At 28.1% G+C, this 57,671-nt stretch carries 40 protein-coding genes, 8 tRNA genes and 1 pseudogene (2 of these 49 cut by a window edge); 28 read left to right on the top strand and 21 right to left on the bottom strand.

Annotation, left to right across the window (positions count from 1 at the left end; translation table 11 throughout):
- Positions 1-122: the end of an AMP-binding protein gene (locus BLO14_RS01315; RefSeq protein WP_091971960.1), read on the top strand. It extends 1,816 nt beyond the left edge of the window; the window shows 122 of its 1,938 coding nt (coding positions 1,817-1,938); the start codon falls outside the window, past its left edge; it ends in the stop codon at positions 120-122.
- Positions 123-150: 28 nt separating this feature from the next.
- Here the strand turns inward: BLO14_RS01315 and argS are convergent, their stop codons facing one another.
- From argS to BLO14_RS01300, 3 genes are read right to left on the bottom strand one after another with little or no spacing between them, the layout of a single operon-like run.
- The gene (gene argS, locus BLO14_RS01310) at positions 151-1,908 is read right to left on the bottom strand and encodes an arginine--tRNA ligase (RefSeq protein ID WP_091971958.1); all 1,758 of its coding nucleotides are present in this window, start codon (positions 1,906-1,908) and stop codon (positions 151-153) included.
- Positions 1,901-2,503 (bottom strand): hypothetical protein, encoded by a 603-nt coding sequence (locus tag BLO14_RS01305; RefSeq protein WP_091971956.1) that lies wholly within the window; start codon positions 2,501-2,503, stop codon positions 1,901-1,903. The genes argS and BLO14_RS01305 overlap by 8 nt, the downstream gene beginning before the upstream one ends.
- 21 nt (positions 2,504-2,524) lie before the next feature.
- The gene (locus BLO14_RS01300; RefSeq protein ID WP_091971954.1) at positions 2,525-4,672 is read right to left on the bottom strand and encodes a methyl-accepting chemotaxis protein; all 2,148 of its coding nucleotides are present in this window, start codon (positions 4,670-4,672) and stop codon (positions 2,525-2,527) included.
- A gap of 266 nt (positions 4,673-4,938) precedes the next feature.
- Here BLO14_RS01300 and BLO14_RS01295 point away from each other — a divergent pair, with 266 nt between their 5' ends.
- Entirely contained in the window at positions 4,939-7,146 is a 2,208-nt protein-coding gene (locus tag BLO14_RS01295; protein ID WP_091971952.1) for a methyl-accepting chemotaxis protein, read from the top strand.
- Here BLO14_RS01295 and murB read toward each other — a convergent pair.
- Complete coding sequence (gene murB, locus BLO14_RS01290) at positions 7,143-8,063, bottom strand: UDP-N-acetylmuramate dehydrogenase (protein ID WP_091971950.1); 921 nt, start codon at positions 8,061-8,063, stop codon at positions 7,143-7,145. The two genes, BLO14_RS01295 and murB, sit on opposite strands and share 4 nt — an antisense overlap.
- 52 nt (positions 8,064-8,115) lie before the next feature.
- Here murB and BLO14_RS01285 point away from each other — a divergent pair, with 52 nt between their 5' ends.
- From BLO14_RS01285 to BLO14_RS01270, 4 genes are read left to right on the top strand one after another with little or no spacing between them, the layout of a single operon-like run.
- On the top strand, positions 8,116-9,558 hold the full coding sequence (locus tag BLO14_RS01285) for a cysteine--tRNA ligase (protein ID WP_091971949.1): 1,443 nt from the start codon (positions 8,116-8,118) through the stop codon (positions 9,556-9,558).
- A gap of 3 nt (positions 9,559-9,561) precedes the next feature.
- Positions 9,562-11,118: an IPT/TIG domain-containing protein gene (locus tag BLO14_RS01280; protein WP_091971947.1), complete on the top strand. Its 1,557-nt coding sequence runs from the start codon at positions 9,562-9,564 to the stop codon at positions 11,116-11,118.
- Positions 11,118-12,371 (top strand): serine hydroxymethyltransferase, encoded by a 1,254-nt coding sequence (glyA, locus tag BLO14_RS01275; protein WP_091971944.1) that lies wholly within the window; start codon positions 11,118-11,120, stop codon positions 12,369-12,371. Before BLO14_RS01280 ends, glyA begins: the two co-directional genes overlap by 1 nt.
- Positions 12,372-12,397: 26 nt before the next feature.
- Positions 12,398-13,150 (top strand): J domain-containing protein, encoded by a 753-nt coding sequence (locus BLO14_RS01270; protein WP_091971942.1) that lies wholly within the window; start codon positions 12,398-12,400, stop codon positions 13,148-13,150.
- A gap of 59 nt (positions 13,151-13,209) precedes the next feature.
- Here BLO14_RS01270 and BLO14_RS01265 read toward each other — a convergent pair whose 3' ends face one another.
- Together BLO14_RS01265 and BLO14_RS01260 are read right to left on the bottom strand one after the other, a co-directional pair.
- Positions 13,210-15,069 (bottom strand): integrin-binding adhesin P66 family protein, encoded by a 1,860-nt coding sequence (locus tag BLO14_RS01265; RefSeq protein WP_091971940.1) that lies wholly within the window; start codon positions 15,067-15,069, stop codon positions 13,210-13,212.
- A gap of 249 nt (positions 15,070-15,318) precedes the next feature.
- Positions 15,319-16,821 (bottom strand): lactate permease LctP family transporter, encoded by a 1,503-nt coding sequence (locus tag BLO14_RS01260; protein WP_091971938.1) that lies wholly within the window; start codon positions 16,819-16,821, stop codon positions 15,319-15,321.
- A 72-nt stretch (positions 16,822-16,893) separates the two neighbouring features.
- Here BLO14_RS01260 and BLO14_RS01255 point away from each other — a divergent pair, with 72 nt between their 5' ends.
- From BLO14_RS01255 to BLO14_RS06085, 13 genes are all read left to right on the top strand, one after another.
- Positions 16,894-18,099, top strand: coding sequence for a D-alanyl-D-alanine carboxypeptidase family protein (locus BLO14_RS01255; RefSeq protein WP_091971936.1), 1,206 nt, complete (start codon positions 16,894-16,896; stop codon positions 18,097-18,099).
- Between the two features lie 16 nt (positions 18,100-18,115).
- Positions 18,116-18,607: a chemoreceptor glutamine deamidase CheD gene (gene cheD / locus BLO14_RS01250; protein WP_091971934.1), complete on the top strand. Its 492-nt coding sequence runs from the start codon at positions 18,116-18,118 to the stop codon at positions 18,605-18,607.
- Positions 18,608-18,609: 2 nt separating this feature from the next.
- Positions 18,610-20,586 carry an ATP-dependent helicase gene (locus BLO14_RS01245; RefSeq protein WP_413783458.1) on the top strand — a complete coding sequence of 659 codons (1,977 nt, stop codon included), beginning with the start codon at positions 18,610-18,612 and terminating at the stop codon, positions 20,584-20,586.
- Between the two features lie 116 nt (positions 20,587-20,702).
- On the top strand, positions 20,703-22,124 hold the full coding sequence (gene pepD, locus BLO14_RS01240) for a beta-Ala-His dipeptidase (RefSeq protein ID WP_091971930.1): 1,422 nt from the start codon (positions 20,703-20,705) through the stop codon (positions 22,122-22,124).
- Between the two features lie 128 nt (positions 22,125-22,252).
- A tRNA-His gene (locus tag BLO14_RS01235) sits at positions 22,253-22,325 on the top strand.
- Between the two features lie 24 nt (positions 22,326-22,349).
- Positions 22,350-22,423: transfer RNA gene (locus tag BLO14_RS01230), tRNA-Arg, on the top strand.
- Positions 22,424-22,502: 79 nt separating this feature from the next.
- A tRNA-Leu gene (locus BLO14_RS01225) sits at positions 22,503-22,583 on the top strand.
- 5 nt (positions 22,584-22,588) lie between these two features.
- Positions 22,589-22,660 (top strand) — tRNA-Gly (locus tag BLO14_RS01220).
- A 40-nt stretch (positions 22,661-22,700) separates the two neighbouring features.
- Positions 22,701-24,059 carry a trigger factor gene (gene tig, locus BLO14_RS01215; RefSeq protein WP_091971928.1) on the top strand — a complete coding sequence of 453 codons (1,359 nt, stop codon included), beginning with the start codon at positions 22,701-22,703 and terminating at the stop codon, positions 24,057-24,059.
- A 14-nt stretch (positions 24,060-24,073) separates the two neighbouring features.
- Positions 24,074-24,658 carry an ATP-dependent Clp endopeptidase proteolytic subunit ClpP gene (gene clpP / locus BLO14_RS01210; protein ID WP_091972293.1) on the top strand — a complete coding sequence of 195 codons (585 nt, stop codon included), beginning with the start codon at positions 24,074-24,076 and terminating at the stop codon, positions 24,656-24,658.
- Between the two features lie 23 nt (positions 24,659-24,681).
- A complete protein-coding gene (gene clpX / locus BLO14_RS01205) occupies positions 24,682-25,974 on the top strand; it encodes an ATP-dependent protease ATP-binding subunit ClpX (RefSeq protein WP_091972289.1) in 1,293 nt (430 codons plus the stop codon).
- Positions 25,961-28,351 carry an endopeptidase La gene (gene lon, locus BLO14_RS01200; protein ID WP_091972291.1) on the top strand — a complete coding sequence of 797 codons (2,391 nt, stop codon included), beginning with the start codon at positions 25,961-25,963 and terminating at the stop codon, positions 28,349-28,351. Before clpX ends, lon begins: the two co-directional genes overlap by 14 nt.
- Positions 28,352-28,390: 39 nt before the next feature.
- Positions 28,391-28,543: a hypothetical protein gene (locus BLO14_RS06085; RefSeq protein WP_091971926.1), complete on the top strand. Its 153-nt coding sequence runs from the start codon at positions 28,391-28,393 to the stop codon at positions 28,541-28,543.
- Between the two features lie 56 nt (positions 28,544-28,599).
- On the opposite strand, the gene rpsD is transcribed toward BLO14_RS06085, so the two are convergent.
- The 3 genes from rpsD to BLO14_RS01180 all read right to left on the bottom strand — a co-directional run bounded on the left by rpsD (position 28,600) and on the right by BLO14_RS01180 (position 30,755).
- Positions 28,600-29,226, bottom strand: a complete 627-nt coding sequence (gene rpsD, locus BLO14_RS01190) for a 30S ribosomal protein S4 (protein WP_091971924.1) — start codon at positions 29,224-29,226, stop codon at positions 28,600-28,602.
- 27 nt (positions 29,227-29,253) lie between these two features.
- Positions 29,254-29,326 (bottom strand) — tRNA-Met (locus BLO14_RS01185).
- A gap of 67 nt (positions 29,327-29,393) precedes the next feature.
- Entirely contained in the window at positions 29,394-30,755 is a 1,362-nt protein-coding gene (locus BLO14_RS01180) for a cation diffusion facilitator family transporter (protein WP_091971923.1), read from the bottom strand.
- Positions 30,756-30,875: 120 nt separating this feature from the next.
- Between BLO14_RS01180 and BLO14_RS01175 the strand changes: the two genes are divergently transcribed.
- Positions 30,876-31,244 (top strand): hypothetical protein, encoded by a 369-nt coding sequence (locus BLO14_RS01175; protein ID WP_091971921.1) that lies wholly within the window; start codon positions 30,876-30,878, stop codon positions 31,242-31,244.
- Between the two features lie 33 nt (positions 31,245-31,277).
- On the opposite strand, the gene cdd is transcribed toward BLO14_RS01175, so the two are convergent.
- Positions 31,278-31,715 carry a cytidine deaminase gene (gene cdd, locus BLO14_RS01170; protein WP_091971919.1) on the bottom strand — a complete coding sequence of 146 codons (438 nt, stop codon included), beginning with the start codon at positions 31,713-31,715 and terminating at the stop codon, positions 31,278-31,280.
- 119 nt (positions 31,716-31,834) lie between these two features.
- On the opposite strand from cdd, the gene BLO14_RS01165 reads away from it, so the two are divergent.
- Positions 31,835-32,797, top strand: a complete 963-nt coding sequence (locus BLO14_RS01165) for a DHH family phosphoesterase (RefSeq protein ID WP_091971917.1) — start codon at positions 31,835-31,837, stop codon at positions 32,795-32,797.
- Here BLO14_RS01165 and BLO14_RS01160 read toward each other — a convergent pair.
- Positions 32,775-34,370: a glycoside hydrolase family 3 N-terminal domain-containing protein gene (locus BLO14_RS01160; RefSeq protein WP_091972287.1), complete on the bottom strand. Its 1,596-nt coding sequence runs from the start codon at positions 34,368-34,370 to the stop codon at positions 32,775-32,777. The two genes, BLO14_RS01165 and BLO14_RS01160, sit on opposite strands and share 23 nt — an antisense overlap.
- Positions 34,371-34,581: 211 nt before the next feature.
- Between BLO14_RS01160 and BLO14_RS01155 the strand changes: the two genes are divergently transcribed.
- Together BLO14_RS01155 and BLO14_RS01150 are read left to right on the top strand one after the other, a co-directional pair.
- A tRNA-Met gene (locus BLO14_RS01155) sits at positions 34,582-34,655 on the top strand.
- Positions 34,656-34,668: 13 nt separating this feature from the next.
- Positions 34,669-35,223 carry a DJ-1 family glyoxalase III gene (locus BLO14_RS01150; protein WP_091971915.1) on the top strand — a complete coding sequence of 185 codons (555 nt, stop codon included), beginning with the start codon at positions 34,669-34,671 and terminating at the stop codon, positions 35,221-35,223.
- Between the two features lie 54 nt (positions 35,224-35,277).
- On the opposite strand, the gene BLO14_RS01145 is transcribed toward BLO14_RS01150, so the two are convergent.
- Both BLO14_RS01145 and mfd read right to left on the bottom strand, forming a co-directional pair.
- Positions 35,278-36,495 carry an acetate kinase gene (locus BLO14_RS01145; protein ID WP_091971913.1) on the bottom strand — a complete coding sequence of 406 codons (1,218 nt, stop codon included), beginning with the start codon at positions 36,493-36,495 and terminating at the stop codon, positions 35,278-35,280.
- 23 nt (positions 36,496-36,518) lie between these two features.
- Positions 36,519-39,893 (bottom strand): transcription-repair coupling factor, encoded by a 3,375-nt coding sequence (gene mfd, locus BLO14_RS01140; protein ID WP_091971911.1) that lies wholly within the window; start codon positions 39,891-39,893, stop codon positions 36,519-36,521.
- 96 nt (positions 39,894-39,989) lie between these two features.
- Here mfd and BLO14_RS01135 point away from each other — a divergent pair, with 96 nt between their 5' ends.
- From BLO14_RS01135 to BLO14_RS01125, 3 genes are all read left to right on the top strand, one after another.
- The gene (locus BLO14_RS01135; protein ID WP_091971908.1) at positions 39,990-40,952 is read left to right on the top strand and encodes a hypothetical protein; all 963 of its coding nucleotides are present in this window, start codon (positions 39,990-39,992) and stop codon (positions 40,950-40,952) included.
- Positions 40,912-43,014 (top strand): LysM peptidoglycan-binding domain-containing protein, encoded by a 2,103-nt coding sequence (locus BLO14_RS01130; protein WP_091971906.1) that lies wholly within the window; start codon positions 40,912-40,914, stop codon positions 43,012-43,014. The genes BLO14_RS01135 and BLO14_RS01130 overlap by 41 nt, the downstream gene beginning before the upstream one ends.
- Before the next feature lie 42 nt (positions 43,015-43,056).
- Positions 43,057-43,128: transfer RNA gene (locus tag BLO14_RS01125), tRNA-Asn, on the top strand.
- On the opposite strand, the pseudogene rnmV reads toward BLO14_RS01125, so the two are convergent.
- Together rnmV and BLO14_RS01115 are read right to left on the bottom strand one after the other, a co-directional pair.
- Positions 43,110-43,656: pseudogene (rnmV, locus tag BLO14_RS01120) on the bottom strand (ribonuclease M5). The gene BLO14_RS01125 and the pseudogene rnmV overlap by 19 nt on opposite strands.
- A gap of 2 nt (positions 43,657-43,658) precedes the next feature.
- Positions 43,659-44,930, bottom strand: coding sequence for a M18 family aminopeptidase (locus tag BLO14_RS01115; RefSeq protein ID WP_091971904.1), 1,272 nt, complete (start codon positions 44,928-44,930; stop codon positions 43,659-43,661).
- A gap of 84 nt (positions 44,931-45,014) precedes the next feature.
- Here BLO14_RS01115 and BLO14_RS01110 point away from each other — a divergent pair, with 84 nt between their 5' ends.
- Positions 45,015-45,740, top strand: a complete 726-nt coding sequence (locus BLO14_RS01110) for a hypothetical protein (protein WP_091971902.1) — start codon at positions 45,015-45,017, stop codon at positions 45,738-45,740.
- 24 nt (positions 45,741-45,764) lie between these two features.
- On the opposite strand, the gene BLO14_RS01105 is transcribed toward BLO14_RS01110, so the two are convergent.
- Positions 45,765-47,621 carry a fructose-specific PTS transporter subunit EIIC gene (locus BLO14_RS01105; protein ID WP_091971900.1) on the bottom strand — a complete coding sequence of 619 codons (1,857 nt, stop codon included), beginning with the start codon at positions 47,619-47,621 and terminating at the stop codon, positions 45,765-45,767.
- Between the two features lie 89 nt (positions 47,622-47,710).
- On the opposite strand from BLO14_RS01105, the gene pfkB reads away from it, so the two are divergent.
- The gene (gene pfkB / locus BLO14_RS01100; protein WP_091971898.1) at positions 47,711-48,634 is read left to right on the top strand and encodes a 1-phosphofructokinase; all 924 of its coding nucleotides are present in this window, start codon (positions 47,711-47,713) and stop codon (positions 48,632-48,634) included.
- Between the two features lie 69 nt (positions 48,635-48,703).
- Here pfkB and BLO14_RS01095 read toward each other — a convergent pair whose 3' ends face one another.
- The 5 genes from BLO14_RS01095 to BLO14_RS01075 form a co-directional block, all read right to left on the bottom strand.
- Complete coding sequence (locus BLO14_RS01095; RefSeq protein WP_091971897.1) at positions 48,704-49,021, bottom strand: hypothetical protein; 318 nt, start codon at positions 49,019-49,021, stop codon at positions 48,704-48,706.
- Positions 49,022-49,166: 145 nt separating this feature from the next.
- Positions 49,167-49,240, bottom strand: a tRNA-Asp gene (locus tag BLO14_RS01090).
- A 37-nt stretch (positions 49,241-49,277) separates the two neighbouring features.
- The gene (gene recD, locus BLO14_RS01085; RefSeq protein ID WP_091971895.1) at positions 49,278-51,110 is read right to left on the bottom strand and encodes an exodeoxyribonuclease V subunit alpha; all 1,833 of its coding nucleotides are present in this window, start codon (positions 51,108-51,110) and stop codon (positions 49,278-49,280) included.
- Positions 51,107-54,616, bottom strand: coding sequence for an exodeoxyribonuclease V subunit beta (recB, locus tag BLO14_RS01080; RefSeq protein ID WP_091971893.1), 3,510 nt, complete (start codon positions 54,614-54,616; stop codon positions 51,107-51,109). Before recB ends, recD begins: the two co-directional genes overlap by 4 nt.
- A gap of 5 nt (positions 54,617-54,621) precedes the next feature.
- Positions 54,622-57,671, bottom strand: partial view of an exodeoxyribonuclease V subunit gamma gene (locus BLO14_RS01075; protein ID WP_091971891.1) — the 3' portion only. The gene runs 190 nt beyond the window's last position; 3,050 of the gene's 3,240 nt are visible here — the last part of the coding sequence; its start codon lies beyond the right edge, outside the window; its stop codon occupies positions 54,622-54,624.

Raw genomic sequence — 57,671 nt, 5'->3', positions numbered from 1 at the left:
TTTCAGTTGGGGAAGAGCTTACCAATACTCTTAAGTTAAAAAGACATTATATATCTCAAAAGTATGAAGATAGAATAAAATTAATTTTTAGTAAAAGTGACCTAGATTCAAACGGATATTAGACAAGAAAATGCTAAAAAATTTTCTTGTCTACATTTTTAACATATAAGGAATATTGAGCAGGTACATGCAATTTTTTATTGTTTGTAGAATGGCTTTTAAAAATTCAATTCTTGTGGCTGTTAAATTAATGTTGTTTGTATCTATTACTTTAACTTCTTGATAGTATGCGCTAAAATTCTTTGCAAGCGAGTATGAATAGCTGGCAAGTATTGAGGGGTTTAAGTCTTTTGCCGCTTTGATTACATTTTCTTCTAGTTCCGATATTATTTTTATAATATCCCACTCTTTTTCGTGTTTTAAAAGTTCAAAATTAATTTTTCCCATTATGGAAATAGAAAGTGTGTTATATTTTTCAAGAATGCTGTTAATTCTTGCTCCAACGTATTGGATATATGGGCCAGAATTTCCTGTAAAAGATAGGCTTTCTTTTTTGTTAAATATAATATCTTTATGTACAGCTGATTTTAACAGATAATAGTGAATTGCTCCTAGAGCAATATTTAAAGCATTTTTTTTAGCGTTTTCTTTGTTCTCAATTTTTTGTGTAATTTCAGGCATTATTGATTCTATTAGCTCTAAGATTAAATTATCCCCGTCAATTACATTGCCTTCTCTTGATTTCATTTTGCCATCAATAAGATTGACCATTCCGTATGACAAATGAAGAAGTTTTTTGTTTTTAGAAATTCCCAATTTTTCTGATACAAAAAATAAATTTTTAAAGTGCTGAATTTGTTCACTTCCAACCACATAAATCATTTCGTCAAAATCAAATTCTTTTATTCTAACTGCTATATTTCCTAAATCTTGGGTAAGATAGATAGATGTTCCGTTTGATCTTATGAGTACTTTTTGTTTTGCTTTGTTGTCAGCTTTTTCATTTGAATCTAAGGGCAAATCAATGCATATTGCACCATCTTCTCGTTTGTAACAAAATCTTTTTTCAAGTCCTTCTAATACAACATTTTTCCCAATTTTAAAAATTTCACTCTCAAGGTAAATTTTATCAAATGAGGTGTTTGTAATTTTGTAAGTTTCTTTTATTCCTTCAATTGCCCATTTATTTAGCTTTTTCCAAAGTTCAATTGTGCTTTTATCTTTTTGTTCCCATTTTAAAAGTAGATCTTGAATTTCTTCTTCAGCATTTTTATTTTCTTGTGAGTATTTGTTGTACCTAACATAAAAATCACCAATCAAATGGTCTCCTTTTTTAAAAGCTTTTTCAGGGGTAATGCCATTTCCAAATTTTTTGTATGCAAGCATTGATTTGCAGATATGAACTCCCCGATCGTTTATTAAGTTTATTTTTGTAATTTTTGCACCCACAGCTTTTAATATTCTTGAGAGACTTTCTCCTATTGCGTCATTTCTAAGATGCCCCACATGTAGTGGTTTGTTTGTATTTGGCGATGAAAATTCTAATATTATTTTTTTATTGTCTAGATATTTACTTGTTCCATAGGCATCTTTTTGGGTATTTATCATTTGTATAGTATTGTTTATGTATTCTTTTCTAGGAATTTTGATGTTTAAGTAAGGCCCCATAGCTTTAATTTCGTATTTATTTTCAAGGTTTTTTATTATTTCTTCAGAAATAGTTGCAATAGGAAGTTTCAAAGTTTTACTAAGTTCAAATATTAATATGGAAATATCCCCCAAATCACTTTTTGGGGGCTTTTGAATATTAATGTTTATTTTGTCCAGCTTTATATTTTTTGATAATGCTAAATTGGCAACTATAATGCTAATTTCGTCTTTAATATGTCCTTTAACACTTTTAGTCATTTTTTTCCTCTTTATTAACACCTGTTAGCATATTGATTAATAGTAAAATTAAAGATGCTACAATAAAAATGTTTGAGCTATGGGCTAACATTTTTGTATTTATAAGCCCTTTTATTATAGGTATCTCTTTGTTAAAAAGTTTTAAATTACCTGTGTTTAATATTTCTCTAATAAGTGAAATTGTTGAGCTTAAAGCAATGAAAATTAAAATTGGAATTTTAGAATATTTGATTATCATCGATGGATTTTTTAGGATTTTAAAAGGCTCGTTTTTATGGAATGATATTATTATGGCTATTAAAATGGGTATTGAAAATTTGAATTCTTTGTATAAGGTTGGCGTTAAATGGAGCATGAATAAGTAAGTTAGGCTAGTAATAATTCCTATTATTACTAGATATATTCCTAATATGTGACTTTTATGCTTTTTTAGTTCTATTTGATTGATTATTAAGGCAGGGAATATAATGCATAGTGAAATCCAAACAGATATGATACTAGCGTCTGAAAAGTTTTTTGTATAAGCAAAAATAGGAAATAACATTAAATGACTTTTAAGATATTTTTCAACGTTATAAAATGTCTTTTTTTGCATATTATTTCCTTTTAGTCTATTTTATTTGGTTTTAAATTGATTTATGCTTTCACTAATTTCAGAAATATGACTTGAATTTGTAGTTCCTAAAATTTTAATACGCTCAATTGCTTCTACCAGTTTATTAATCTCTTCTTTTAAACCTTTCATTGAGTTTGATACTGTAATGTTAATTTCTCCTAACAGTTTAACAGTGCTAATGATTTCTTTGTTGCCTCTAAACATATCATTTGAGCCAATTTTTACTTCATATGTTATTTCCCTCATTGTATTTAAAGCCTTTAAAATTTCTTGGCTACCTATTGATTGCTCTTGCATTGTATGATTTATTTCTTCTATTACTTGAACAACTAGATTGATTGAATCGAATATTTGATTGAAAGCTTTATTTGTTAATTCAGAAGTGTTTACGGTTTTGGTTATTGAATCCATTATTTCGTTAATTGATGAAGCAACGGATTCTGATTGTGATGTTACTTGTTCTGCTAAATCTTTTATTTCTTCTGCAACAATAGCAAATCCTTTTCCAGCTTCACCTGCATGAGATGCTTCAATTGCAGCGTTCATTGAGAGCAAGTTAGTTTGACTAGCTATAGATGAGATTAAAGAGTTTGCTTCTTGCAATCTTGTCGAGTTTTTGAAAATTTCTTTGATTTGAGCAATAACTTCTTCTTGTTTTTTTCGTCCATCATCAGAGAATCTTTTTAGTTCTTCTGTGCTTTTTGCAGCTTTTTGAGTTATTTCTGTTATTGATTGTATGCCCCCTATCATTTCTTCGATAGCTGATGAGGATTGTTCAACGCTTGCAGCTTGAGTTTCAATTGAGTTGTCAAGAGATGAAATATTTTTTGAAAGACTTTCAATTACGTTTGTTGTATTAGAAATGAATTCTACTTGTTTTTCTACCTCTTCTTGTGTTTTTTCTATATATTGATTTGAATTTTTTATTGTATTGTGGGTTTTATTTATTTCACTAAATAAATGGTCTCCATTTTCTTTCAACAGCCTTACTCGTTCTTGTAATGAATTAATTACATTTTTTAGATTTTCAATAAAATGACCGAAAAGATTTATTGTAGAACTAATTGAATCTTTACCTTTTGCTTCGATTTTAAATGTTAAGTCACCGTTTTTAACCTTTGGAATGACAGCATTGAGTTTATCTATTTTTGATATTATTAAAGTTTTTATGGTTGATATCATTATTAATATGAAAATTATTACCAAAATAAATATAATGGTAAGCGAGACCAATCTCATATGTTTAAATTCTTTTGAAAATATGTTATTATAGTCTATTTTTATTCCCAAGTACCAATTAGATGTTGTGATTCTTGCTAAGGAGATTATTTCATTTGAATTGCTTGTATTGTAATTTGATTTTCCTTGAGACAATACGTTTAATATTTGAGTTAATGTTTTTGCATTAAAGCCAAATATGTGTTTTATGTTTTTTAAAACTTCATCTTTCCCTCCAAATGCATCTCCACTGCTGTTTATTATGTATATAGTAAAGTATTTTGATGAGTTTTGGCTGCTTGCATTTTGTTCTAGTAAGGAGTTTTCCAAAAGCAGTAAAAGATATTCTTTTAGTTCGGCAATTTTTTCTGAAATGTCGGCATATAAAATAATATATCCAATATTAGATTTTTTTGAATCTGTTATTTTATATGTTATTGGAATGTAAAAATTGTTATTTATTTTTGACAAACTGTTGTGAAGAATTGAAATTTGAAATGTAGTTATAGCTTTGCCTAAGAGTAATTCTTTTAAGCTCATATATTGACCGGTTCTTTTTTTCTCACTTGATGCGATTATGTATCCATCTTTGTTTGCATACTCTATTATTTTAATAAAGGACGGGAGTGTAACTAAAATCTTGTCGGATACTAAATGCTCCTCACTTTTGTTATTTAGAATTGCAGATTTATAATCGTACCTAGTTGTCAATACGCTTAAAGTTTTTATTATTTCTTTAGATTCATCAGAAAAGCTTTTAATCATTGCTTGGTTAATGAATTTTGTAAAGTCTTGAAGTTCTTTTGATATGATTTTTTTATAGCCTTGATCTAATAGTAAAAAGGTTGTTGCAATAATGATTATTGTATATGCTAAAATTATAAAATTGAATTTATAAAAAAGGTTGGAGTTGAGTTTCTTTTTTTTCACTAAGTCCTCTCAAAGTTTTGATTTTTCATAAAATTTTTAAAATATTAAACTTTTAGTATTCTATATGTTTTATTATATAATTATATATACATGTAGCTAAATAATAAAATAATTATTTGCAAATATTTGAGGATTTAATCCTTAATATTCAGAAAGAAAAGTCTAATTTGCCAATTGTTATTAGTAATTATTTATATGTGATTTATGAAGGCGAAAGTTTTGTTTTAAGATTTTAATCATGTTAATGTTATGTTTGGAGAGCTTTTATGACTGATGAAAATTTAATAGATGTTAATCTGAAAAGTACTAAACGATTTCTTTATCTAGTTTTATTTGGATTTCTTTTTTTTAATTTTTTATTCATAGGCTATGCTTATGTTAATCATAAAAATGAATATTTGGATCGCTTTAAATTTGATGCTAAGTTGTTTTTAAACAGTGTGTCTGCTGTTATGAAGGCTAAGTATTTAGAATCTTCTAGGTTTCTTGAGGAGCTTGTAAAAGATAGCTATAGGTTTGGGATATTGGTGAATTCTTCAAAGAGTTTTCTTTTGTCTTCAAGTTTAAAATTGAGTGATAGTTTATCTGAAAATAGCGATTTGTTTTTAAAGTCAAGAGAATTTATCTCTATAGATAAAATTTTTAAAACTATTCCTGTAGCAGAAAATTCACTCGAAGGTATATTTTATATTCCTATAGGGAAGAATGTCTTAATATCAAATTCAAATTTTTCATTTTTAGGCTTAAAAGATGTTAGATTAGATCCAATTTATTCTGTTCCTGTAGAAAAAAATTCTAAATATTATTCAAGGTATATGAGAATAGATGGGAAAATTTATTCTATAGTAAGTTTTCCTGTTAGGGATTCTGTTGCAACATTGGGTGTGATGGGCATTTTGGTATGCTTTGATGATTCGTTTGATATTATTGAAAATCAGCTGTATTCTTCTCTTAAATTTAGCAGCAAGAATTATAATTTTTTTATGCTTGACAGAAATTATGAACCTATTTTTTTAAACCTTAATAATCTTAAGACCAAATCTTTTTCTAAGGTTTATAGTGAGAATGTTCTGAACAAAGTTATAGCTTATACTAAAAAAGATTCTTCTGCTTTTCAGTACACTTTTAATTATGGAAGCGATTTTTATTCTTTAAACTTTGTAAAAATTGATGATTTTTTGATTCAAGGATTGATTTTCAATGTCAATTCCATTCCTATTATGTTTAAGTCAAATTGGGTTGTGTTTTTAATATTTTTACTATTATCTTTTGCGATTGTGTTTTATTTGTGCAATACTTTCATTTTTTCATTAATTAATGATTTTAACAAAATTGTTGATTATCAAAAATCAAAAAGCGATCCTTTTAGCCTTGAGTCTCCTTTAGAGGTTAAGTATTCTTCGGCTATTATTTCTTATATGAGTTCAAAGCTAGACAGTTTGTCGTCCAAGAGTAACGAATCTTTTGAGAAGATAAAATTTTATTCTGAAGATTTGAATGATTATTTGGAGCAAATAGAAGCTGTTATATTAAATACTGAGAGTATAGATTCTAGCGTTTTAGCTTACGAGCAACTAAAAGATGCTTTTTCTAGATTTGAAAAGTCAATTGCTGATATTTCAAAAGGCTTTGAATCTGTTGCTGATCCGATTAATGACCACAATAAGTATATGTCAGAAATCTCTTCAAATTTTGAAGAGAATGTTAGTTTTTTTTATAGCATAGATAAAAATTTGGAAATTTTTAATAAAGTCGCTACTACAAATTCTGCTGATATTGAAAATATTAAAAGTAAAGTTTTTGATTTAAATATTGTTTTTGAAAATGTGAATAAAAATTTTGCAGATCTTTTGTCTCAAACGAACAGCTTGCAAAGTGCAAATAAACTTTTAGTTTCAATCTCAGCTCAAACTAATATGCTTGCTATGAATGCAGCAATTGAAGCAGCAAAAGCAGGTGATGCAGGTAAAAGTTTTGCAGTTGTTGCTGAGGAGATTAGAAAGCTTGCTATTAATTCTGGAAAATATTCTAAAACCATTAAAGATGAACTTAAAACGGTTGATAGCATTATTGCAGTAATTAATTCAGAGATTGATACAATTTATAAAAATTTTATAGATATTCAAGATAATGTGGATAGTAATTTTTCAAGACATGATAAAGTAGATCTTACTCTTGCCAAGCATTTTAAAGAAATTGGTGAGTTTAAAGAAAGGTATTTGTCTCACGATACTAAGATCAGAGATGCTAAGAATATGTATAAAGAAATATTTAATAACCATTTTTTTGTTAGCAGTAAGTTTAACAATTTCAGTCAAGATTTAAAAGAGTTTAAAGTTTCTAAGATGAATTTAGATGCAATAAGTTCTCTTCAAGAATATTCATTTTTGGTGAAATCTTCTAAGGATAAGATATTAAAAACAAAGGAATTGATTCGAAAGATTAATAATGAGATTAAAGATATTCTTTTTTAGCTTTTTTGATTTTTAAATCCTATGTAAAGGACTTCTTCTTCGAGTAAAAGGCCGGTTTTTGAGTAAACTTCAGTTTTTACTTTTTCAATTAAACTTTTTATGTCGTTTGAAGTGGCATTGTTAATGTTGATGATAAAGTTTCCATGATATTTAGATACCGCAGCGCCTCCAATGCTTAGTCCTTTAAGTTTGCACTCTTCAATTATTTGTCCACTAGGTTTGAGAAATACTTTATTGTTTTTAAAAGTACTTCCACTACTTGGGAATAAATAGTGACCTTTGTTTATCCTTGCTTGTTTGTTTTTATTCATTTTTTCTTCAATATTTTTTTTATTTTCTTTTTTTAAATTCAATTCAATTTTTAATATAAGAAAGTTTTTATTTTGAAAAGGTGATACTTTATACTTAAAGTCTTCTTTTTTAAATTCTTTGCTAATAGTTTTTCCTTTATCATTTATAAATGTAATTTTTTTTATTATTTCAGATATTTCATTTCCAAAGCTTCTAGCATTCATCCATACAGCGCCCCCCAGTGTTCCAGGTAGTCCATAGATAAATTCTAGTCCACTTAAGCTGTTGTTGAGTGCAATTTTACATAAATTTTCGAAATTTGCACCACATTCAGCGATAATTTTATTGTCGTGAATTTCTATTCTTTTTAGATGTCCTGTGTATACTATCGGAAAATCAAGTTCTTTCTCGTCATTGACTAAAATATTGGATCCCCCCCCAAGGATAAATAGTTTGATTTTTTCTTCTATTGCTGCTTTAAAAATATTTTTTGCTTCTTGAATATTTTTAGGAATGAGAAATAATCTTGAAATGTTTCCAATTTTATATGTTGTATAGTCAGCCAGATTTTTTGTTTGAGGCTTTATATTGATTTTTTTAAAAAAATTATTTAGGCTTTTAAGCATACTTACTTAATAATAAATTAGACTTTTTATTTTTTCAATTTTTGAGAACTGTATGATTTTAAGATTATATAATACTAGAACAAAGAATTTTTCGGAATTAACAAATTTTGATGATGTCAAAGTGTACGCTTGTGGGCCTACTGTTTATAATTATGCTCACATTGGAAATTTTAGAACCTATATTTTTGGGGATTTATTAATTAAATCTTTAAGGTTTTTAGGGTATAAAGTTGACTATGCGATGAATATTACAGATATTGGGCACTTAACAGGCGATCTTGATGATGGAGAAGATAAAGTTGCCAAGACTGCAAGGGAAAAAGGTCTTACAGTTTATGAAATTAGTAAGTTTTTTACGGAAGCTTTTTTTAAGGATTGTAGAAAACTAAACGTTGTATATCCCAATAAAGTGCTTATTGCTAGCAAACATATTCCTATCATGATAGAGGTTATTAAAATTCTTGAAGAAAAAAAAATTACTTATTTTTCTAATGGTAATGTGTATTTTGATACTTCTTGTTTTAAAAGTTATGGCGAGATGGCTGGCATTGACCTGATTGATAAAGATATGACTTTTTCCAGGGTTGATATTGATAGATTTAAAAGGAATAAAACCGATTTTGTTTTATGGTTTACTAATTCTAAATTTAAAGATCAGGAAATGAAATGGGATTCTCCTTGGGGATTTGGTTATCCTAGTTGGCATTTGGAGTGTGCTGCTATGAATTTGGAGTATTTCAAAGATACACTTGATATTCATTTAGGAGGAGTTGATCATATTGGAGTTCACCACATAAATGAAATAGCAATAGTAGAATGTTTTTTGAATAAGAAATGGTGCGATATTTTTGTTCATGGAGAATTTTTGATCATGGATTATAATAAAATGTCAAAATCACGTGGAAATTTTATTACAGTTAAAGACTTAAAAGAGCAAAATTTTTCTCCTCTTGATTTTAGATATTTATGTTTGACATCACACTATAGAAATCAATTAAAATTTTCATTGGAAAATCTTCAAGCAAGCAGGATTGCTAGAGAAAATATGATAAATAGGTTAAGTTATTTTTATGCATCTTTAGATCCAGTTGATTTAGATGCTCTTAATAGGGATTTAAAAAAAATTGGTTCTAGCGCAGAAAAAGAATATTACGATTCTTTTGTAGAAAAAATTTCTTTTGATTTGAATGTTTCTCAGGGATTGGCTTTGCTTTGGGAGTTAATTAAATCTGAAAATCTAGGCTCTGTTTCAAAGCTTAAATTAGCTTTTATTTTTGATGAGATTATTTCACTTAATCTGAGAGAAGAAATTTTAAAAAATTTAGGAAATCATGATGTAGTTATTGATGAGAATATGAAAACTTTGATTGAAGAAAGAAGAATAGCTAAATGTGAAAAAAATTTTAAGCGTGCCGATGAAATTAGAGAGTTTTTTGCTAAAAAAGGTTTTGTTTTGGTTGATACTAAGGAAGGAACCAAGGTTAAAAGAGGCTAGCATTTGGCTATTTTTTTTAAAAACAAATATTTTTATTTAAGCTTAATTTTTATTATTTTTTTATTTTTATTTGTTTTTTCTGGATTTTTATTTTATTCAAAACCAATTATTTATGATATATCTCCAAGTCCTACTTCACACAAGGATGTTATTGTTATTAAAGGAAGTAATTTAGGTTATAGTGTAGGAGAGATTAATATTAACAATAATTATTTGGTTAAAAGTAGCATTATTAGTTGGAATAACACTGAAATAGTTTTCAAAATTACAGACGAAGTAAATTCCGGGCTTATTTTTGTAAAAAGTGAGAGTGGAATTAGCAACGAGCTTTTTCTTGTTATTAGTAGACAAGTGCCTGTTAAGCTTAATAGAGAAAATATACCTTCTATTTTCTCAGGGGATAAAATAATTTTAAATGCAAATTCTTCAACTTTATTGCAGGGTATGAATTTGTTTTCACATTCTAGTGCTATTCAAATTTTTCTTGAAACTAAAGATAAACTTTATACAATTTTGCCCCAAAATATTTTAGATGTTTCTGAGAATAGGGTAAAATTTATTTCTCCTAAAACTTTAAATTCTGATGGGAAACTTTATGTTTTATTGGACAATCTTCAAAGCAATAAAGTCCCGTTCTCTGTTAAAGATAATTTTTTTAAGTGGACTTTGAGTGATTCAAAAGAGTTTGCAATAATTGAAGAAATCTATTTTACCCAAGGTGTTAGTAGTAATTTAGATTCAAACCCCGAAGATATTAATTTTAATATCTTCTATTTAAGGCCAATTGAGAATGAGCGTCAAAAAATTACAGAGCGTAGTAATGGGTACTTTGATTTTAATATTGGTAATTTGTTTTTTAAAACCCTGAAGGCAAATAAATTTATTTTTGAGACTAAGGTAAAGGTTCATAAGCTTGATTTGGAATTTTTGGATACTAAATATTTAGAAAGCATTGAGGTCAATAAAGATATTAACAATCAAGAGTACAAAACGTATGTTCAAGGCAAAAAAAAAGATTATTTATCTTATAGCTCTGTTGATTTAATGTCGTTAGATTCTTTAATTTTGTCTATGACTGGTGGGAATAACTCAGCTTATAAGCTAGCTAAAGCAATTGTTGATGTTTTGATTTTAAATTTTAAAATTGTTGAGAATAATTTAAGTTTAAATGATTCTATTAAAGAAAGAAAAATTTCATCTAACAATTTAATAGTTCTTACAAATTTATTATTTTTAAAGTACGAAATTCCGCTAAAAAATATAGTTGGGCTTTACTATGATCCTAATTCTCTTAAATTAAATGAGCATTTTTGGTTTGAATTTTTTTTGTCTGGGGTTGGTTTTGTGTATTTTGATATAATAAATGCAGTATTATATAAGGATAACTCTAAGTATTTTTTAAATATGTCTGAGAACTATATTCAATATGGGTGCAAAGAGGATTATGATAAAAATGATTTTTTTGATGGATATTTAGATTCTGGGTTTTTGAAGTATAAAAGCTTGACAAACGGATCGTATTCTTTAATGCATAGGTTTGTTTTGGAGGATAATTTTTGATGAGAGATGATCAAATATTTAATTTAATTGAGAAAGAGAGATTAAGGGAAAAGGAACATATTGAGCTTATTGCGTCTGAAAATTTTACATCTTTAGAGATAAGGCAGGCTGTTGGGAGTATCTTAACCAATAAGTATGCTGAAGGATATCCTTTGAATCGATATTATGGTGGTTGTTCTTTTATTGATGAGATTGAAGCTTTAGCAATTTCAAGAGCAAAAGAGCTTTTTGATGCAAAGTATGCCAATGTTCAGCCCCATAGCGGATCTCAGGCTAATATGGCGGCTATAATGGCTCTTATTAGTCCGGGTGATAGAATTCTTGGTATGCAATTGTCTCATGGAGGGCATTTAACCCATGGTAGTAGGGTGAATTTTTCTGGTATATTTTTTAATACCTATTTTTATGGTGTTTCTAGAGATTCTGAGTTGATTGATTATGATGAGGTTCTTAAAATAGCTAGAGATTGTAGGCCAAATTTAGTAATAGCTGGAGCTTCTTCTTATTCAAGAGAAATTGATTTTAAAAAATTTAGAGAAATAGCCGATGATGTTTCTGCATATCTTTTGTGCGATATTGCTCATATTGCAGGTCTTATTGTTGCTGGTTTTCATAATTCTCCGATTGATGTGGCGCATCTTACTACAAGCACTACGCATAAAACTTTAAGAGGGCCAAGAGGTGGAATAATACTTTCTGGAAAAGATTATGACAAATTAGTAAACTTTAATGGGAAAGAGAAAGCTTTGCTTAATGCTGTAAATTCTACAGTTTTTCCCGGAACTCAGGGGGGCCCCTTAGTTCATGTTATTGCTGGTAAGGCTATTGCATTCAGAGAGGCTCTTCAAGAAGATTTCAGAGAATACATTGCTAACGTAATAAAAAATACTAAAGTTATGGCTGAATATTTCAAATCGGAAGGATTTCGGATTGTTAGCGGAGGTACGGATAATCATTTATTTTTGGTCGATCTTAGTACTTTGGATCTTACAGGTGCTGATGCTGAGAAATTGCTTGAGAGTGTAAATATTACTTTAAATAAAAATGCTATTCCTTTTGATAAAAAAAGTCCTTCTTTGGCTTCTGGCATTAGAATTGGAGGCGCTGCTATTACTTCTAGGGGCCTAAACGAAAGCGATTCTTTAAATGTTGCTAAATTTGTTGTTAGGGCTTTAAAGACAAGGTCTGATATTGAATTAAAACGAATAAAAAAGGAAGTTGTAAGATTTATTAAAGATTTTGATATGCCTTAATTATGTTTGGAGGTTATGATCAATAAATGCCAAGCTTAATTAGAATGTTTTTTTTAGTATTGTTTCTTGTTTTTATTTTTAATCCCATTTTAATAGGGATGCTTTTTATATTATTTCCTTTTATTTTGATATTATTTAGTTTATTAGGTGTTTTTAGAATATACTTTACAAGAGATTACTCATATTCTAGATCCAGAGAGTTTGAATTTTATAAACTTTCTTTTTTATTAATGGCTAAATTACTATCTATTTTAGGGACTGTAACAGGAGAGCAGCTAAATTATGTCAATTTTATTATTAATTCTTTGAATTTATCCGAACGTGGTAAATCAGAATTGTATACTATCTTTCATTCTGCTATTAATAAGAATAATAATGCGGATAAAATTTTGTATACCCTTAAGCTTGGCTATTTTCAACATAAAGATTTTTTTATATGGCTTTTTGCTTCTCTTAAAGAAATTAACAGACTTTCTGGGTATACAAACTTAGAAGCTGAGAAATTTATTTCTTATGTTGGTGTTTTTCTTGAGCTTGAATCTGATGGTTATGAAGCTTACAAAGATATTAATATTAAAATTGTAAATCCTTATAGTGTTTTGGGATTGACTTATAGTGCTAGTGATGATGAGGTTAAAAAGGCTTATAAAAGCCTTGTTATAAAATATCATCCTGATAAATTTGCAAATGATCCTGTAAGGCAAAAAGATGCAAATGATAAATTTATTAAAATTCAAGATGCTTATGAAAAGATTTGCAAAGAAAGAAATATGAAGTAATTAATTGTTAGCTTGTTTTTAAAAATAAAAAAGAAGGGCTAAAAGCCCTTCTTTTACCGTTAGCTTCCGCTGTAGGCTACTTTGAATTGCAAGAAAGCACTTCCAATAGCAGCATTATTTGCGTTTTTATTAGCAAGTTCTATAATGTTATTTGAATCCCATCCAAGAGAAATTGTTGTAAATCTTATTAGTTTTTCAAGGCTGAGTCCTGTTTTTAAATAAATTTTTGTAGCATCGCTTGAGATTTTATTAGAAGGTCCTAAAAGGTATGCTCCAATATAGGGTACTACATATGCTTCTGTTGAAACGGATGCTATTGGAATTGCATAATCAAGGTATAAAGCTATACCCAATTTCATTGCGTCTTCAAATGTTAGATTAGGAGTTATAGTTTGTGTGTTTGTTGGACTTTGTCCAGCTTGATTGCTTGTGTTTGTGCTTGAGTTTGCTGTAAGATAGTTTTCTGCAGATTTTTGTCTTAAAATATCATAAAGTCCTATTGATGTTATCCATCCTAGTCCATTCATAAGGCCTTTTTTACTATCTTCATAGCTTGAGATTTCAATATTTAAGCTTTGAAATGCATTTTCAGATATGGTTTTCAATTTTTTTTCTTCATCTTTGGATCTGTAGAGATTTTGTCCATAGCTTATTCCTAATGCAACTCCAGATTTTTTGTCTTGTTCTCCAAATAGTATTTTATTATAGGAATCAGCTCCCTTAACCTTCAAAGATTCTTTTTCACCTTCATCTTTGTTCCAAGCAAATCCTATGCTTGCTCCTGTTGAAAATGCAATACCTAGTTCTTTAGTTTTGCTAAAATTAAGAGCATTGCCATTTGGATCAAATATATCTTCGGCTTTTTTGCTAGGATCTAAGGATATTCCTTTTTTGGAATTTGCTGCTTTTGAGATGTGTCCAAATACGGAAAAATCGCTCGCAAAAGGATCTATTCCGAAATCAGTACCCATTTGTAAAATAAGATAGGTATTTTTATTGTTGATTTTTGTTAATCCAAGCTTATATTGAGCTCCAAAAGATGCTAAAATTGCAGAATTTGATAAAGTTGGGCTGAACAAATCGTTATCAACTACGGATTTGTCTTTTAAAGAGTATGTTATTGATGAATTGTTGAATGTTTCATTTCCATAAGCTCCTGATAATCCAAAACTTAATTCAAAAGGTGTTTCTGCAACTACAGATTTAGTATCTTCGTTTTGATCAAGTAGATTTTTTATTGGTTTCCATGTCGCTTGAATCCCATAAAGGATTCCTTGATAGGTTTTATTGTAAGGAGTGTCTTTGTCATTTTCTTGATTTCTGTTACCCGTGCCTGTTCCTCCTATTGCAAATGTAAGGTCGAGTTGTGGGAGTTTGTATCCCATTTGAATTGTTCCTATATTTTTAGAAGTACCTCTTGCAAGAATCGTTCCTCTTACTATTCTGTCATTGCTTGGAAATCCGTAGTAAGTACTTTTGAATCCAGTCATAGGAGCAAAACTAAATAAAGATTCTTTATTAAAATCAAAATCTGTCATAGTGCTTATTTTAATAAAAAAATCGTATATATTGATTTGGGCTGTTATATCTCCTACATCAATTTTGAATTGATCATTTTTTTTGCCTTCTGCTTTTAATGCAAAATCTTCTACTTTAATGTAAGCTGAGAATGGATCGTCTTTCCCTAATTCGGGATTAACTTCAAATGGTTTAAGTTTAATAGTAATTTTGCTTTTGTTTTCAAATCCAGGAACAAGCTCATCTATATCGAGTCTGAACTCACTTGTGTTTTCAAACCCAAATGTAGGTACCCACGGGTTTATTTTAAATACATCTTTTTCCTTTAATTCGTCTGCTGCAAATATTGCTACAGATGTAGTTAAAAATATAATTAATTTATATAAAATATGATTTTTCATAATTATACCTTCCTGTTGTAACTATAAACTTTGTATTAGTTCTAGCTATTTATTAAATGCGTTAATAATATGTATTATATACATATTACTACTCACAATGTAATAGCATGTATATAACATGTATATAATATTAAAATATTGGGTAAAAATTCAATACCATATTATTATTTTGTGATTTTTATATTATTCAAATCTATAAATAAGATTAATTTTATTGTCAATTAATCTTATTTATTTTAAACGATTAATTTATACTAAATAAACTAGTAATCCCGTTGCTAAAATGTAGTATAAAGCGTAAGTTACTGTTTTTGATAAAAGCTTGCCCTCTTTTCCAATTAATCCGGCAGTTGTTGTTGCTATTGTTATGTTTTGAGGAGAAATCATTTTTCCTCCAGTTGCTCCTGTTGTGTTTGCTGCTGCTAGCCAGTAAGGATTTGCTCCAATATTTTCTGCTATTTGTGTTTGCAAAGGTCCAAAAAGAACATTTGAAACTGTGTCACTTCCCGTTAAAAATGTCCCAATAGCTCCAATTAGTGGGCTAAATAATGGATAAAATTTACCCGTTATTATTGAGATTCCATTAGCAAGATCTTTTATCATTCCGCTGTGTGTCATTAATCTTGATATTGCAACAATGCATATGATTATAAATGAAGATAATGCCATTTTTTTCAAGGTTAGTATAAATATTTTTAGTTGTTTTAATATTGGAACTCCCCGTATTGAATAGGATATTATTGTTGCGAGTATAATCAATAAGCCCGGAGAGGTAATCCATTTAAAGTGTAGGGGATTTGTTTCTGGATAAATGCTAATGGTGCTTTGAAAAGTTTTTAGGTATTCGTGAATTTTGTTAAAAAGAGGAGATACAAGTACAATAAATAGCACTATTAAAATGTAAGGCGAGCAAGCACTAATTCCTTTTGATAAGGGTATTATTTTTTTGCTCTGGTGGTTGTGTGTGTTTTTGTTTTCAAAAAACCTTGCATAAATTATTGTTATTGTCATAGAAAGGATGCTTCCAAGGATTGCGGGAAGTTCTGGACCTAAAGTTTTTGATATGAATACTTGAGATATTGCCATTGATATTCCTGAGAGCAGGGTAAGAAGGAATATCCCTTTCAATCCTTTAATGCTCCCTTCTGTAAGAATTACTAGTACAAAAGGTATTGCTAAGGTTGGAAGTATGAGTTGTAATGCAATCTCAGATGAAACGGTGTTAACATCTAAGTTAGTTGCTTGAGCTAAAGATATTATAGGAATTCCTACAGATCCATAAGCGGTTGATGAGGTGTTCATTATTAAACAGATTAAGCAAGCAAAAAATGGTTCAAATCCCATTGCTATTAATATTGACACAGGGATTGCAACAGCAGTTCCATATCCAGCAACTCCTTCTAGAAAGTTTCCAAATCCCCATGCTACTAGTAAGACTGTAATTCTTTTATCAGAAGATACATTTGATAAGAGAATTTTAATGGTTTCTATGTCTTTTTGATCTTCTGACATTTTGTATGTAAATATGGCAGCAATAATTACAGTTGCTATTGGCCATATCCCCATTAAGGCGCCTTCAAGCATTGCAAGACCTGTATTTACTATTCCTAAATTTTTATAAAATATAACTATAGCAACAGTGGTTATTAATGATATGGGTATTACATAGTAAGCGGGTTTTTTTATTATGCCAAGTCCAATAATTATTAGGATTATTGGTACCAAAGCTGTTACAAAATCATAAGAATTCATAAAAAATGGCTCCTTGTTAATTTATATTGTAATTAACAATCAATAAATAATATATAATTTTAATATTACAACATGAATAGTATCTGTGTTATTGAAAAATTTTTATTAACCCTATTTTTATTTTTTTTCCTGCTTTATGTTGATCTTTTTGCAGTTAATTTAGCAGAGATTAATGAATTGTCAAAGCATGCAAAATCAATAGTTTTAATGGATTTTGATACTAAGCGGATACTTTATTCTAAGAAACCCAATTTAGTTTTTCCCCCGGCATCGCTTACAAAGATTGTTACAATATATACAGCTTTAATTGAAGCTGAAAAGCGAAATATAAAATTAAAAAGCATAGTCCCTATTAGTGATTCTGCTTCATATTATAATGCACCCTTGAATTCTTCTTTAATGTTTTTAGAAAAAGGCCAAATTGTTAATTTTGAAGAGATTTTAAAGGGACTTTCAGTCTCGTCGGGTAATGATGCTTCTGTTGCAATTGCTGAGTTTGTAGTAGGTGATTTAAATAGCTTTGTTAATTTAATGAATATTAATGTTTTAAATTTGGGACTTTTTAATATGCATTTTGTTGAACCTTCTGGATATAGTAATGAAAATAAAATCACAGCACTAGATATGGCTTTTTTTGCAAAATCTTATATAGAAAAGTTTAAGTTTATGCTTAATATTCATTCTTTAAAGTATTTTGTTTATCCAAAGAGTAAAAATTTAGGAACTGCTTCATCATCAAAATTTTTAAACTTAAAACAAAAAAATGCTAATTTATTGATTTATGAATATCCTTATTCAGATGGTCTTAAAACGGGATATATTAAGGAATCAGGCTTGAATATTATTGCTACTGCTTTAAAGGGCGAGAGAAGATTAATAGCAGTTGTATTGGGTGTTGAAAGAGGAATTAATGGGTCTGGAGAGAGGATGAGAGCTTTGATTGCTAAAAATTTATTTGAGTATGGATTTAACGAATATTCTAAATTTTCTTTAATGGTAAAATTAAAAGAAAAAGTCTATAATAGTACAGTGGATACAATAGCTCTTTTTTCCAAAGAGCCTTTTTATTGTGTTTTGACTAAAGATGAATTTGATAAACTTAATATAAGTTATACTGTTGATAAGTTGGTTGCTCCTCTTGGTGGGGATATGCCTGTTGGGAGAGCTATGATTTTTTTAGAAAATGAAAAAGTGGGGGATGTTGCTTTGTTTAGCAATAAGGTAGATAAATTAGGGTTTTGGCAAGGTCTTTATAAGAGTTTTGTAAATTTTTTTTAAGAGAGTATTAAATTTTATGTTAAATCATTTTAATTTTAAATTGAAACGAGATGTTACAATAATAGTTCCGGGTGAAGCTTTTGTTTCAAATAAAAGAGTTATTTCTACAATTCTTGGTTCTTGTGTTGCTGTTGTGCTTTGTGACGAATCAAGTAATTTAATTGGAATGAATCATTATGTCCTAGCTAGGTCAGATCTTGATATATCTCCTGCTCAAAGGGGAAGATATGGGGTTTATGCTATTCCTATGTTAATAAATGCAATGCTAGAGAATGGTGCTAATAAAAACAATCTTAAGGCTAAGCTTTTTGGAGGAACTAATTTTATGGCAAAGGGATCGGTTAAAGTGGGACTTGAAAATTCAGATTTTGCTATTAATACATTAAATAAGTATCGTATTCCAATCTTAGCTAAAGATTTTGATCAATCTAAATCACGAAAAATTTTTGCTTTTCCTGAAAATTTTAAAGTTATTGTGGAATATCCAGATGGAACAAAGGTTTTTTAATCTTGCTTGATGATTTTTTTAAAAATTCTCTCAATCAATTTCAATATGAGGCAGTTACCACTATTGAAGGCGCTCTTTTAATTATTGCTGGTGCTGGTAGTGGAAAAACAAGAGTCGTTACTCATAGAATAGCGTATTTGCTTTTAAAAGGCATTGCTCAGAAGGAAATTTTAGCCTTAACTTTTACCAACAAGGCGGCTAATGAAATGAAAGATAGAATTAAAAAAATTTTAAAAACCCCTCTTAGCAATCTTATGGTCTCAACTTTCCATGCTTTTGGACTTTTCTTTTTAAAAGAAAATTGTAAATTATTAGGATATAGAAAAAACTTCAGCATTTATGACGATAATGATAAAATTTCTCTTCTTAAAGAGATTTTACTTGATGAAGGTCTTTTAAATAGAAAAGTGTCTTTAAACTCGCTTAGTAATGTTATTTCATTTTTAAAAAATGGAGTTCTCACGCTTGATGATTTAAAGGAAGAAGATGTAAATATTTTTAGACTTTATGAAGAGCGATTAAAGCTTTATAATTCTTTTGATTTTGATGATTTGATTTTAAAACCAAAAGAATTATTGAGTAATAATTCTGATATTAGTAGTAAGTATTCTGAAAGATATAAGTATGTTTTGATTGATGAGTTTCAGGACACTTCTTTGATTCAATATGATTTCATTCGTCTTTTGATAAATCATAGTAATTTATGTTGTGTTGGGGATGATGATCAATCTATATATTCTTGGCGTGGAGCTAGTTACAATAACATGTTGCAATTTGAAAAAGATTACAGCGTTAAAGAAATAAAGCTTGAACAAAATTATCGTTCTGCCAAAAATATTTTAGATGTTGCAAATTCTGTGATTTTAAATAATAAAAATAGAAAAGAAAAGACTTTGTGGTCTTCAAAGATGTGTGGCAAAGTTATAGATTTTTTTATATTTGAAGATGAAATTCAAGAGTCTGAGTTTGTTGCAGGTCAAATCATAGAGCTTTCAAGGTTAGAAGGTTTTCAGTCTAAAAATGTAGGAGTTCTTATGAGAACTAATGCTCTTTTTAAAAATGTTGAAATGATTTTTAGAAGACTGGGCATAAAATACAAAGTTTCGGGGGGAACATCTTTTTTCCAGAGAAAAGAAATAAAAGATATTATTTCTTATTTAAATGTAATAATAAATCCTAAAAGTGATTATGATTTGCTTAGAATTATTAATATTCCAAGAAGGGGAATTGGCAAGGAATATTTGAAAAAAATTAGAGATATAGCAGATAAGAAAGGCTGCTGTATTTATGATGCCCTTTGTGATATTGCTTTTTCTTTTACTAACATTTCTAGTTACGATAAAGCTTTAAATAGGCATGTCATTGAAAGCATAGAAGATTTTGTATCTTTTATTGAAGAGTATCAATACAAATTTAGTATAACAAAAAATGAGTATTCTAATGTAATCAAAGAAATGATAGAAAGTATTGAATATTGGGGATTTTTAGTTAATGAAAATTCCAATTCAATTAAAGCGGCTGAATATAAATATCAAAATATAGAAGGGTTTTTAAGTATAATTAAAAATTGGGAGTCCAAACAATTTGGTGAATTGAGAGATTTAAGCAGTTTTTTAAACTATATAGTTCTTCAATCTAACGAAGTGAGCAAGGAATCTGAAAATATTAATATTAATTTAATGACAGTGCATTCTGCTAAAGGTTTGGAATTTGATTATGTATTTTTTATTGCTGTTGAAGACAATATTATTCCCCATCATAGAATCATTGAAGATAGTGAGCTAGGCTTGGAAGAAGAGAGGCGAGTTTTTTATGTCGCATTAACTCGTGCAAGAGATTTTCTTATTATTACCATGGCCAATAAGCGGAAAAAAGATAGACAAATTTTTGAGCAGATGCCTTCAAGATTTATTTCAGAAATTCCCAAAGAATTTTTAAACTTTAATTATTATGCAGATTTTGTTGAAAATAAAGCTTGATGAACATTATTGAATTTATTGAATGAATTTTAAGATTGATTTAGTATATTATATGATTAATTCTAATTAAGTCTAAGGGTGTTTAGATTTTTTAATATAATCAAAGGAAAGTGATTATGAGTATTGTAATTGATTCTTTTAAAGAGATATCAAAAATTCCAAGATGTTCAAAAAATGTTAAAGGAATTATTAATTTTATTAAGGAGAGATCTAAAAAATTTGGTTATTCTTTTAAAGAAGATAGTGTTGGTAATATTGTGGTGCAGATAAAATCTAATAGTAGCATTGATATGCATCCTGTTATTTTACAATCTCATGTTGATATGGTTTGTGAAAAAAATGATTCCAGTTTACATAATTTTGAAACAGATCCAATTGAAATTATTGAAGAGGATGGGTATCTTAAAGGAGTAGGGACTACGCTAGGAGCTGATAATGGGATTGGAGTAGCCATGATGTTAAGCATTATGAGTGAGGCTAATAGTTTTTCTCATCCGGACTTAGAACTTCTTTTTACCGTTGATGAAGAAATAGGCTTAATAGGTGCTCTTGGTCTTGATCCTAAGTTGTGTAGTGGCAAAAGCCTTATTAATCTTGATGGAGAGGAAGAAGGTTATTTTTTAGTTGGTTGTGCAGGATCAAGACTTGTTGAGATTGTTTTTTCCCCTAATTATAGTCTTGCAACAAAAAAAATAAAAGTAGAAATTTTGTTTAAAGGACTTAAAGGTGGCCATTCTGGAGCAGATATTCATTTAGATTTGGCAAATTCTTTAAAATTAATGTTTTTTGCTCTTTTTGAAATTAAAGCGAATATTGATTTTGAGATTGAAAGTATTTTTGGTGGGGATAGCAGTAATGCAATTCCAAATGAATCCAGGGCTTTAATCTTTATTGATGATAGTGATTATGATTTATTGAATAAAGAGCTTAAACTTTTCACATTTAAAGTTAAAAGTATATATTCTCTTGAAAATGAATTTGACATTATTGTTAATAAAAGGGAATTTTCATCAGTTAAAGTTCTTGATGAAAATAGCAAAAGCAAGCTTTTAAATATGGGAATGGGATTTTTACACGGAGTTCAAAAAGTAGAAAATTATGAAAATAAGCTTATCAAGACTTCTTTAAATTTTTCAAGCCTTTTTAAAACGCAAAGCGACTATATTTTTACTTTTTTAATAAGATCTTTATTGGATTCAGACAAGGAGTATGTTTTTAATCAGTTGCAATCAATAGGCGATTTATCAGGGGCTAATTTGCGTATAATTTATGACTATCCTTCTTGGAAGTCTGATAAGAATAGCAATCTTTTAAAACATCTTAAAGGCGTATATAAAGAGATGTATCTTAAAGATGCTAATGTTTCTTTAATACATGCAGGGCTTGAAACAGGTATAATATCTTCTAAGTTAGGGGGTATAGAATCTGTTACTCTTGGGCCTTGGATTGAATCGCCTCATACTACTAGAGAAAGAGTAGATATTTCTTCAGCTATTAGAGTTTATGATTTTTTAAAAAGAAGTTTAGAAAGGTTTTAAAAAAGTTTAGTTTTAAGAAATTTAATGTTTTAATATAAATTTCTTAATAAAAGTCATATAACTTGTGTTATTCTTATTTTTTATTGACTTAGAAATTAAATATCTATAAAATATTATAGTTGTTATTGGTGGTTGTAGCTCAGTTGGTAGAGCGTCGGGTTGTGGTTCCGAATGTCGCGGGTTCAAGCCCCGTCAATCACCCTTTAATCAATTTTCTTTTTAACTGCATTCATAGCTCAATTGGATAGAGCAGTGGACTTCGAATCCAAAGGTTGCAGGTTCGAATCCTGCTGAGTGCGAAAATATTATTTATTTGGTAGATTGGGCATACTTGCAAAAGCTCTTAAGTTTTTGTATACTAGTTTGAGTATGAAGTATGCAGGAGTGGTGGAATTGGCAGACACGCTAGACTTAGGATCTAGTGCTTTTGGCGTGTGGGTTCGACTCCCACCTTCTGTAAAAGTGCGAAAGTAACTCAGGGGTAGAGTGTCACCTTGCCAAGGTGGAAGTCGCGGGTTCAAATCCCGTCTTTCGCTTTTTAATAATTGTCAATAAGGTTTAGTTGAGGCATTAACAGTGATTTTGAGTAAAGATATTAAGCTTCTTCCAGGTTCAAAAGTTGAGGTTGTCATTAGAGTTTCAAAAAATGTTATTCAGGAAAAATATAACTTATTGTTAAAGGATTATTCTTCCCGACTTAAGATTCAGGGTTTTAGAATTGGAAAAGTTCCTATTAGTATCATTGAAAATAAGTATTCTGAAGGGTTAAGAGCTACTGTTTTAGAAGAAGTAGTTAATGATACTCTTAAAGAATTTTTTAAAGAAGAGCCTAAAAGGCCTTTAAGTTATACTTCCCCTATTATAAAGGAAAAAAATCTAAGATTAAATCTTGATGAAGATTTTGAATTTACTTTTGTATATGAGACTTATCCTGAATTTGAAATTCCAAATGTTAATGATATTGATATTAAGGTGGAAGTTCCTGAAGTTTTTATTAATGATTCTGATATTGATAATGAGATTAAGTACCTTCAGATGGAAAATTCAATTATTATTGAAGATGAGGAAGGGGTTGTTAAAAAAGATAGCATTGTTAGAGTGGATTTTGTTGAACTTGATGATCTTTTAAATGAGATAGTATCAACAAGAAGACAAGACTTTGTTTTTACAGTTGGAGAATCTGAGACTTATTATGATTTTGACAGAGATTTAATTGGTATGAGAATAAATGAAGAGATAGTTATAGAAAAATCTTATATTATGGATTACAAATTTGAAGAACTTGCGGGTTCTTCAAGAAAATTGAAGATTAAGATTAAGAGTATTAAAAAAAGAGACCTTCCTTTGATAGATGATGAGTTTGCAAAAGATATTAGTGACAAATATAATACACTAGATGATCTTAAAAATTTTATAAGATCTAATATTTTAAACCTTATTGAAGAAAAAAAAGAAACTTTAAAGCTAAATAAATTTTTTTCTACTATTTCTGAAAAATTAGAAATAGATATTCCTCATTCAATGATTGAGGCTGAAATTGAAATTGCTTTTAAGGACACTAAAAAGCAAAATAAAATGAGTTTTGAAGAGTTTAAAGGTATGTTTTATTCTTCAGGTTATGCTGGTAATGATAATTTAAAAGATGAAATTCTTAGCAATTTGAAATCTAAGTTGATAATTCAGAAAATGGTAGATTTAGATCCAATTGAAGTTACTGCGAATGACCTTGAAGATGAAATGGCCAGACAGTCTGAAAATTCGGGTGTAAGTTACGAGGAGATTAAAAAATTTTATGAAGGTCAAAATTTGATTTCTTATTTAAAGGATGATATCAAAAGGAAAAGAGCTAAGAAAAGAATTTTAGCAAATCTTAAGGAAGTAAAAGGTAAGCAAATTTCTTTTAAAGATTTTGTTGATTATAAAGTTTGTGAGTAAGAAAAATGGAATTTATGCATAATTTAATACCCACCGTGATAGAGCATACGGGAAATTATGAGAGAGTATTTGATATATATTCAAGATTGCTTAGAGAGCGTATAATATTTTTGAGCGGCGAGATTAATGATCCTAAGGCAGATACTGTGATTGCCCAACTTTTGTTTTTAGAATCAGAAGATTCAAATAAAGATATTTATCTTTATTTGAATTCTCCAGGAGGAAGTATCACTGCAGGTCTTGCGATTTATGATACTATGCAATATATAAAACCTGATGTAAGGACAATTTGCATTGGGCAAGCTGCTTCAATGGGAGCTTTTTTGCTTGCTGGTGGTGCCAAGGGTAAAAGAGAATCTTTAACTTATTCTAGAATAATGATTCACCAGCCTTGGGGTGGAATAAGTGGTCAAGCTAGCGATATTAATATACAAGCTAATGAAATTTTAAGACTTAAAAAATTAATAATAGATATTATGTCTAATCAGATAGGGGTTGATAAAGAAAAACTGGCTCTTGATATGGAAAGAGATTATTTTATGACTTCAAGCGATGCTCTTAAATATGGTCTTATTGATAGTATCTTAGTGAGGGAGTAGTTTTATTTTTGGTAAAAATTTTTATGGCAAGAGTAAAAGGTCAAAAAGTAAAAGAATGTTCTTTTTGCGGGCTTAGTGTTGCTGAGCTCGGGGGCAATGTTGTTATATCTAATGGAGTAGCTATTTGTCCTGAATGTTCTAAAATATGTCACAATCTTTTTAAAGAAAAGTTGTGCAAGCCGTTAAATTCTAAGTCCAATGGTTTGCCAACTCCTAAACAACTTAAAGATCATTTAGACATGCATGTTGTTGGACAAGAAGATGCAAAAAAAGTTTTATCTGTGGCTGTTTATAACCATTACAAGAGAATATTGAAAAATAATAAATATGATGATGGTATTGAGATTGAAAAATCTAATATACTTTTGGTTGGACCTACAGGCAGTGGTAAAACCTTACTTGCAAAAACGTTAGCTGCGGAGATGAATGTGCCATTTGCAATAGCAGATGCTACAACTTTAACGGAAGCTGGATATGTTGGTGAAGATGTAGAAAATATTTTGCTTAAATTGATACATGCTGCTCATGGAGATGTTAGTTTAGCTGAGAAAGGGATCATTTATATAGATGAAATAGATAAAATTGCTAAAAAAAATGAAAATGTTTCAATAACAAGGGATGTTTCTGGAGAAGGAGTTCAACAGGCTTTATTAAAGATAATTGAGGGTACTATTGCCAATGTTCCTCCAAGGGGTGGGAGAAAGCATCCTTATGAGGATACTATTGAAATTAATACTCAAAATATACTCTTTATATGTGGTGGTGCTTTTGTTGGGCTTGAGAATATTGTTAAGAATCGAATAAATAAGAGTTCTATTGGGTTTTCAGCAATTGAAAAAAAGAATATAAAAGAAGACGCTTCATTAAAGTATTTGGAAATGGAAGATTTGATTAAATTTGGCTTGATTCCAGAGTTTGTTGGTAGACTTCCTGTTCATTCGTATCTTGCAAAGTTAAATAAAGAAGATTTGATGAGAATATTAGTTGATCCTCAAAATTCTATTGTTAAGCAGTATTATCATATGTTCAGAATGGATAATGTTGAGTTGGTATTTGAAAAAGATGCTTTAGAGTCAATTGTAGATGAAGCTATTTTAAAAAATACTGGAGCAAGAGGTCTTAGATCTATTTTAGAGGGTCTTCTTAAAGATGTTATGTTTGAGGTTCCTTCGATTAGTAAGACTAAGAAGGTTGTTGTCACAAAAGAATCTGTTTTAAATGCAGATATTAATCCATTAATTTTGGTGGGCAATGCAATTAAAAAACCTTGGGCAAAAGAGTTATATGAAATCAATCTTAAATATGATAAAAAATAGAAAAGAAGATCTTCCGATTGTTATTTTAAAAGAAAATGTTCTTTTCCCGAATGTGACATTGTGGGTAACCTTTGATAATGAATATGTGATTAATTCCATAGCCCAGTCTATGTTAGAGGAAAGATTGATTCTTTTTGCTTATCCGAATGAATCTAATTGTGATGAGTTTAGTAGAGGAGGAGTTAAAAATCTATGCTCTGTGGGCACTTATTCTAAACTTATCCAGGTTATAAAGGTCAGTAAAGATGTAGTAAAAGTTTTGGTTGAATGTCAAAGTAGAGTTCTTATAGGCAGTGTTTCGAAAAAAAATGATTATTTGAGAGCTAAAGTTACTTTTGTGCCTGATGATAGTGTATTAAACAGAGAGCTTTACACTTACTCTAAATTTTTAAAAGAAACTTATGAAGTTTATAGAAATTCCTTATCTTTAAAATCTTATGATAGTGATAGCGAGCCGATTAATTATTTTGACAATCCAAGCAAGCTTGCAGATATTATAGCCTCTAATTCAAACTTGGAAAATAGTATAAAATCAGAACTTTTGCAAGAGTTGAATGTTAAAATCAGAATAGAAAAGTTAATTGTTAATTTAAACATTGAAATTGATCTTTTAGATCTTAAAAAAGATATTAATTCTAAAGTTAGAGCTAAGTTGGATAAGGGGCAAAGGGATTATTTTCTTTCTGAGCAAGTTAAAGAGATACAAAAAAGATTAGGCAAAGATGATAACGATTATATTGACAGATTAAATTCCAAAGATATCCCAGAAGATGTTAAATCTAAGATTGAAAAAGAAATTTCTAGATTATCTAAAATGCAGATGAATTCTCCTGATGCTAATATTATTAGAAGTTATATAGAATTAATATTAGATCTTCCGTGGAATGAAAATACTGTTATGAAAAATCATTTAAGTGAGATTGAGTTTATCTTAAGAAATTCTCATTATGGTATGGATGAAGCAAAAGAAAAGATAATAAATTTTTTAGCTGTTTATCAAATTAATTCTAAGGTCAAGGCTCCTATTTTATGCCTTGTAGGGCCCCCGGGTATTGGTAAAACATCTCTTGTGGAATCTATTGCAAGGTCACTGTCTAGAGAATTTGTTAAAATATCCCTTGGGGGCTTAAGAGATGAAGCAGAAATTAGGGGCCACAGAAGAACTTATGTTGGATCTCTTCCAGGTGTTTTTATTAGTGCAATGAAAAGATCAGGCAAATCTAATCCTGTTATTCTTCTTGATGAAATAGATAAAATTAATAATACTTATAAAGGAAATCCCGAATCTGCACTTTTAGAAGTTTTAGATCCCGAGCAAAATTATAAATTTATAGATCATTATTTAGAAATCCCTTATGATCTTTCCAATGTTTTATTTGTTACAACAGCAAATTCTCTTAATGGTATGTCAAAGCCACTTCTTGATAGAATGGAAATAATTAAAGTTGAGGGTTATTCTTATATTGAAAAGCTAGAGATTGCTAAGATTTTTTTGATTCCAAGCATAATTAAAGAGAGTTTTTTAGACAAAGTTTATATAAGAATAGAGGATGATGTTATTTTAAATTTAATTAGAAACTATACTATGGAATCTGGTGTAAGGGGGCTAAAGAGAGTTTTAACTAATTTGATTAGGAAGCTTGTAAGGGAGTTGCTTTATAAGTATTCTAAGGATCAAATCATCAAAGGCAATTTTTACTCACCAAGTTCTTTGATACATGGAAATAATTCGCTTTTTACTCATGATCCTGATATTCCAGGTATTTATAAAATAATCAATATTAATAATTATTATAATTATGTTGACACTGAATATAATTTGGATTTAATTAAGATTAACTCTTCTGGATTTGTTTATGGACTTGCTTGGACAAATTATGGTGGTACAGTTCTTCCTGTTGAGGCAACTAAGTTTGAGAAAAAAGGAGACATTATTCTAACAGGTAGTCTTGGGGCTGTCATGAAAGAGAGTGCGCAGCTTGCATATTCTATAGTTAAGACCTATTCTTCTAAACTTAATTTTGATTTAAAGGAAAGTCCCGAAATTCATTTACACTTCCCAGAAGGAGCTACACCAAAAGATGGACCTTCTGCGGGTATTACCATTGCAACAGCAATTGCTTCAATACTGTCTGATAAGAAAGTTCCTTTAGATCTTGCAATGACTGGTGAGGTAACTTTAAAAGGTTTCGTTCTTCCTGTGGGCGGAATTAAAGAAAAAGTTTTGGCAGCTTATAGAAACGGCATAAACAAAGTTATTTTGCCTAAGGATAATGAAAAAGATTATTTTAAGCTTCCAGAAGAAGTTAAGGACAATATAGATGTTAAGTTTGTCTCTAGCTTGGAAGAAGTTTTTGATTATTTGAATATTATTTAAAAATTTACATATTTAAATTTATATTTTAGGAGTAAATATATGAAAGATGGAGTTAGAAGGCCTTCAGGTAGCAGGGCATCTTTTAGTGTTCAGCCTTATGCTAAAAGTTTGGGAAAGAATAATGGTTTCTCTTTTTTCGCTAAGAATAATTTGGGGAAAAATGTTTCAAAGAGTAAAAAAAAAGGCAAATAAAAAAAGTGGCTAATTAGCCACTTTTTTTATTTAACAATACAAAAATAAAAGATATTTTATGCTCTTTTAGAATAATATTCTACAACCATTTGCTCATTAGCAAGTGTAGGTATTTCGTCTCTTGATGGAGCATGCTTTACTTTTATATTTAAATCATCAGCGTTTACTTCTATCCAAGTTGGCAAATTTCTAAGAGACGAAGTTTTTTCTATATTTGATCTTATTAATTTTTTTAGGCTATCTTTCTCTTTTATTTGAATTTGATCATTTGCTCTTAGTATTATTGAAGGGATTGTGACTCTTCTTCCATTTAATTTAATAATACCGTGAGAAACTATTTGTCTTGCGTGTGCTCTTGAGATGGCAAATCCAGCTCTATATACAATATTATCAATTCTTCTCTCAAGTATTGAGAGAAGGTTGTCTCCTGTAACACCGTGATGTTTTCTAGCTTCTTTAAAAGTGTTGGTTAATTGTCTTTCGCTTACACCATAAGTAAACTTTATCTTTTGCTTTTCTATCAATTGTTTTCCATATTCTGTGATTTTAGCTTTTCTGGCTTTTCCATGCATTCCGGGAGGATGAGGCTTTTTTTTAAGGATTTTGTCATATTTTGGTTGCTCAAAAATGTTAATGCCAAATCTCCTTACAAGCTTACCTTTAGCTATTTGTTTTCTATTCATCAATTCCTCACATATTAAAAATAAACATAGCAGGGATAGGACTCGAACCTATGACCTTCGGGTTATGAGCCCGACGAGCTACCAACTGCTCTACCCTGCGTCTTACAGTTTAAAATGTTAGCACAACTTTATTATAAGTGTCAATTATTTGTTTATTATTAATTTAATTAGACTAAGAAATATATATCATTTATTTCTTTATGTTCTTGTTTTATGATTTTTTTAATATTTTGTGTTTTATTTATAAAACTTTGAAAGTCATTTTCTGAATTCAAATTTATTTTGATATAAAGTACAAGCTTGTTACCTTGATTGTGAAAATTGAGTGTTTTAAAGTTTATATTTGAATTTTTTAATGTGTCTTTTACGCTTCTTTTAAGATCTATATTTTGCTTTGAGAGCAAATTGTTTGCGTTATTTATTATTACGTTAAGTCCTTCTTTTATTATGATAAAGCCAATAAATATAGACATAATTTTGTCAAAACCACTCCACATGTAAGTTGCAAGTAGTAAACTTAGTGTAATCCCGCCATGTGAGAATATGCAGTTTTTATCAGCTGAAGCTAATGCTAAGAGAAGTTGATTATTGTATCTTTTCCCTATTTGGAATTTTGTCAAATATTCTATTATTTTCACTATAAAAAAAATGAAAGGGGTTATTGGTATCCATAAGCTTTTTTTAAGAGATTTATTTGAAAATATTTCTAGTATATTTTTTTTGTCTTCTTCACTGTGATCGTGGTCATCGTGATCGTGGTCATCGTGATTGTGGTCATGACTGTGGTCATGTTCATATATATTATCATTTTTATTTTTGTTTTGGTGTATGTGTAGGTTAAATCCAGACTCTCCTCCAAGAGTGATAAATTTATTTAATCCGGTTGTATTTAAAAATAGTGTAAATCCCGCCATAAGCATGATTATTCCCATGATAAAAGCTATTAAGCTTTCCATTAATTTGTGTCCATGAGGATAATGGATAGTTTCAGGTTTGCTTGTAATTTTTAAACTAAAATAAGTTATTGTAGATAAAACAAAGTCGGCCATGACGTGGAAAGCATCAGCAATAAGTGCAAATGAGTTAAACAGTATTCCTACAGTAAGCTTAGAAGATATTGATGCTACTTCGGTAAATATAGAAATTATTCCTATTCCCATTACAAATTTATCTTCTTCTATTTCAGATGTTAATTCTTTTTTATATTGAGAATCTCTATTTTCAAATCCTAAACTTAAGAGCTCTTCTTGTATTTCGGTGATTTTGCATGAAATTGTTTTAAATTTATTTTTTTTCCCGTAGTAAATTAAATTACTAATCATTATTCTTTCTATACCTTCTGATTTAAAATCATCATTAATATGAAAATGAATTATTTCAATTTGACCAACTTTTGCTTTTGCTTTAAGATTTGCAATTAGTTTTGAATTGTTTTCAATATAAACAATGTAAACATCTTCTTTTTTTAAAGGCTCTAGTTTTAAATAAGCAAATTTATGAATGTTTTTTAAGCTTATTACCTTGACCATAATTGTAACATTCTCCTGATTATTACATAATTTTATTAATGTAGCATTAATGCTACATTTTATCATTTATTAAATTCAAGCTCAATCTTGGCTTGTTAAGGCAAAAGTGAGGAATATTTTATGCGGCAAGCAGATTTTTTTGTTAAGAAATGTAAAAAAAATATTTTAAATAATAATAATTTGCACAGTTTGATTGAGAATATTAAAAATAATTTTTGTGAGATTTTAAAAGAGTTTGACAAGAAGTCATTAGAGGATATATTCAATTATTATTATGAAGCTTATGAGCTTGATAGTAGTTTATACAGCTTTGTGGAAAAATTTGTTCCAATTATTAATTTTTTATTATTTGAGGATTTAGAATACAATTTTAATTTTGATGAGAAAAAACTTATTTTAAATTTATTTGATTTGTCTGCTAGTGTTCTTGAAAGTGACAAATTAAATAGGTTTGCAAATGCTGTAGTTTCTCTAAAGATATTAGATTGATTTAATTTTTTACAAGTTTTTTGAAAGTTGAGATTATGTTACTCTTAGTAGCTCTTTTCTATCAAAAGGAGCTTTAAGCAAATCTTTTAATGTATAAATTTTTATTGGCATTTTGTTTTCATTAAATGAGTTAGATTCTGTTATTATTATTTTTGTATCTTGATCAAAAAATTCTGTCATTACTTGTAAGCATATAGCACATGGAATAGATTCAGGAGTTGTATTGAGTAATAAAAAATCTATTGTTTGTACGCCAATTTCTGCGATCATATTTAAAATAGCACTTCTTTCTGCACAACAAGTTGCTCCAAAGCTTGCATTTTCAACATTTGTTCCAATAAAAAAATCGTTTGTTTTAGTCTTAATGCAGGCACCTACTTTGAATTTTGAATATGGAGAATATGAATTGTTTCTTGCTTTTTCTGCCATATAAAATGCTTTATTGATATCTTCTTGTTTTGGTTTTTTCACAATTGCTCCCGTCTGTTATATTTTATTAGTTCTTGTGGCTTATTTTATTGAAATATTGTAATATAGTCAATGTAAAACAAGCTAAAAACTTGTTTTACGGAGGGTTTGCGAACTTTACTATGAGAGATGTTATTAATTTTATTAAAAACCATAATAATTTTATTATTATCGGACACAAAGATCCCGATTTTGATTGCATAGGTTCGTCTTTAGCTTTATCGTCTTTTCTCTCAAGAATTGGTAAAAATTCTGTTTTGTTAAATGAAGGTCCTTTTGTTAGAAAAGAAATAATTCCTTTTAGGAATAAATTTTTATCTGAATGGCCTAATATTGAGCTTTCAGATTATTCAGTTATTATTTTGGATTGCTCAATTTTAGATAGGATAGGTGATGAATTTGCATTTTACGTAAAGGATATGCCTATTTTAGTAATTGATCATCATATGTCTGGTGAAAAATTAAAATGTGTAGGCTATATTGATCCTTTTGCGCCTTCTACTACTTTTTTAATTGAAAAATTGATCAGAGAGTTTGGATATGATCTTACAAAAGAAGAAGCTTGGTATATTTTGGTAGGATTTTGTACTGATACTGGTTTTTTTAAATTTATTTCAAGAAGTGATCCAGAGCCTTTTGAAATGGTTGCAAGACTGGTTTCAAAAGGAATAAGCCTTAAAGAAGTTCACAGCTATATAGAAACAACCAAAAGTCTAAAATCAATAGAAATTCTCAAGTTAATGTTAAACAGTCTTGAATCTTATTGGAATGGAAAGGTTTTGTTTACATCTTTATTTTCTTCTAGTTTTGGCAAAGATAGTGGCGTTACTGGAGTTAATGAACTTTTTTATATGATTTTAAGCAATGTTGAGAATAATGAAATTTTAGGTATTTTAAAGGAAATGGAGGACGGTTCGATTACAGTTGGCTTGAGATCTAAAGATTCTTTTAATGTTGGAAAATTGGCAGAAGATTTTGGAGGCGGGGGGCATAAAAATGCTAGTGGGTTTAGAATTAAACAAGGTTCTCTAGAGATTGTAAAAAATCGAATGCTAGCATACATTAAGGATAATATTTATTTATAATATTTCTTAAAGGGATAGTTCCTTTTGGATCAAAATCCTTAGTGAGTGTTAAAAATCCGGATTTAAATGCCAGAGGTGTTGTTCCGTAAATAATTACTATGTTTTTTATCCAATTTAATTTTTTGATATGTTGAGGAGTAAGAGATACGATTACGCTTATTTTATCTTTATATTCTTCCAAATTTTCTAAATATTTTAAGCTTCCAGGTGTTGATAAATTAAAGATGACTTGTTCAAATTTTTTAATTAAATTTTTAATTTCGTTGAGTTTTTGGGAATTAATTCCGTTTAAGGGATAATAGTCGTAATAATAAGCATGTGTATTTTGAAATATTTTTTTGCCTTCTATAATCATTTTGTAGTAAGGAGATATTATAAGGGTTTTTTTAGTTTTAGATATTTCTTTTTCTATTCTTACTTTTGTAATACCCCTTAATGTGTTTTGTTCAAAAAATTTTTCACCTTCTTTTGAATATATTTTCTCATCTTTATTGAAATTAGGATAAAGGTCGGATTTGTTTTTATTTTCTTTCAAGTAGGTCAATTTTATTCTTAATATTCTTTTATTAGATTCAATAATATTGTTTTTTATTTCTAAATCTTTTTTCATTAAATTTAGTAGCATGTTGTAAGCATTTTTTTGTATCTTTTCATTTAAAGATATTAAAAAAATGTCACTTTTGGTTCTAACTATTCTTTCAATTGTATTATAAATGCTCTCATTATTGTATTTTGCTGCATTCATTAAGAGATCATCAGTAATTATTATGTTATTATATTTCAATTTATTTCTCAGTATGTCTTTAATTATTTTTGTTGAGGATGATGCAGGAATATTTTCTCCATTTGTAAGCTTTGGATATGCTAGATGGCCTGTCATTATTACCGGAATGTTTTCTTGGATTAATATTTTATACGGCAAAAGTTCATTTAAGTTTATTTCTAGTAAATTAGAATTTATTATTGGAATATTTATATGGGAATCAAGATCGGTGTTGCCATGTCCTGGGAAATGCTTTGCAGTAGAAATTATTCCTCCTTGTTTTTGACCTTTGTAAAGAGCCAGAGAAAGAAGTGATACTATTCTAGGGTTATCTGAATATGTTCTTGGTCCTATTGTGAAATTATTTTCGTCACTATATATATCTACTATAGGTGCAAAATTTAAATTTATTCCAAGCCTACTTAACTCTTGTGCTATGTAATACCCCGTATTATAAGAATCTTCTGGAGACAGAGATGCTGCAATTCCAAGATTACCAATTGTTTCTGATGTATTTGATTTTACATGTTGTGCCAATCCCCCTTCTTGATCTGTTGCTACAAATAAAGGAATTTTAAATTTATTGTTTTGAGATATTTTTTGAGCTTTATTAATACTTTCTGTTAAGTTTTTTAAATTTTTTGCGTTCCATCCAAAAATTTTAATTCCCCCAAGGTTTTTTTTACTTATGAAATCAAGAACAAAATTTGTTATTGATTGATCTGGATAACTTATCATGAACATTTGTCCTAGTAGCTCATGGTCTTGCATTTTGCTTACCATTTCATTTACTAGTTTTTCTCTTTCCATAGTATCCCAAAAATCAATGGGAAAGCAGTTTTGAGCTATAAAAAGAACAATAAGATAAAAATTTCTTTTCATTTAACCATACAAATAATAAATGCTAATATTAGTATCTATGTTTATTAGCAAATCATTTTGTATTATACTTTATAACAACGCTTTTGAATAATAACGTTGACAAAGTATTATTGAATTTATACACTTAATAAAAGTTTAAGCTGATGTAGCTCAGTTGGTTAGAGCACTCGGCTCATATCCGAGTTGTCGTGGGTTCAAGTCCCTCCATCAGCATTAGGGGTTGTAAATGGTAGTGGGAATTATCCTTGCAAATGGCTTTGAAGATATTGAGGCTATAATTCCGATTGATATTTTAAGACGGGGTAATGTTAATATTCAGGTTATCAGCATAAATGATAACAATTCTGTAACAAGTTCAAGAGGCGTTTCTTTTTTAGCAGATGATGTAATATCAAACTGTAAAGAGAATTGTTTCGATCTAATAATTCTTCCGGGAGGCATGCCTGGAGCTACTAATCTTTTTAATTCGAAAGAATTGGATTTGATTTTAAAAGATATGAATGCCAGAGGTAAATTTATTGCAGCTATTTGTGCTTCTCCAGTAGTAGTGCTTGCTGCTAAAGGTCTTTTAGGATGTAGTAAGTTTACGTGTTATCCAGGTTTGGAAAAAAATGTGTTTGATGGAGAGTTTTTAGATGAGAATGTTGTTAGAAGTAATAATTTTATTACTTCTAAAGGAGTTGGAACTTCATTTGAATTTGCTTTTACTCTTCTTGAAATAGTAAAAGGAAGGCAAGTAATGGAAAATGTTAAAAAAGCAACCTTACTTTATGATAGTTGAATATAAAAAAATGATTATAATAAATAAATTAAATTTAGGTTTTAAGGTTGAAAATTACAAGTTTTTTGGAATTAAATTATAAATGTCTTCAAGAATGCTTGATTCTTCGTTTGTTGGTATTGTTAGTATTTTTACTTTGCTCTTAATGGTTGATATTTCAGATTCTAAGTTTTTATTTTGAGCCATTTTATTTTTTTCAAGGTCTAACTTTATTCCAATTTTTTCAAACCCTTTTAGTGCAAGTTCTCTTACTTCATAGTCAACAATGCCAACCCCACCTGTAAAAACTATTGCATCAACGTTAAAATCAAGAATGGCAATGTAAGATCCAATATATTTTTTTATTCTGTATGTCATTATTTCTACTGCAAGTTTTGATTGATATTCTCCTTTTTTAATTTTGTTCCAAATGTCTCTCATGTCATTTGATTTTTCAGAAATTCCTAGTATACCGCTTTCTTTATTTAATATTTCTTCAATTTGTTTAGTGTTTTTATTTAATAAACTGCTCATCAAATTAATAATTGATGGATCTATATCGCCACTTCTTGTTCCCATCACAAGGCCTTCAAGTGGAGTAATTCCCATGCTTGTGTCATAAGATTTTCCATCTTTAACGGCATTAATGCTTGCTCCATTTCCAAGATGTAATATTATTAAATTTAGATTATCTATTTTTTTATTTAAAATTTCCGATGATCTTTTTGTTATGTACGAATAAGAGAGTCCATGAAAGCCATATTTTCTAATATTGTATTTTTTATACCAAGAATATGGGATTGCATAAAGAAATGCGTGTTCTTTAATAGTTTGGTGCCATGATGTATCGAAACATAAAACTTGTTTTGTGTGTGGTAGAATTTTAAGTATTGTTTCTATTGTAGTAATTGCATTTGGGTTGTGAAGTGGAGCAAGTTCAGAAATTTGTTTTAATTTGCTTAAAATGCTAGTTTTAAGAATTACTGAATTTTTAAAACTAGATCCCCCATGTACAACTCGATGTCCTATTATTTTAATCTCACTGATAGTTTCGAGGATTTTTAAATTGCTGTTTAACAATAATTTAAACATTTTTTTTATTGCTTTTTGGTGATTTTCAATTCCTTTCTCAAATCTTTCTGTTATTGATCCGTCAGTATTTATAATCTTTACGATTGATTTTTGTGATTTTATTTTTTCAATAATTCCAGTTATTAATTTTTTTGAATTTTCGTATTGATAAATAGTAAATTTTAACGAAGAACTTCCTGTGTTTATGATTAATATTTTCATTTTTTCCTTTTATGCTTGACAAACTATGTATTTGTTTTTAGTAAGTTAATATTTTCATATATGTAGTTCATTTTTTCAGATTTTTCAATATTTTTAAAGCTTAAGAATATTGATTTTTGATACGATGGATTCAATATTAATAAATTAGGATGCTTTTGGAGTATTTCTATTATTTTTTTCATGGGAATGCTTTCTGTATCTTTATATTCTATTTCCAAAGTCTTGTTTGTTTCTTTTAGTTTTGTTATGTTTAACTTTTTTGCTAAAATCTTAAGTTCAGCTAACATCAATAGACTATTTATTTCTTTAGGTATTGGGCCAAAGTTGTCGTGAATTTCTGATCTTATCTTTTTACTTTCTTCTTCATTTTGAATTTCAAAGATTTTTTTGTAGATTAGTATTTTAGTCTGTTCATTTTTTGCATAGTTGTCAGGAATAAATCCATTATAGTTAATTTCAATATTAACTTCGTCTTCTGATGAGATTTTTCCCATTTTCTTTTCAATTGCTTTGTTTAACATTGTTAGATAACAATCCAATCCGATCGATTCAATTTCTCCATGTTGTTCTCTACCAAGCAAATTCCCAACACCCCTTATTTCCATATCTTTCATTGCTATTTTAAATCCTGATCCTAGATCTGAAAATTCGGTTATTGCTCTTAGTCTTTCAATAGAGCGTTCATTTAGCTTTTCGCTATCTTGGTACAAAAAATAAGCATAAGCTTTTTTTGATCCTCTTCCAACTCTTCCTTTTAGTTGATATAACTGTGAAAGTCCAAACTTGTTTGCATTGTTAATTATTATTGTATTTGCATTTGGAATGTCTATTCCATTTTCAATTATTGTTGTTGCCAATAAAATTTGATACGCTTTTTCAATAAAATTGTGCATTATATTTTCAATCTCGTCTCCTGTAAGTTTTCCATGAATTATTGCAATCCTTGCATAAGGAGTTAATTTTTCAATTAGCGTTTTTAAATAATGCAGTTCTTCAATATTATGATTTACCAAAAAAACTTGACCATCTCGAGATAGTTCGCTTTCAATAGCATGTTTTATTAAAAGTTCACTAAACGGTTCTAAATAAGCTTCTATTTTTACTCTGTTTTTAGGAGGAATTTTTAAGACTGAAATATCTCTTAGTTTAATTAGTGACATGTGAAGAGATCTGGGAATTGGTGTTGCAGAAAGAGTAAGACAATCAACTGAAATTCTTATTTCTTTAAGTTTTTCTTTTTCCTTTACACCAAATCTTTGCTCTTCATCAATTATTATTAATCCCAAATTTTTACAGGTGAATTTTTTTGAAAGAATTTTGTGTGTTCCTATTATTATGTCAATTTCTCCGCTTTTCAATTCTTTTAAAATCCGTTTTTCTGTGTTATTTCTTATAAATCTGCTTAATACTTCTATTTTGATTGGAAAATTTTTGAATCTTTTTTTGAATGTATTGAAATGCTGTTCTGCTAAGATAGTTGTTGGTGAGAGTACAATGACCTGTTTGTTTCCCATTATAGCTTTAAACGCAGCTCTCATTGCGACTTCAGTTTTTCCAAATCCAACGTCTCCACAAAGAAGGCGATCCATCACTTTGAAACTCATCATGTCTTTTTTGATTTCTTTTATTGCTGTTATTTGATCTGGAGTTTCATCGTATGGAAATTCAGATTCAAATAATAATTGTAATTCGTTATCTTTTGGATATTTAATACCTTGAATGCTTTCTCTTTTTGAATAAAGTTCTATTAGTCTATCTGCAATCTCTTCGATTCTTTTTTTTGCATTTGCTTTATTTTTTATCCATGTTTTAGAACTAATTTTATCCAATTTAATATTTTTAGGATCACCCCCAATGTATTTTTGGATTAAATTTGTTTGTTCAATTGGAATAAATAGTTTTTCTCCTTCAGCATATTCGATCTCAATATAATCCTTTTCAAGAGAACTTGTTTTTATTCTCTTAATTTGCCTAAATATGCCAATCCCATGGTTTATGTGGACTACATGTCTATTTTTCTCAATCTCAATAAAAGAGTCAATAGCTTTTGTTTTTGAAGATTCAAATGTTTTATTTATTTTTTGTCCTGTATCAAAGATATTTGATTCAAGAATAATGGCAATTTTTTCTTTTTCTATTATCAAAGAGCTAGATATTTTTAAAACCTCAATTGATACTTTCGGTAATTCTTTGAAAATGTATTTAAGTTTTTCTTTTTGCGATTCAGATTCTGCTGCAATAATGATTTTAAATCCATTTTTTAGCCAGGTTTTGAACTCTTCTTTTGTAAGCATAATATTTGAAAAAAAGCTTTTCTTGCTTTCAATTTTAAATTCTACAATTTCTTTGGATTTAGAACTTTTAATTTCTGAAAATAAAACATTACTTTTTATATTAAAGGTTTTAGAATTTAAGAAAATTCTTTTTGGATCAATTGTATTTTTGCCAGCTTCTCTTGCTTCTTTATAAAGCTTTTCATATTCTTGGTGTATTTTTTCAATTTCTTTTTCGAAATTGTTAATTTCAAAGTTTACAATAGGTGTGTGTTTTTCAATCTCATCACTTAAGTAAGTATTTGCTACTAGTGGATAAAACATTTCTTCTATTTTTGTTTCTTTTTTAAAATTCAATTCTTCAAGAATCTTTTTATATTCGACGGATTTAATTTTTGTTTTTAGGTTATTAATGGCTTCATCATTCCAAATGATTTCTTTTTTTGGAAGAATTTGTAATTCTAAAATTTCATTGTTCTGTTCTAATTGGGTTAAAGGATCGAATTTTTTTATTTCTTCTATTTTGTCAAAGTTTAGTAAAATTTTTACCGGACTTTCTTCTTCAAAAGGGTATAGATCTATAATTTCTCCTTTTATTGTAAATTCTCCTGGAATTGTTACTCTGAGTGTTTTCTCATATCCCAATGTTATTAGAGTTTTTTCAATGTCTGCTTTATTAATTTTAGTATTTTTTTCAATTTTACATATATTCTTTAGTAGTGTATTTTTATTGGGTATTTTACTGAGCAATGATTTTAAGACTGTAATGTATATTCCAGGATTTTTTTTATAAAAATTGATCAAGAATTTGATTCTTTTGTTAAAGATTGTAGTTTCTGAGCCAATGCCCTTGTATACAAGGGGACTAAAATAGTTAAGCTCAAAGATTTGATTTGTAATTACTTTTAAATCATTTTTGATTTTATCTAATGTATGTTCGTCTTTAACTATTAATATTATTTTTCCAGTTTTGCTATATTCTTTGATTTTTTTAATTAAAAAAGCTTTGAAAAATCCTTCATACCCTGCTAATGAAAAAAATGTATTTTTTTCTAAAAATTCTTTAATTTTTTTTAAATTGGAATTATTTTTTAATATTGTTGTTAGTTCTTTATCTATATTCATTTTTTACCTTTTTGTTTAATTAATTTAGTATAATAATATACTATAGGTATTATTACTTTCTTTATATATAATGTGGTTAGGTTTTGAGGGGAACTTATGAAAGTTAGAAAATTGCTTTTTTGTATCTTTTTTACGAGTATTTCTTTTGTTTTGTTTGCGGAAGATTATAAGGGCCTTGATTTTAAAATCAAGTTTTTTAATCAATCTATTTACAGTGTCAACAGTAATGTTTTTATTGAAGTTTCTCTTAGTAATGCATCTGACAGTGTTTTAACTTTAGAAATAGGTGATATTAATTCTTTTGGCTTTGATTTTGATGTTACTGATACCACCAATATTAAAGTTAAAAGACCTATTGAATATGTTAAAAAGAGATCTAAAAATGTTGCTATTCCTGTTAGAAATATGAGCTTGAGACCTAATGAAAAATTTTCTGTAGTTATTAACTTAAATCAATTTGTTAAGTTTAGTAAAGATGGAGTTTATTTTGTTAAGGGCATTTTTTTCCCAGACATTTCAGATCCATCTAAGAAAAAAGAATCCAATATTATTATGCTTTTTTTAAATGATAGTTTTGATGAAAATCCAGCTGGTATAGATCTTGTTAATTTGTCTGAAAATAAGGATATTCAAGATATCTTGAAAAAGAAAAAACTGTCTCCCGACGAGATTGTTGAATATTTATTAAAGGCATTGCAGCTTGGAAAAAAAGAAAAATTTTTTTTATATCTTGATATTGAAGGCTTGTTATTAAATGACAAAGGCAAAGCGTATCTTTACAAGCAAAAGTTGTTATCTGTTCCCAATAAAAATGTAGTTGAAGAGTATAAGGAATATTTATGGAATTCTAGTAATTCAGATATTTCAAAAGTACCAAATGAATTTTCTATTATTGAGACAACCTATTCTGATACTGCTGGTAAAGTGATTGCTGATTTATATTTTGACGATGGGCATTTTTATATTTCCAAAAGATATACTTTTTTCTTTAAAAAATATGATTATTATTGGATAATTTATGACTACATTGTTCAAAATACTGGCATTAAGGAAAAGTAAAACTTTTTGTGTTTTTCAAATTATAGAACTTATTATTTTATTTTATTTTGTGATAATAAGTCCTGATAATCTTAATGCTGATTTTGAGCATAAGGTTGTCAAAGGAGATACTCTCTTTTCAATTGCAATTAAGTATAAAGCTAGAGTAAACGATCTTAAAAGGATTAATAAGCTTAGTGTTGACAATATTAGGGTAGGTCAAATATTGATTATTCCAAGTGATTCTAATTCTAATTTAGATCAAAATATTACTCATAAGGTTAATCATTCTCTTAATTCTTTAGAATCTGTCGATAAGGGAGTAATTTTTTACACTGCAAAAGAGGGCGACACTATTGAGAGTGTCTCAAAGCTTGTTGGACGAAGTAAGGAAGAGATAATAGCTTGGAATGATTTGCGCTCTAAAGATCTTAAAGTTGGAATAAAGCTTGTATTAAGTGAGCCTGATTTTTTAAAGCCTTATGTAGTTAAAAAGGGCGATTCGCTTTCAAAACTTTCTCAGGATTTTGATATTAGCTCTAAGGATATTTTAAAATTTAATTTTCTCAATGATGATAAATTAAAGATTGGGCAACAGCTTTTTTTAAAGAAAGCCACTGAGAATGTTAATTTTCATTATGTTAAAAAAGGAGAAACTCTTGGTAGAATAGCTTATATTTATGGTGTTACTGCTAAAGATCTTGTAACTCTTAATGGTAATCGGGCTGTTAATCTTAAAGCAGGTTCACTGCTAAATGTTTTAAAGATCGTAAATAATGATTTAGAAAAGCCTATTAAGGGAGATTTAAAAATTGATAAAAAAACAAATAATCAGTTTATCTATCATTCAGTTGCTGTAGGAGAGACTTTATATAGCATTGCAAGACATTATGGTGTTTTGATTGAGGATCTTAAAAATTGGAATAATTTAAATAGTAACAGTATTATGCACGATCAAAAATTGAAAATTTTTGATAAAAAGCTTTCAATCGATTCTTCTATAATTAAATCTAAAAACGATTTATATACTAAAAACAAGGTTGATTCTAGCTCTAATTCTTCTGATAAAGTTCAAACAATAGTTAATCTTCCTTCAAATAAAAACAAAAAGCTTAATTTAAATACTTTTGGAATTACTGTCAATCAAGGTCTTTTTGATATTAGCTCTTTGGTTATTTTAGACTCTAAAATACCAATATTTGAGGTTGTTGGTGATTTTTATTATTGGTATAGACCAAGAAAGATAAGTCAACCAAGTGAGTTTTATTCAGAAGATTGGCATTCTCCTTTAAATTCTTATAAAAAGGCGACTCAACTTTTCAAAAGTTTTGAGAAGTTGGTGAATTCTAGGTTTAATAAAGGATCAAGACTTAAAGATAAATTAATAATTCTTGATCCTGGTCACGGGGGTCTTGATCCTGGAGCTATTGTTAAGTCTAGAGATGGTCTTGGAAACGAAGTTTTTGTTGTTGAAGATGAATATGTTTATGATATTGCTTTAAGGCTTTATGTATATCTTAAAGAGGAAGGGGCCAATGTAGAACTTACCGTTTTAGCCCCTGATCATTTAATTAGGAATAGTGTTTTTGCTAATAATACTTTTGTTAATGTAAAAAATGAGGTTTACAATGATTATGACTTAAATAAAAATGATACGGTTGATTCCTGGATAAGCGGTACTCCATCGGGCCTTAAAAAAAGATTGATTGTTGTTAAAAATATTGTTAGTAAATATAAAAATATTAAAGATAAGGATATAGCTTTTTTTAGTTTGCATGCGGATAATAGCGTTGGAGCGCCTAAGAGCATGGGTTTTTATTATCAAAAAGATGACGATAAAAAATATGATATTCATTCAAAGTCTGTAGCAGAAAAAATTACAGAAGGAATGAAAAGAAGTTTTTACATTAAGGGTCAAAATCTTCATGTTTTAAGAAACAATATAGTAATGACTAAGCTTTTAATAGAGGTTAGAAATTTGGCATTTCCAGAGGAAGCTTGGTCTATTAGATCTTCTAAGCTTAGAGATCAAGATTCCAAAATTCTTGCTAATGGGATTTTAAAAATATTGGAAAATAATTGACAAAAATTTTTAAATTTAAGATAATACTTTTAGTGTTCAATTTCCCCTATAGCTCAGTGGTAGAGCGGGTGGCTGTTAACCACTAGGTCGGAGGTTCAAGTCCTTCTGGGGGAGTTAATTAAAGGTTAATTGTTTTTCTAGTTCTCTTTTTGTTATTTTAAAGTAATTAAGCCTTTCTAGTAGTTTTTTGTTATTTCCATGTCCCAAGCAAAGATGTTTTTGTATTATGTGTTTATTTTTTTTTGAGTTTTCTCCTACTATGCCAAGTTCTAGCAAATCGCTTAATGTTAATAAATCTTTTTGATTATCCCGAGATAAAGTTCCGACTTCTTTGAGTATTTTTATTATTTCTGTTTTATTTGCCGATTCAACTTCGGTATCTTTAGTATTAAGATAAGCATGTTTGATTTTGTTATTTTTTCCTAGATGTTTGACTATTTTTTGTCTAATAATATTTCCAGATTTATCGCTGTCTGTTAAAATTATTATTCCTTTGTATTTTAAAGCTTTTTTTAGTAATTTAATAGTTTCGATTTTTAAAGCAAATCCTTTTGTTTCTATTACTGTGCAGTCGAAAGATTCTTTTATTCTTTTAAGATCATCTTTTCCCTCAACCACAATTATTTCTTTTATTTTTTCCAATTTTAAATTCCTTTTTCAAAGAAAGCTCTTAGCAATTTAATTGCTTCTATATGGTCAACTATTGATACTGTTTCTCGCAGGGAGTGCATTGCCCACATTGGTGTTCCAATGTCAATAGTTTCTATTCCTGTTCTTGCATTTGAGATTGGGCCAATTGTTGTGCCTGAAGGAACATTCGCTTTCATTATTATTTCTTGAATTTTAATATTATTTTTAATAGCCAAATTTTTTAATTTTGCAAATCCTGTTGAGGTTGTTGCGTATTTGAAATTGGCACTATTTTTTACAACTATGCCTCTACTTAGAGTTGCTTGATAGTTTGGATCATGTTTAAATGTATATCCTGGATGAATGCCGTGAACGCTGTCAATCGATATATTAAATGATTTGTTTGTTTTTATCAAATGCTCTTCTCTGGTTAAGTTAAGAGCAATATCGATTCTTTCTAAAACTTCTGATAAAAAATTGGAATCAGCGCCCCTTGATGTTAAAGATCCTACTTCTTCGTTATCAAAAAATACAGCTATTTTATTGTTATTATTACTTGTATGAATATAAGAGTTCATGATTGCATGGCATCCCGATTTGTTATCAAGATTTTTGGAAGCCAAAAATTCTCCTTCAGTTCCTATTATCTTAGAAGGTTGTGATTCTGTGAATATTAGATCGCAAGATAGAAAATTTTCATATTCTATTCCAAGTTGTTCTAAAATATTATCTTTTATTGTTTTTTTGGTGCTGTTAATTACTGTTAAATTGTCATGGGTATTATATCCAAATCCTTCGTTAATTTGTCGGTTTAAATGGATTGCAAGGTTTGGAATAATTCCTATGTTTTCAATATTGATTAGTTTTGAATTAATATTTTCATTTTTTTTGAAATATACAATTCCTGCTAAGCTTAAGTCTCTGTCAATCCAGGTAGAAATTATTGGGCTACCATAAACTTCAATATGGTTGTAGAATACGCCACCTGTTTTTTTTGTTGCATCTATTTTTAATTTTAATCCTGGACTGTCCGTATGTGCTGTTGCTATTAAAAACGGTTCATATTTTTTTTTAACATCAATATTAAAGGCAATAAGGCTGGTTCCTTCTTTTTTTATGTAGTACGACCCCGTTTCAATTTTCCATTTTTCATCAAGTTTTAATTGCTGTGCATTAAAATAATTTATTAATTTCTCTTCAATGTAGTTTATTAGGTGATAAGGGGTAGGACTATTGTCTAGTAGACTTTGAAATAATTTTGGTTCTAGTGTTTTATCATGCACCATAGGCATTCTCCTTTAATTTTATTGCTTTATAATCATATATTCTATTATAATAGTTTTTAACTGTATATTAGTTAGGAGTTTGTTATGAGAAAGTGTTTTGTCAGCTTGAGTTTATTGTTTATTTTTTTCGCTTGTAGTTCTAATGTTGAAATTGAATTAAAAGATGATGTTAGTGGCATTGTTTCAGTATTTATCAATGTTAATAGAGAATTTGAAAAAATTAGAAGAGAGCTCCTAATGACTTTGGTGGGGGGAGAAGTTGCAAATATGTCTCTTTTTCCTGTAGATGAAATAAAAAAATACTTTGAAAATGGAGGAGAAAAGCTTGGACTTAATCTTTTGAGTATTAAAGCCCAAGGAGATTCTATTAATTTAGTTGTTAAGTTTGATAATTTAATTAAAATTTTAGGCGATTATATGGAAAAATCTGATATGCCTGTGTTTAAGATAGAAAAAAAAGATGGTAAAAATATTATTGAACTTAATATTAATTTGGAAAATGCTACTAAGAATATTAATGAAAATAAAGAATATATTAGCGATGAGCTTGCTGCACTTTTGCCATCAGATGAGATTCCAATGTCTGCTAAAGAATATAAAGATGTTTTGGTTTATTTTTTATCGGATTTTACTTCCAAGGCAAATGAACTTATTGATAATTCAAAGCTTGATCTTATAGTTAAGACTTCTAGAAATGTTCAAGAACAATTTGGATTCAAGCAGATTAACTCAAATACACTAAGGTTTGAGATTGACATGGTTAAAGGATTGAGTCTTGAAACGCCAATAAAGCTTAGATTAGTTTATTGATAAAAATTCAAGAATTAAACTTAATCATTTATATTCTTTTTTTAAAATTCCTATTAAAACAGCTGTTATAATTGATCCTGTTAAAATAGATATTATCCACATTAATGGGTTTGCTACTATTGGCAGAATAAATATTCCGCCGTGCGGTGCTATAACTTCTACTTTGAAAAGTGCAGAAATAAATCCTCCTACAGATGAGCCTAGTATGCATGCAGGTATTACTCTTAAAGGATCTGACGCTGCGAATGGGATTACCCCTTCTGTAATAAAGCATGCTCCTAGAAAATAACAAACTTTTCCGGATTCTCTTTCTTCTTTTGAAAACCTGTTTTTAAATAAACTTGTAGCAAGGGCAATTCCTATAGGAGGCACCATTCCTCCTGCCATTATGCTTGCATGGGGAATATAATTTTTTGCAGTTATCATTGCAATTCCAAATGCATATGCAGCTTTATTTACAGGTCCTCCCATATCTATTGCCATCATTCCTCCAAGCAAAGCACCAAGTATTGCCATATTAGTTCCGCTAAGTTGATTTAGTATGCCTGTTATTGATTCATTAATGAATGATATTGGGCTAAGCATTATATATGTTAAAATTCCTGAAATTATAACTGATAAAAAAGGATAAGTTAGTACTGGATTTATTCCTCTTAGATTGCTAGGAATGATTTTGTCAGATATTTTTTTTACAATTAGTGTAACGTATCCTGAAATAAATCCAGCTAAGATACCTCCCAGAAATCCCGCATTTCCATTGCTCATCATTAATCCTGTAATCATTCCAGGTGCAAGTCCCGGTCTTTCTGCTATGCTAAATGAAATATAGCCAGCAAGTATTGGAATCATTAAAGCAAATGCGCTTCCACCTCCGATTTGCATCAGAATATCTGCTATTTTGTTGTAGCTTGGGTCGTTTATATCAAATGCTTTGATTCCAAACATAAATGATATTGCTATTATTATTCCCCCTGATACTACAAATGGAAGCATAAATGATACCCCATTCATTAGGTGTTTATAAATTCCTATTTTTTGGTTGTGTTTGTATTTTTCGGTGATTGTGTTTGTTTTGCTTTTATTGTAAATTTGTGCTTCGTTTTTAAGAATTGTTTGAATAAGCTCTTTTGCTTTGTGTATGCCGTCTTTTACACCCACTTCGATTAAAGGTTTTCCGCTAAATCTTTCCTTGTTGATAGTCTTGCCAGATGCAATAATGATTCCTTTCGCATTTTTTATTTCTTCTTCCGTTATTGGGTTTTCAGTTCCACTAGATCCATTTGTTTCTACTTTTATATTTATGTTTAATTCTAATGCTGCTTTTTTTAGGCTTTCTGCTGCCATATAAGTATGAGCTATTCCCACAGGACATGCTGTTACGGCAAGAATGAAATCTTTTTTTGTATTTAAATTATTAGATTCTTTTACATTGTTATTACTCATAAGTATTTCTAAAAATCTATTTGTATTATTTGTACTCATAAGTTCATGTCTTAATAAGTTGTTGCTAAAAGTATTGCTTAGATATGATATAGCTTTTATGTGTGCATTACTAGGAGTTTCTTCGGGTAGAGCCATCATGAAAAACAGTTTTGAAAGTTTTTGATCAGAAGAATTAAAGTCAAATCCATCACTATTAACTCTTAAAATAGCAATTCCGTGTTTTTTAATGAAATTGCCTTTTGCATGTGGCATGGCTATATGCTCTTCAATGCCTGTTCCGTTAATTTCTTCTCTTTTTTTAATTTCTTTTATGAATGTTTCCATATCATTTAAGTATCCATTTTCATTGAGCATATTAGCCATTTTTCTAATTACATCTTCTTTGCTAATTGCATTGTAATTTAAAACAATCAAGTTTTTTGAAAATAAGTTTTGCATAATAATCACCTTTATATATTATATAGTGTATATATATTTATTAAATTTTACATTTATTTAATTGATTTTATCAATTAAAGGAGATTATTTTGATATGTACTCTAACGCTTAATCCTTCTGTGGATTATAAAATAGTTTTAAAAGAATTTCAGGAAGAAAGTCTTAATTATGCTTTGAATAACAATTTCTTTGCTGGTGGTAAAGGAATAAATGTAAGCACTGTTCTTAAAAATTTGGGAAAGCCCAGTATGGCCCTTGGATTTTTAGGAGGTTTTACAGGTGATTATATAAGATTCTCTCTTGATTCTAAGGGTATAAAAAACGATTTTATTAAAATAAAATATGATACAAGATTAAATATTAAAATGATAGCAAATGGAAGAGAAACAGAAATTAATGCCAATTCTCCAGATATTTCTGAGGATGAATTTGAACTTTTAAAAGATAAGCTTAAAAGTTTGACAAATAATAGTATATTGGTGATGTCGGGAAGCGTTCCTGCATCTATTGGCGAGAATGCATACAATGAAATATCTAATAGCATTTCTAATGATGTTAAGCTTGTCATTGATACTAGTGGCAAACCTTTAAAAAAAATTCTTAGATTAAATCCTTTTTTAATAAAGCCTAATATTTATGAACTTGAGGATCTTTTTAATGCTAAATTTAATTCTACAAAAGAATTGATTAAAATTGGGAAAAATCTTGTAGAAAGTGGAGTTCAAAATATTATAATTTCCATGGGAGGTGACGGAGCTATTTTTATTGGTAGTAAAAATGTTGCTTTTAGGGCCTTTGTTCCAAAGATTAACTCTGTTAGTACTATTGGGGCAGGAGACTCTGTGATTGCAGGATTTGTGTATGCTTTTGATAATGGGAATACTTTAGAAGATTCATTCAAATTTGGCGTTGCAGCCGGTACAGCTACGGCATTAAAAGGCAATCTTTGTGAATTTCAAGATGTTGAAAAGATGCTTTGTGAGATTAGAGTCGAGGAAATTTGTACTTCTTGATCAAATAGAGTTGAAGATTTGACTTTGTAACTTTACTGTAGCTTTAAAAAGCTACAGTATTTAGGTTGCTTAAATTTTTAATTTTGATTTATATAATTTATGTGTTGCTAGGGCTAATCCTGCAATCGCTAACAATGCAATTGTAGTTATGTTGCTTATAAACGATTCTGTTGTATTTGATTGAGTGATTTTTGCAGCTATTTCTGTAGTTTTCTCATCGCAAACACAGTTAACATATCCACATATTGGACAGATTTCTTCTACTCCAAATTGGCTTAAGTTTTCATTTGAAAGCATATTTTCTTTTGTTATTGTGTTGATTTGCGCGAAAACAGATGTTGAAATCAATAGCAAAGCAGTGAAAAATAAGCATTTTTTTAGATTCATTGTACCTTCTCCTTTTAGGTTTATTTTTTTGAATTATTTAAATTACAGCTTTTTAAATTAAATAATTGTAATTTTTATTATTCAAAACCTGATAGAGTGGCAATAGATCCTCTAATGAAAATTGTTGACTAATAAAAGTTGTCAACGGGAGCGACGGGTCTCGAACCCGCGACCTCCTGCGTGACAGGCAGGCGTTCTAACCATCTGAACTACGCCCCCAAGGTCATTCTTTTTAAGAATTATAGTAGTTTTTAATTTATTTGTCAATTTCTTTTAATGAATTTAAGTGTTCTAGTATTTTTGAATCTCTTTTGCTAGATTTTTTACTTAGCTTAAGAATAGTCTCTTTATTAGAAATTATTTCTAAGCTATCTTTAGCTCTTGTTATTGCAGTATACATAAGCTCTTTTGTCAAAAAAGGGTTATTTTCTAATATTACTTTTATATGTTTGTATTCAGATCCTTGACTTTTGTGTATTGTTGTGGCGAAACTGAATTCATAATTTGTTAGTAAATCTAAATTTATTTTTTTATATTTTTCATTTTTTCTTTGGAATAAAACATAAAATTTAGAATTTTCATTAAAAATGATGCCCCGTTCTCCATTGAATAATTTATTTTTATAGTCAGTTTTAGTTATCATTATTATTTGACCAATAAAGTTCCCATAGGTTTTTTTTAGATAAGTTTTTATTATTTCATTTAGTGTTTTAGTTCCAAATTTTCCAAAATTTTTTGAACTTAAAATTATATTTTCAAGTAAAGTTTCAAGTATTGTTTCGATTTTTGATTCTTTTAGTAATTTAAGATTAAAAGTTGATATTTTTCTATATAAATTGTTTGTATATTCTATTAGATCTTTTTTTAAGTTTATTTTTTCTATTTCTTTTAATTGAATATTTTTATTGTTATTAATATATTTGCAAATTAAGGTTTCATCTTCTTTGTATATGGCTTTTGAGAGCAAGTGTATTTCTTTATTGCTTCTGAAATTTTCTTTAAGATCTTCTACATTATCGTTATTTATTTTTTTTATTCCTAGAAGACTTGAATATACATTTCCTTCATTTATCGATGGAAGTTGATTTTTATCTCCCACCATTATTAATTTAGTAGTTATTGGCGTTGCTTTTAATAACTTTAAAAAAGTATATGCATCTACCATTGAAGCTTCGTCAATTATTATTATGTCAAAATTTAGTTGATTTTCTTCATCATATAAATTTTTTTTGTTTATAAATTTGATTCCCAATAATTTTTGGATTGTATTGCATTCTATTTCTAAATTTTTGAATGAATAGTCGATACTTGTTTGTAGTCTTAAGCTAGCTTTTCCTGTAGGCGCTGTAATTGCTACTAATCTTTTTTTATTATTGTTTGATGTTTTATTAATTGCTTTTAAGATATAGTTGACAGTTGTAGTTTTGCCTGTTCCAGGGCCCCCGCTTAATAGAAAGAAGTTGCTTTTTAATGCCTTTTTAACTGATGTAATTTGCTCTTTATTTAAATTATTGGTGTTAAAATTTGATATTATATTTTGTATTTCGTTATCATTTAATTCACTTTTATAGTTTTCTAATCTTTTTATAATTTGTTTTATTAACTCTTCTTCTTCTCTATAGTTTTTTTGAGTATAAATGTAGATATTGTTTTCCAGAATTAGGGGAGTTGTAATCTTAAGCTTGTTAAATTCCATTAATATGTTGCTTTTCTTTAAAAGTGAAATTATATTTTCAATAGTTTCTAGATCTCCAAATGTTTCTAACCCTTTTAGCATTTTTATTAATTTATTATAACCTTTATTGGTTTTTTCTAGGTTGTCTTTTGTGAATGTTATTGTATTTTGAATATCTTTTGCTAATAGATTTATATTAGCTCTTAAGTGGCCTTTGTCAAAGTAATTAAATAAGAATATTAAAAATATTACAATGTTTTCATTGTTTGTGGGTTTTGCAAGTGTTTGTGCTTTATAGCAATTTTTTTTATTGATATTTAAAAGTTCAATTATTTCATAAAGCTTAAGCTCGGGAGTTAAGAATTTTTTGTTTTTATCTTTTAGAAATTCTCTTAATACTAAAAAATCTCTCATAGGTGCCTTTTGATACTTAATTCTAAGATGATTTCATCTAAATCCACGTCATTAAATTTTGGAATATTAAAATAAATGCCATTTTCAAATTTTGATTGCAAGCATTCAATGTTGTCTTTGAATGCTCTTGTAAAAAGATATATTATTCCACCAAATTTTTGATTATATTCTTTTTTGTTTTTAAATAATATATTTTTTATTCCAAGTGCATATATTTTATATTGCAAATCATAATATTCTTTTTTTACTATATTTTCTAAATTTGTTATACTGTAGTCCTCTTTATCTTGTCCAAGATAGTTTGTTTTGTAATCCAGGATATATATTTTATTATTAGCTTTAAATATGAGATCTACTATTCCTTTTAAGTATCCGTCATTTAGTTTTATGTGAAGGTTTTCAAAATGATTGTCAAAAAGATGTTTTTGTTTTTGAAATTTAGGATTTATTTTGATTAAAAATTCCATTTCTTTTTGTAATTCTTCAATATCACATAAACGAATATTAATTGCTTTTATGTTATAAGTTAATATATTATAAATCATTTTAGTTAATGAATTTTGTATTTCTATTGTATTGAGATTTGAGTTGATTTTTTGTATTTGTTTTTCAATGATTTCAATGTTATTTTTTTTAAAATTATCAAATGTATCTTTTGCCGTTCTAAAGATTATTTCCTCCATTGCAGCATGAAAAATGTTTCCGATATCTTTTCCTTTAGGTAAACTATCTTCTAATGTAGGGCCGTAATCAAGATCTGGTTCTTTTTCGTAGTTGATATTTTTAAAATCATAATTTTCATAAAATGCTATATGATTAGCTTGTGCTGTTAAACTTGAAAAACTAGATGTATATTCTTTTTTAAACATGTTTTTAATTATTGGTTTTGGTGGGATTAATTTTGTATTCAGATTTGTATTGTTCTTTTCTTTATTAAATTTCTTTTGGCTAATAAATTCATATATGTTAAAATCTTGTTTGATATTGTCAATAGTAAAAACTTTTGCCATTTCTAATAATTTGCTAGTTATGCTATTTATTTTTGTAATAAATAGAGCAAATTTAGCTCTTGTTGCTCCCACATAAAATATATTTTTTTCTTCGCTTAGTATTTTTAGTCTTGCATATTTTTTGTTTTCTTCTAATTTAAAAAAGTCATATCCAATCTTTCCGTCTTGATAAAATTTGTAAAAATGATTTTTTTTTGAAAAAACATTGCTATTTCCTATTGGAGTTGTATTTATTAAGAATACGATGTTCATGCTAAGTCCTTTTGATTTGTGTATTGTCATTAACTCTATAGATTCATTATCATTATTTATATTATTGGTTATTTCTTCGATGTTTTCGGGCTCTTCGTTTATTATTAGATTTTCTAAAGTAGAGATTAAAGATTGTATGTTTTGTTCTTTATGGTATATCTTAGAGATGGTCTCAAGTGCTGTTTCATAGGTTCTTAAATTTTCAAGCTTACCTTCTGCAATAAGGAGACCTTTGTAATTTATTTTATTTTTTGCCCATTCAATAATTTTTTGATCTTCGGTTTTATTTGCAATTTTGATCCACAAGTTTTTTTCGAATGCGATTTTGTTGATTGCATTTATTAATGTTATTTCATTTTTTTCAAGCAAAACTATTATATTTTCAATAAATTCTTCTATAAGGTGAATTTTGTCTTCTTTTATTAAAATTCTTTGTAAATTCCACGGCACATTTAACATTTTACTGTTTAGAATATAATTTAAGGTTTTAAAACTTTGTTTTCGGTCTAGGCACTTAAGAATATAGAAAATTTCGTTAAATTCTTTGGTTTTTAAAAATTTTTCTTGAGCTTTGTTTGTTTGGATTTTCTCTTTTTTTAATGCTTTATCTATTAAATTGATTTCATTTTTTCCTCTACAAAGTACTTTAATGTCTTGCATTTTAATATTTCTAATTTTATTGTTCTCAGCAATTGTTCCATATGCAAGTAAATATTTTATTGTTAATGCTGTTTTTTGGTAAATGTCTTCTTTGTTTTCGGCATTTGTGGTTATTATATTTACCCCTTCTATTTCTTGTCCGTTAATGAAAATGCTATTATTGTCATTTTTTTGGTTTGAAAGTGAATTGGTAAATTCAATTTTTTCAATTTCATCGGCTATTGCGTTATTGTATATATTATTAAAAATTCTATTTAAAGGCTCGATGAGTTTTTTACTTGATCTGTGATTTGTTTCTAGGACAATTCTAGCATCTGTGTTAATTTTATTTTTTATTTCTTTGTTATAAAATGCAATGTCTGCTTTTCTAAAGGAATATATTATCTGTTTAGGATCAGCTATGAATATCAATTTTATTCCTGCTGTTTTTAATATTTTAAATATTTCGATTTGTGTTAAGCTTAAATCTTGTGCCTCATCAATTAAAATGATTTTGTATCGATTTTTGATTGCATTTAAAAGTTTTTTGTCTTCTGTTTTTAAGTAATTTTTTAAATTTGAAATTATGTAATTTTGATCTATTGCGTTTGTTGATTTAATAATTTTCTCTAGTTCTTTTTCTATGTACTTTAGTATTTTGTATTCAACTTTTAAAAGAACATATTGCTTTAAATTATTTCTATTTTTATTTCTATTGTCTTCTGATTTATATTTTTCATGTTTAATATTAATTCCTAAATTGATTAAATCATTTTTAATATTAAGTTCTTTAGGTAATAATTTGGCATTTTTTTTAATTTCTTTTTCTATTAGAGTTGAAAAAAATTTATTTTTTAATAATGTTTCTGCTATTTTGAATATGTTGCTTTCTTTAGAGAATTGTATTTCAAGTTTACCAGTTTGAATATGTTTATTATAAAAACTTGATATTTCATCTGTTGTCATTTTATCCAAGTCTTCTATTATTTTGTTGTAATCTTTGATCAATTCCTCCTTTTTAAGAAGAATTTTTTCAAATGGTGTTTGAATTTTAAGCCAATCTCCAAGTTCTTGAGTTGCATCTCTCTCGTAAGCTTTTTTTATTTTTAAAACAATCTCTTCTGTTTTTTTAGCATCAGATTTAAATACCTTAAGTTCATAGTCTTTAATATCAAGATCTTGAATTAAGCTATCTGATTTTCTTAGAAAGTCATAAACTATTTCTTCTATTTCTTTTGAAAATTTTTCTTTAGGTTTGTATTTGGAATAATTTTCTGTTTCAATTTGAAAATTATTTAAAGCATGTAATGCGAATTTATTGATTGTTGATATAAAGAGTTTTTTTGATTGCTCATATATTTCTTTAAAAATTTCATTTTTTTTTGAGTTAAAATAAGCATTTTCTATTGCTTTTAGTATTCTTGTGTGCATTTCTTCTGTGGCTTTGTTTGTAAAAGTTAATACCAAGATTTCATTTATGGAGTATAGTTTGGTTTTCATTAAATTTATAACCACATTTTCAAGTATGTGAGTTTTTCCAGTACCCGCCGATGCTTCTATTAATATTGTTGCGTTATTTTGAATTTTTTCTAGGATTTTATCCATGAATGTTAATTTTTTGTCCTTACAAATTTAATATAAAATTTTTCTATTAATATTAGTAAATTTTCGTCTAGCTTGAAATCATGGGTATCTTTAAATCTATTATAGTAATCACAAAGCGTTATTTCGCTAATTTTTAAGAATCTCTCATGTGCTTTGCTTGTGAAATAAGCTTTAGAGGGGTTTTCTATTTCCATTTTTATGAAATTCTTAAAACAATTTGAAAAATTATTTTGATTTGTTTTTGTTAAAGCTTTAATTATCAAGCTTTGGTAAATTGGAGTTGGATAGCTTGATATGTATGCAAATTGCATAAGCATATTTTCAATGTCATCAATTATTATTTCTTTGTGGTGATATGAAATAGTTGTTTTTGCGGATAAGTTTTCAAGATCAATTTTTACTTCTGTTAATGAATTGAAATTTTGTATTTCTTTTTTTACTAGCAGTCCTGTTATATATAAATCTATTTCATCTTTTATTTTATCTGGGATGCTGCAATAGTCTTTTTTTACAAAATTTAAATAAAAATAATCGTTTTCGATTTTGTATACGTTCTCAATATCTTTTTTTAATTCAAATTCTATATTTTTTTTTTGGAAATTTAGTTTTATTTTTTGACAAAATTTAATGTTGGTTTCTGTCATTACTGAAAGCTTTTTTAAGTTTTCAATAGCATTGAATTTTAATTTATTTATTTTTTTAAAGACATCATCCACAGTCGTTTTTTGATTTATGTTGAAAGGAATATTTCCTTGTTGTATTTCATATTTAATGTGGTTTTTAATAATTTCTATTGCTTTATTTGCATCATCTTTTTTCCCCATTATGTATTCATGCAGCGGTGTTGAATTTTTTATAAGTTTGTAAATAATCTCAATAATGTTGAAAATTTGTTCTTCTTGTTTTTCTTTGATTTCATTTTCTAATCTTATGTCTTGTATTTTAACGTTTAAAGTTTTTTCATAAAAATGTTTGTAGGGATTAGAAAGTGCGTTTTTCAATTCGTATAAATTTAGCTTAATTGGGCTTTTTAGTTGAATTTTATTTTGTTTAAACTTAATTGGTTGAGAATTTTGTATTATTTTGGCTATATTAAAGGCTTCTAAATCATAGTTTATCAAATAATTCTCTTTTGCATCTTTAAAATATGCTAAGTCATGGTTTTCATTTGGATGTTTTTCTATTTGAAAATTTTTTTCATACTTTTGTATGTGATCAAGTATTTTGCTTATTGTTTTTGACATATTGATTTCTGGGTTTAGATTATCTTGAAATGAGTAGTAAATGTAAAATTTTTCCGATGTTGCAAAAATTAAATTAAAAAGCGCTGTGATTGCCTCTTTTTCGGTGTTCTCATATTCATAGTACTCATTTAATAAATTCATATTATCATAATCTATTTTAGAGTTGAATTTTTGAAATCCCAAAAAATGAATTTCTTTTTTTTGAAGATATTCAATTTCTTTGTAATTGGCAATCAATATTCCATTTTTTTTATACATTACTCCGTATTTTTCTTTTTCAAGACTTTCTTCAAGCATAATCTTAAAAAGATAAAATTCAATTTTTATTTCATTAATTTCTTTTAAATAGTTTTTGCAAAGATTGTCATTAAAATCTTTGGGAAAATTTTTAAAAGATTTTATTTTATTTTGTAAATATTCATCAGTTGTATTAAATTCTTCAAGATCAATATATTTTTGAATAAAAATATCTATTATTTTTGCCCATTCATATACTTTATATGTTTTATTTTTAAAATAGTTTATATCTTCGTACAAACTTTTTACTATTGTTATAAGTTTTATTATTGATTCTTGATCTTGAAATCTTACGGTTTCTTTTTGAAATTCCTCTTCGTATTTTTCGTCAAATATTTCAGACATTAAAAATCGATTAAATCCGTCTTCCCATGAGTTTAAAAAGTTTTTATCATACTTTAAATTTTCTTTGTGAATGTTGTTTGCTCCAAAACTAATGTTCATTGCATCGCTAAATTCTATTAAATAGTTTAATTCAGATGCTGATATATTAAATTTTTTCATTACTTTGTTATTACTTAGCAGATTAAATACTTCTTTTCTGCTGAAATTACTAATTGTTTCGTTTTTTGATATAAAAAGATCCATTAGCCTTTTTAAGGCTATTATACTTTCTCCTTTTGATAAATTGTTATGACATAGGACACTATATTCGATTTCATATTTATTTAGGCACTCTTCTATATGTGGTAAATATTCATTAAATTTTTCTTGTAAACAAGTTATTGCTATTTCGCTTAATTTTAGGTTATTTTTTTGTATTGAGTGTACTATTTGGTTTGCTAAAATTTCTACTTCACGTTTTTGATTCTTAGCTTCTATTATTTTGAAGCTATCGTCTAATTTTGAAAGCGGAGTTCTTGCTATAATGTTATTTTTAATGCTTGTTAAGAAATTTTTACTTTTAAATAATTCAATATCTACTTTTTCTAAAGCCCGATATTCTATTGGGTTGATTTTTTCTTTTGTTAATAATAATTCCTCAACAAGAGTAGATTTATAGTTGAGCAAATCTTCAAAGATTAATACATGCACTTCAAAATCAAAAATTTTTTCTAAAGAGTTAAGAATTTTTTTTTCAATTTCTCTATTATTGCCAATAAATATTATTTTTTTAATTTCAATTTCTATATTTTTTGTTGGCTTTTCTAGAATTATTTTTTTGTTTAAGTTTAAAATATTTTTTTGCTTTTCAAATAGCTTTTGAAATAATTCTTTTTGCATGTTTTCGTAGGGTTTTAAATTTTCTTCTTGGAATAAAAATCCATTGTCTTCCCAGGTTTCAATTAATTTTGAAAATTTTGAGTAATAATGGTGGAATAAATCTATTATTTTTGATGCAAAAAAGTATCTATTTCTTGTTGATTTGAAATCTTTTATGTATTTTAGTTTTTCAGTTTTCAATATGTGATATAAAATGAATTTTTCTGTTTCCAAGTAAAATGAAAAAGTGTTTTTTTCTATGTATTTTTTTATATTGGGATTTTTTAAAGAAATTTCATATATGCTTTTTA

It is taken from the genome of Borreliella japonica (genome assembly GCF_900099615.1).
GTDB classification, from domain to species: domain Bacteria; phylum Spirochaetota; class Spirochaetia; order Borreliales; family Borreliaceae; genus Borreliella; species Borreliella japonica.
This window is presented reverse-complemented; position numbering and strand designations above follow the sequence as displayed.

What these genes read in the sequence shown, in the direction of transcription:
- argS (WP_091971958.1), bottom strand. Translation starts at nt 1,908, where the DNA reads ATGACTAAAAGTGTTAAAGGACATATTAAAGACGAAATTAGCATTATA.
- BLO14_RS01305 (WP_091971956.1), bottom strand. Translation starts at nt 2,503, where the DNA reads ATGCAAAAAAAGACATTTTATAACGTTGAAAAATATCTTAAAAGTCAT.
- BLO14_RS01295 (WP_091971952.1), top strand. Translation starts at nt 4,939, where the DNA reads ATGACTGATGAAAATTTAATAGATGTTAATCTGAAAAGTACTAAACGA.
- murB (WP_091971950.1), bottom strand. Translation starts at nt 8,063, where the DNA reads ATGCTTAAAAGCCTAAATAATTTTTTTAAAAAAATCAATATAAAGCCT.
- BLO14_RS01285 (WP_091971949.1), top strand. Translation starts at nt 8,116, where the DNA reads ATGATTTTAAGATTATATAATACTAGAACAAAGAATTTTTCGGAATTA.
- glyA (WP_091971944.1), top strand. Translation starts at nt 11,118, where the DNA reads ATGAGAGATGATCAAATATTTAATTTAATTGAGAAAGAGAGATTAAGG.
- BLO14_RS01270 (WP_091971942.1), top strand. Translation starts at nt 12,398, where the DNA reads ATGCCAAGCTTAATTAGAATGTTTTTTTTAGTATTGTTTCTTGTTTTT.
- BLO14_RS01265 (WP_091971940.1), bottom strand. Translation starts at nt 15,069, where the DNA reads ATGAAAAATCATATTTTATATAAATTAATTATATTTTTAACTACATCT.
- BLO14_RS01260 (WP_091971938.1), bottom strand. Translation starts at nt 16,821, where the DNA reads ATGAATTCTTATGATTTTGTAACAGCTTTGGTACCAATAATCCTAATA.
- BLO14_RS01255 (WP_091971936.1), top strand. Translation starts at nt 16,894, where the DNA reads ATGAATAGTATCTGTGTTATTGAAAAATTTTTATTAACCCTATTTTTA.
- cheD (WP_091971934.1), top strand. Translation starts at nt 18,116, where the DNA reads ATGTTAAATCATTTTAATTTTAAATTGAAACGAGATGTTACAATAATA.
- pepD (WP_091971930.1), top strand. Translation starts at nt 20,703, where the DNA reads ATGAGTATTGTAATTGATTCTTTTAAAGAGATATCAAAAATTCCAAGA.
- clpP (WP_091972293.1), top strand. Translation starts at nt 24,074, where the DNA reads ATGCATAATTTAATACCCACCGTGATAGAGCATACGGGAAATTATGAG.
- clpX (WP_091972289.1), top strand. Translation starts at nt 24,682, where the DNA reads ATGGCAAGAGTAAAAGGTCAAAAAGTAAAAGAATGTTCTTTTTGCGGG.
- lon (WP_091972291.1), top strand. Translation starts at nt 25,961, where the DNA reads ATGATAAAAAATAGAAAAGAAGATCTTCCGATTGTTATTTTAAAAGAA.
- BLO14_RS06085 (WP_091971926.1), top strand. Translation starts at nt 28,391, where the DNA reads ATGAAAGATGGAGTTAGAAGGCCTTCAGGTAGCAGGGCATCTTTTAGT.
- rpsD (WP_091971924.1), bottom strand. Translation starts at nt 29,226, where the DNA reads ATGAATAGAAAACAAATAGCTAAAGGTAAGCTTGTAAGGAGATTTGGC.
- BLO14_RS01180 (WP_091971923.1), bottom strand. Translation starts at nt 30,755, where the DNA reads ATGGTCAAGGTAATAAGCTTAAAAAACATTCATAAATTTGCTTATTTA.
- BLO14_RS01175 (WP_091971921.1), top strand. Translation starts at nt 30,876, where the DNA reads ATGCGGCAAGCAGATTTTTTTGTTAAGAAATGTAAAAAAAATATTTTA.
- BLO14_RS01165 (WP_091971917.1), top strand. Translation starts at nt 31,835, where the DNA reads ATGAGAGATGTTATTAATTTTATTAAAAACCATAATAATTTTATTATT.
- BLO14_RS01160 (WP_091972287.1), bottom strand. Translation starts at nt 34,370, where the DNA reads ATGGAAAGAGAAAAACTAGTAAATGAAATGGTAAGCAAAATGCAAGAC.
- BLO14_RS01150 (WP_091971915.1), top strand. Translation starts at nt 34,669, where the DNA reads ATGGTAGTGGGAATTATCCTTGCAAATGGCTTTGAAGATATTGAGGCT.
- BLO14_RS01145 (WP_091971913.1), bottom strand. Translation starts at nt 36,495, where the DNA reads ATGAAAATATTAATCATAAACACAGGAAGTTCTTCGTTAAAATTTACT.
- mfd (WP_091971911.1), bottom strand. Translation starts at nt 39,893, where the DNA reads ATGAATATAGATAAAGAACTAACAACAATATTAAAAAATAATTCCAAT.
- BLO14_RS01135 (WP_091971908.1), top strand. Translation starts at nt 39,990, where the DNA reads ATGAAAGTTAGAAAATTGCTTTTTTGTATCTTTTTTACGAGTATTTCT.
- BLO14_RS01130 (WP_091971906.1), top strand. Translation starts at nt 40,912, where the DNA reads ATGACTACATTGTTCAAAATACTGGCATTAAGGAAAAGTAAAACTTTT.
- BLO14_RS01115 (WP_091971904.1), bottom strand. Translation starts at nt 44,930, where the DNA reads ATGGTGCATGATAAAACACTAGAACCAAAATTATTTCAAAGTCTACTA.
- BLO14_RS01110 (WP_091971902.1), top strand. Translation starts at nt 45,015, where the DNA reads ATGAGAAAGTGTTTTGTCAGCTTGAGTTTATTGTTTATTTTTTTCGCT.
- BLO14_RS01105 (WP_091971900.1), bottom strand. Translation starts at nt 47,621, where the DNA reads ATGCAAAACTTATTTTCAAAAAACTTGATTGTTTTAAATTACAATGCA.
- BLO14_RS01095 (WP_091971897.1), bottom strand. Translation starts at nt 49,021, where the DNA reads ATGAATCTAAAAAAATGCTTATTTTTCACTGCTTTGCTATTGATTTCA.
- recD (WP_091971895.1), bottom strand. Translation starts at nt 51,110, where the DNA reads ATGAGAGATTTTTTAGTATTAAGAGAATTTCTAAAAGATAAAAACAAA.
- recB (WP_091971893.1), bottom strand. Translation starts at nt 54,616, where the DNA reads ATGGATAAAATCCTAGAAAAAATTCAAAATAACGCAACAATATTAATA.